Genomic DNA, 53,519 nt, shown 5'->3' with positions numbered 1-53,519 from the left:
GGTGGCGCCGTCGATGAGTTCGCGGACCAGGTCGGCGTGGCCGACGTGCCGGTGGGTCTCGGCGATCATGTGGACGAGCACCCGGTGCAGGGTCTGCCTGTGGCGGTCGCCGAACGGCACCTGGCCGACCGCGTCCAGCGGCAGCGCCTCGATGGTGGCGTCCGAGTGCGCCCAGACCCGCCGGTAGCGCCCGATGATCTCCTCGGTGCTCTCGTCCGCCCGGGCCCACAGGTCGCCGTTGGGTTCGGCGGTGCCGACGATCCACAGCGGGGCCGGCTCGGGGAAGGGCCGCCCGAAGGTGTCGCCGAAGTACAGCGCCTCGGCCCCGGTGACGTGCTTGACCAGCCCCAGCAGGCTGGTTCCGGTGGGGGTGAGCGGGCGCCGGAGGTCGTACTCGGAGAGGCCGTCGAGCTTCCACAGCAGGGCGTCGCGGGCGTCCTGGATGTAGATCCGGAGATCGTTCTTGTCGTCTGTCTCGCTCATGGGATCAGTCTGTTGATCGCAGGGGAGCTGTCCATCGAATTCGCTTCCTGGCGATGGATCAGGCCGTGCCATCATCGGGGCCGCAGACCGAATCCCACGACAGGAGATCGGGCATGACTGATGACTGGACCTGGGACGAGACGCTGTTCGCCGGAACGGCCGCCCACTACGCGCGCGGCCGACTGCCCTACGCGCCCGGCCTGGCGGAGGCCCTGGCCGAGGCGCTGGGCCTGGACGGCACGGGTCGGCTGCTCGACGTGGGGTGCGGGCCGGGGACGCTGGCACTGGGGCTGGTGCACCTGTTCACCGAGGTCGTCGGGGTGGACCCGGACGACGGGATGATCGCCGAGGCGCGTCGGGCGGGCGCGGGGGAGCGCCGGGTCGCCTGGGTGCAGGCCCGGGCCGAGGAGCTGCCGCCGGGCCTCGGCACCTTCACCGTGGCGACCTTCGGCCAGTCCTTCCACTGGATGGACCGGGACCTGGTGGCGGCGACCGTCCGGCGCCTCCTGCGCCCGGGCGGTGCGTTGGTACACATCTCGGACCTGAAGGCCGAACCCCGCCGTACCGAGGGCCTGCCGCACCCGCCGGTCCCGTACGCCGCGATCGCCGGACTGGTCCGGCACTACCTCGGCCCGGTCCGCCGCGCCGGCCGGGGTCTGCTGCCGCAGGGCACCCCGGGCGGTGAGTCCGCCGTCCTCGCGCGGGCGGGCTTCACCGGGCCCCGGCGGCTGGTCGTCCCCGGCGGGCGGCCGCTGGAGCGCACGGCGGACGACGTGGTCGCCGGGGTGTTCTCCCTCTCCTCCTCGACCCCGCACCTCTTCGGCCCCGACCGGGACGCCTTCGAGACGGACCTCCGCCGCCTTCTCGGGCCGGGCCCGTTCTCCGAGCGCCAGCCGAGCACCGAGGCCGTCATCTGGCGCACCGAAGCCGGGCGCTGACCGCTGGGCGCTGACCGCTGGGCGCTGCCCCCGGAAGGCGGCCGGGTCGTCCGCGCGAGCTCCGCGAGCCGTCCGATTGGAAGGCGCCCGTACGCAAGGCCCGTTCGAGCCGGACAGCGTGTGCGGGCTGCCCGGCAACGGTGTGATCACGTGCCCCCGTTCGTGTCACCCGGCCCCGGTATCCGCAGCTGCTGTCGCCAGGAACGGGCCCGGCGGCAGCCCGTCAGCGGCCCGTCAGCGGCCGGGCGGCCTGCCGTGACCGGCACGGAGAGTGACGGGTGGGGTGGATGGAGCGGACTTGAATCTTTGCGAACAGATGTTCGATCCTGGGGCTGTGCCCGTTTTCGAATCTGTTTTCGAATCTGCCGCCGAGCAGCCCGAACGCCCCGCGCTTCGGCCGGTGGCGCTCCCGGCTGCCCTGGCGGGGCAGCCGGGGCGGCCGGGGCAGCAGGAGGAGCCGGGGGAACCGGGGGAACCGGGGGAGGCAAAGGCGAAACCGGTGACACTCCGGCCGGTGGCGTCGGCCGCCGCCCCCGAGAGCGGGCGGACGGCGGTGCGCGGGCTGGTGCCGGTGGTGCCCGCGTTGCGGGAGGTGCTGCCGGACGGCGGGCTGCGGCGGGGGACGGCGGTGTCGGTGGCGGGCGGGGATGCCGGGCTGCTGCTGGCGCTGGCCGCCGGGGTGCGGGAGACCGGGGGCGGCTGGGCGGCGGCGGTCGGGCTGCCGGACCTGGGGCTGGCCGCCGCCGAGGGGTACGGGCTGGACCTGCGCCGCCTGCTGGTCGCGGACGACCCGGGGGCGCACTGGCCCGAGGTGGTGTCGGTGCTGGCCGGCGCGGTGGAGCTGATCATGCTGCGCCCGGACGGCCCGGTGCCGCCGAAGCTGGCCGCCCGGCTGGCCGCGGTGCTGCGGCGCAGTGGCTGCGTGCTGCTGGTGGCCGGGCCGTGGCCGGGGGCGGTGCTGCGGCTGGGTGTGCGGTCCGGGCGCTGGTTCGGGCTGGGCGACGGCTACGGGCAGCTCGCCGGGCGGCAGGTGGAGGTGGTGGCGGAGGGCCGTGGTTCGGCGGTGCGCGGTCGGTCGGCCCGGCTCTGGCTGCCGGACGAGTACGGCGCGGTGCGCCCGGTCAGGGAGCAGCCCGTCCAGGCGGAGCGCCCACGAGCAGTGGCGGCGGTGGTGTGACGTGCCGACGATGTCCGACAGTGACCGAACCCCCCGGGTGCTGGTGGTCTGGTGCCCGGACTGGCCTGTGGTGGCCGTCACCGGCGACGACCCGGTGGCGGTGACCGAGGGAGGGCGGATCCTTGCCTGCTCGGCGGGCGCCCGGGCGGCCGGGGTGCGACAGGGGCAGCGTCTCAAGCTGGCCCAGCGGCTCTGCCCGGAGCTGGAGCTGCGCGACCGCGACCCGGAGGCGGAGACCCGCCGCTTCGAGCCGGTGGTCGCGGCGGTGGAGGCGTTCACGCCCCGGGTGGAAGTGATCCGCCCGGGTCTGTGCGCCATTCCGGTGAAGGGGCCGGGCCGCTACTTCGGTGGCGAGGAGGCGTTGGCGGTCAAGGTCGGTGCGGCGGTGGCGGAGGCGCTCGGCCGGCCGCCCGTCCCGGACGCCGTCCCCGGCGCGGTGGCGGTCCCCGGGGCGACCGCCGAGCCCTCCACGGAGCCGACAGGACCGACAGGGCCAACAGAACCAACGGGACCAACGGGACCAACGGGACCGACAGGGCCGACAGGACCGACAGAACTGACAGGACCGACAGAACCGCAGACCGTCCCCCACGCCCGGATCGGCGTCGCCGACGGCCTGTTCGCCGCCGTGCTCGCGGCCCGTGCCGGGGTGCTGGTGCCCGCAGGTCGTACGGCGGAGTTCCTCGCCCCGTACCCGGTGGGCTCCCTGGGCGACGAGGCGCTGGCCGAGCTGCTCGGGCGGCTCGGCCTGCCCACCGTCGGGGCCTTCGCCGCACTGCCCGCGGAGGCGGTCGCGGACCGTTTCGGCCCGGCCGGGACGGTCGCGCACCGGCTGGCCCGCGGCCTGCAGCCACGCCCGCTGGTGCCGCGCGACGAGGAGCCGGACCTTTCCGTCGAACAGCGGTTCGACCCGCCGGAGCCGCTCGCCGAACCGCTGGTGTTCGTCGCCCGCACGCTGGCCGAGCGGCTGCACCAGCGGCTGGCCGGGGCCGGGCTGACCTGCCGCCGGGTGGCCGTCGAGGCGGCCTGCGCCGACGGCCGGACGGCCTCGCGGCTGTGGCGGCACGAGGGCCGGCTGTCGGCGACGGCCCTGGCCGAGCGGGTCCGCTGGCAGCTCCAGGCGTGGCAGAGCGCGGGCACCTTCGAGGACGGCCGAACGGACGGCCGAACGGGCGGCCGACCCGGCGACCGCGCGGGCGGCCGAGCGGACCGCCCGCCGGGCAGCGGCCAGGAGGGCTTCACCCTGCTCCGCCTGGTTCCCGACGGCCTCTCCCCGGACCAGGGCCGCCAGCTCGCCCTGTGGGGTCAGGCCGTCGCGGACGACCGGGTGGAGCGCGCGGTGGCCCGGGTGCAGGCGGTGCTCGGGCACGCCGGGCTGCGCCGGATCGAACCGGCCGGCGGGCGCGGCCCGGGTGAGCAGCAGGTCAAGGTGCCGTGGGGTGAGCCGTACGAGGCGGCGGCCCCGGCCGACGCGCCCTGGCCGGGACGGCTGGCGGACCTCTGGCCGGCCGTGGTGCTGCGCGAGCCGGCGCCGGTGCGGGTGCTGGACGAGGCCGGGCAGCCGGTCACGGTGGACGGCCGGGCGGGGGTGTCGGCCCGGCCGGCCCTGGTCGTGGTCCGGGGCCGGGAGGAGCGGGTGGCGGGCTGGACCGGGCCCTGGCCGGCGGTCGAGTACTGGTGGGACCAGTCGCTCGCCCGCCGCCGGGCGCGGTTCCAGATGGTGGTGGACGGCGGCCGGGCGCTGCTGCTCACCGTGGAGGGGGGTGCGTGGTACCTGGAGGCCGGCTACGACTAGCGGTCCCGGAACCCGAGGGCAGGGGGGCAGGACGAGCACGAGAACGACGAAGGCAACCCCCGATGGGCTTCACCAGCCACCCCACCCTCCCCTGGAGCGAGCTGCACCGACGGCTGACCGTCGCTGCGCCGGACCGTACGGTCGTCCCGCTGCGCCGCCCCGCCGAGGAACCCTCCGCCGGGGAACCCCCCACCGCAAGGACCGACAGCGACGAACCCTGGGCCGAACTGCACGTCCACTCCGCCTTCAGTTTCCTGGACGGCGCCAGCGACCCGGAGGACCTGGTCGCCGAGGCGGCCCGACTGGGTGTGGAGACCCTCGCGATCACCGACCACGACGGCCTGTACGGCGCCGTCCGGCTCGCCGAGGCGGCCCGGGGGACGGGCGTGGCCACCGTGTTCGGCGCCGAGCTGACCATCCGCCACGAATCCGCCGACACCGAACACCTGCTGGTCCTCGCCCGCGACCCGGCCGGCTACCGCCGCCTCTCCGCCGCGATCGCCGCCGCTCAGCTGGCCGGCGGGGCCAAGGGCCGCCCGACGTACGACCTCGCGACGCTGGCCGGGGCGCACGACGGCCACTGGGCGGTGCTCACCGGCTGCCGCCTCGGCCGGGTCCCCGCCGCACTCAACGGAACCGCACTCAACGGAACCGCACTCAACGGAACCGCGCTCCAAGGAGCCGCGCTCAACGGAACCGCGCCCCAAGGAGCCGCGCTCAACGGGGCCGCGCTCCACGGGGCCGCACTCAACGGAAGGCAGCGCCCGGAACACCAACTCCGCACCCTCACCGAGGCGTTCGGCCGGGAGAACGTCCACGTCGAGCTGATCGACCAGTGGCTCCCCGGCGACGACCGGCGCAACGACGCCCTCGCCGCGCTCGCCGCCGAGGCACGGCTGCCCGTCGTCGCCTCCACCAACGCCCACCACGCCGGCCCCGCCCAGGGCCGTCTGGCGCAGAGCCTGGCCGCACTGCACGAGCGCCGCACGCTGCAGGAGGCGGCCGGCTGGACCCGGGCGGCCGGCACCGCGCACCTGCGTTCGGGCCGGGAGATGGCCGCCCGGCTGGCCCGCTTCCCCGGGGTGCAGCGGGCCACCGTCGAACTCGGCCGGGCCTGCGCCTTCGACTTCGCCAAGCTGGACCCGGAGCTGCCCGGCTACCCCGTCCCCGAGGGCGAGACCGAGATCAGCCACCTGCGCGCCCTGGTCGCGGCCGGCGGCCCGGCCCGCTTCGGCTCGGGCAACGCCGCCGCCCGCCGCCAGCTCGCCAAGGAGCTGGACGTGATCGAGGACCTCGACCTGGCCGGCTACTTCCTGATCGTGCACGACATCGTGGACTTCTGCCGCCGCGAGGACATCTGGTGCCAGGGCCGTGGCTCGGCGGCCAACTCGGCGGTCTGCTTCGCCCTCGGGATCACCGCCGTCGACCCGGTCCACTACAAGCTGCTGTTCGAACGCTTCCTCTCCACCGCCCGGGACGGGCCGCCCGACATCGACCTGGACATCGAGAACCGCCGCCGCGAGGAGGTCATCCAGTACGTCTACCGCCGCTACGGCCGCGAGCACGCCGCCCAGGTCGCCAACGTGATCACCTACCGGCCCAGGCTGGCGATCCGCGACGCCGCCCGGGTGCTCGGCTACCCGCAGGGGCAGGTGGACGCCTTCAGCCGGCAGACCGACTTCCGCTCCGCCCCCGGCGCGGACGCCGTCATACCCGCCGACGTGCTCTCGCTCGCCACCCAACTCCACGGCCTGCCAAGGCACCTGGGCATCCACTCGGGCGGCATGGTGCTCACCAAGGAGCCGATCGGCGAGATCTGCCCGACCGAGTGGGCCCGGATGCCCGGGCGTTCCGTCCTGCAGTGGGACAAGGAGTCCACCGCCGGCGCCGGGCTGGTGAAGATCGACCTGCTCGGTCTCGGCATGCTCGCCGCACTGCACGACACCTGCGACCTGGTCGCCGAACACCACGGCCTGCGCTACGACTTGGCCACCATCCCGGACGACGACAAGGGCGTGTACGCGATGCTGCGCCGCGCCGACACCGTGGGCGTGTTCCAGGTCGAGTCCCGGGCGCAGATGGCCACCCTGCCCCGGCTCAAGCCGGACCACTTCTACGACCTGGTGGTCGAGGTCGCGCTGATCCGCCCCGGCCCGATCCAGGGCGGCTCCGTCCACCCGTACCTGCGCCGCCGCGCCGGGGTGGAGCCGCCCGGTTGCCCGCACCCGCTGATGGAGAACGCCCTCGGCAAGACCCTCGGGGTGCCGCTGTTCCAGGAGCAGATGATGCAACTCGCCATCGACTGCGCCGGGTTCACCCCGCCCGAGGCCGACCAGCTGCGCCAGGCGATGGGCGCCAAGCGCTCGCACGAGCGGGTCGCCCGGCTGCGCGAGCGGCTGCTCGGCGGAATGGCCGAGCGCGGCATCCCGCCGGAGGTGGCCGAGGACGTCTACGGCAAGATCGAGGCCTTCTCCAACTACGGCTTCCCGGAGAGCCACGCGATCAGCTTCGCCTACCTGGTGTACGCCAGCGCCTGGCTCAAGTACCACTTCCCGGCGGCCTTCACCTGCGCCCTGCTGGCCAACCAGCCGATGGGCTTCTACTCGCCGCTCAGCCTGGTCGCGGACGTCCGGCGGCACGGCGTGCGGGTGCGCGGGGTGGACGTCAACGCCAGCGGGCCGCGCCCCACCCTGGAGCCGTACCGGGGCCCGACGCCCAAGCCGCCGCTGACCGCCGGCCGCCCGCAGCCGGCCATCCGGCTCGGCCTGGAGACGGTGCGCGGCATCGGCACCCCGCAGGCCGAGGCGATCGCGGCCGGGCAGCCGTACGCGGACCTGGAGGACTTCGCCCGCCGCACCGGCCTGCCCGCGCCCGCCCTGGAGGCTCTGGCGACGGCCGGGGCCTTCGACTGCTTCGGACTGACGCGACGTCAGGCACTGTGGGCGGCAGGGGCGTTCGCCGGAATCTCGGCCGAACTGCTCCCCGGCACCACGCCCGGTACCGAGGCGCCGGAGCTGCCCGAGCTGAGCCCGGTCGAGGCGACCATCGCCGACCTGTGGGCCACCGGCACCTCCGCCACCAGCCACCCGCTCCAGCACCTGCGCGCCCACCTGGAACGCGGCGGCGCGCTCTGTGCCGCCCAACTCCCGGACGTGCCACCGGGAACGGCGGTGGTGGTCGGCGGCCTGGTCACCCACCGGCAGCGGCCGCCGACGGCCGGCGGGGTGCTCTTCCTCAGCCTGGAGGACGAGACCGGCCTGATCAACGTGATCTGCAACCGCCCGGTCTGGGAGTCCCAGCGCCGCACCGCCCTGGACCGGGCCGGCCTGCTGGTGCACGGCCACATCGAGCGCGACCGGGGAGCCACCAACCTGATCGCCACCCGGCTCACCCCGCTCCGGATCGGCCTCTGAGCGCGTCCGTCAGTGCGGATAGCCGATCTCCGCGAGGTCCTCGGCCAGCTCCTCCAGATCCGCCTCCGGGTTGAGCGCCGCCACCACGGCCGGCGTGAGCGGGCGCAGTGCCAGGACGTGCCCGATCGCGTCGAGGTCCAGCTCCTGCTCGGGCTCGAAGTACTCCTCGGCCCAGTTCCGGTAGGCCTCGGCGGAGCCGTCCAGCAGGAGTTCGAGGAACCCCCCGTCGCCCGGCGCGCTGGACGCGCCTTGCCAGGCCGCGTCCCCGGGCGCCCGCCAGAAGCAGGCGGTGACGGTCGGGCCGTCCACGTCCCCGAAGGCGGGTTCCTCGGTGAACCTGCGGAACACCGACGGGACGGCGTCCAGCAGCTCCGGGGCGTTGGGCGCCTCGTGGTCGAAGCCCCGCCCGTAGACGCCGGCGGGGGAGAAGACGACGAACCAGTCGTCCCCTTCCCCGTTGCGCACCCAGCTCAGTTCCTCGCCGGGTGCCCAGGCGGCGGTGAAGGTGTGGTACCGGGGCTCCCAGTCGTCCGGGCTGAGGATCGCGTCCAGCGCGGCGAGGGCGCGGCAGCGGTCGCGCAGGTCGGGAACGGCGGGCAGGCGGCTGAGCAGGTCGTTCATGACCGCCATTGAACCCCGGGGGTCCGACAGTCCCTACACCTGGGGCTGCCGCCCCTTGCCCGGTGCCCCGGCGAAGGCCTGGGCGATCGGGAGCCAGGCGGTGGCGACCGGGCCGGTGGCGGTGAGGGCGAGGTCGTCCCGGTGGCGGCGCTGGGTCACCAGCAGGCAGAAGTCCAACGCCGGGCCGGTCACCACATCCGGCGCGTCGGCCGGGCCGAGGGCCCACAACCCGCCGTCGGGGGCGGTCAGTTCCAGCCGCACCGGGTGCTCCGGCGCGGGCAGCCCGTGCGCGGCGAAGGCGAAGCCCAGGGTGCGTAGCCCCAGGTGGGCGATGTGCCGCAGCCGGGTGCTGGGCTCCCTGGTCGCGCCGAGCGCGTCCGCGACGTCCTGGCCGTGCGCCCAGGTCTCCATCAGCCGGGCGGTCGCCATCGAGGCGGGCTTCATCGGCGGACCGAACCAGGGCAGCCGGGAGTCGGCCGGGGCGGCGGCCAGCGCGGCCAGCACCTCCTCCCGACCGGCCCGCCAGTGGGCGAGCAGCTCCGCGGGCCGGGCGGCCGCGCCCTCCCGCGCTCCCTCCTCGACCGGGTCGGTGCCGGCGGCCAGCAGCTCGGTGAAGTGGCCGCCGAGCGCCGCACCGAAGCCCTCCGGGTCGTGCGCGGCCAGCACCGTCCAGTCGTCGGTCCAGGCCAGGTGGGCGATCTGGTGCGCGACCGTCCACCCCTCGGCGGGAGTCGGCCGGGCCCAGTCCCCGGTCGCCAGGTCGGCCACCAGAGCGTCCAGGACGGCGCTCTCGGCCCGCAGGTCCGCCAGCAGCCCGCCCAGGACGTCGCCCGGGGCGTTCGGGTCGGTCATCGGTCTTCCCTCCGGTCCGGGCAGTTGCTACCCGCCGGTAGCACACGGCCGCACCCTACGCCCAGCCGGCCGCGGGCGTCCGCCACTCCACGAAACACGCATGTCAGGACTCTCGCCACCGGCCCCACCGCGTGTGACAATTCCGCGATGACCAGGGCCGCGGACCCCCACCTTGCGCAACCCGCCGACGGCGCCGGCCAAGCCGACGGCGCCGTGCGACCCGACGACGTCGTGCGACCCGACGACCCCGAACTCGCCGCGCGCGCCGCCGAGCTGGTCCGGGACGCCGTGCTCGGCGACCTCGCCCGCCGAGTGGTGGCCGAGTGCGGCGCCGACGTCGGTCTGGTCGGCGTGCCCGAGCCGTTGCCCGGGAGCCGTCCCGGCAGCGAGGGCATGGTGCTGCGCCACTGGGCCGGCACCCGGGCGGACCTGCTGCACGACGTGCCCGTCCCGGCCGGACTCGGCCTCGGCGGCCGGGCGCTCGCCGAGCGCGCGCCCACCTGGGTGCCCGACTACCGTGCGGCCACGACCATTTCGCACCACTACGACGCAGCCGTGGCCGCCGAGGACCTGTACGCGATGCTCACCGTCCCGCTGATGGACGGCGGCGCCGTGCACGGCGTGGTGTACGCCTCGCTGCGCACCGTCGTCCCGTTCGGGGACGTCCGGATCGCCGCGGTCGGCAAGCTGGCGGCGGCCGCCACCCTGGCCCTCGCCGGAGCGGCGTCCTGGAACCGGGCGATGCCCCGACCGGCCGCCCCCGTAAGGCCGTTGACCCCGCGCGAGCACGAGGTGCTGCGCTGGGCGGCGACCGGCCGGACCAACCCGGAGATCGCCGCCCGACTGGGTCTGACCTGCAACACCGTGACCGGCTACCTCAAGGCCGCGATGCACAAGCTCGGCGTCCGTAACCGGACCGAACTCGCCCTCACCGCCCGGGAGTCCGGCCTCCTAGGCTGAGCCTCCGGATCAGTTGACCTGGCGCTCCCGCCCCGTCCAGTACGGCTCGCGCAGCCGGAACTTCTGCAGCTTCCCGGTGGCGGTGCGCGGCAGCGCGTCCCGGAGCTCCACCGAGGTGGGCGACTTGTAGCCGGCCAGCCGCTGCTTGCAGTGCGCGATCAACTCCGCCTCGGTGACGGCCTCGTGGCCCTCCCGGAGCACCACCAGCGCCTTGACGGTCTCGCCCCACTTCTCGTGCGGCACCCCGATCACCGCCGCCTCGGCGACCGCCGGGTGGCTGTACAGGCAGTCCTCCACCTCGATCGAGGAGACGTTCTCCCCGCCGCTGATGATGACGTCCTTCTTCCGGTCGGAGATGGTCAGTTGGCCGTCGGTGAGGGTGCCGCCGTCGCCGGTGTGGAACCAGCCGTCCCGCAGCGCCTCGGCCGAGGCCTCGGGCTGCCGCCAGTAGCCGTCCAGCACGGTGTTGGAGCGCACCAGCACCTCGCCGGAGGGGTCCACCCGCAGCTGGGTGCCGAGCGACGGGGCGCCGGCCTGCACCAGCTTCTCGGCCCGCTCGGCGGCCGGCAGGTCGTCCCACTCGGCGCGCGAGCGGTTGACCGTGACGATCGGGGAGGTCTCGGTCAGGCCGTAGAGCTGCATGAACTCCCAGCCCAGCTGCTCCTCGACCTGCTGCACCACCGAGGTCGGCGGCGGCGCGCCGGCCACGATCATCCGCACCCGGTCCCGGCCGGGCACCGGGCCGTCCCAGTCGGCGGCCGCGTCCAGCACCATCTGCACCACGGCGGGCGCGCCGGACAGGAAGGTCACCCCGTGCCGCTCGACCCGGCGCAGGATCTCCGCGCCGTCCACCTTGCGCAGCACGATGTGCCGGGCGCCGAGCCCGGTGAGCGAGAACGGCAGGCCCCAGCCGTTGGCGTGGAACATCGGCAGGGTGTGCAGGTACACGTCCCGGTCGTTCGCACCGTAGTGCAGGCCCATCAGCGTCGCGTTCAGCCAGATGTTGCGGTGGGTGAGCTGAACGCCCTTGGGGCGGGCGGTGGTTCCGCTGGTGTAGTTGATGGTGGCGGTGTCGTTCTCGGACATCGCGTACCGGCGGGGCGCCTTGTCGAAGTCGTAGAGCACGGCGTCGCTGTCCGCACCGAGCACGAACTTGTGCTTGGCCACCACCCCGTCCAGCGCGTCGGCGAGTTCGGGGTCGACCAGCAGCACGGAGGCGCCGCTCTGCTCGACGATGTACGCGACCTCCTCGGCCTTCAGCCGGAAGTTCACCGGCACCAGGACCCGGCCGTACCCGCTCACCCCGAAGAAGGCGGTCAGCAGCCGGGCCGAGTTGTGCGAGACGATCGCGACCCGCTCGCCCGGCCCGACGCCGAGCCGGTCCAGCCCGGCGGCCTGGGCCCGGGCGAGCTCGGCGATCCGGCGGTAGCTCAGTTCGCCCCAGGATTCGGCCGGTTGCACGGGCTCGTCGACGATGCCGACCCGGTCGCCGTAGACCAGCTCGGCCCGGTCGAGGAAGTCCATCACGGAGAGTGGAATCTGCATGCGCCCACTGTCCTATCCCGCGCGCCCCCTGCACACCCCCGATCGGGGGTGTCACCCGTCCGTAGGACTCCCGGCGGCCGCCAGCGCCGCCATCAGCCGGTCCCGAGCCTCGGTCTGGGCGGCGATCCGGCGCTCCAGCACCGCCAGCCGCTCCTGGACGATCCGCAGCACCCGCTCGGACGGCGGGCGCGCGAACACGTCCCCGTCCAGGCAGCCCAGCAGCGGCCGGAGGTCCTCCAGGGTGAGCCCGGCGCCCACCAGCGCGCGGATGTTGCGCACCCGCACGACGGTGGACTCCCCGTACTCCCGGTAGCCGTTGGCGGCGCGCTCGGAGTCGATCAGCCCGGCCTGCTCGTAGTGCCGCAGCGCCCGGGCGGTACTGCCCGTCCGCCGCGCCAGCTCACCGATCCGCACCCGTAACCCGCCCCACTGCCTAGCCCACCAGCGCGCCCCCGTCGACCGACAACACTACGCCGGTCACGAAGGAGGCCTGCGGCGCAGCGAGTCGGGTGATCGCCCAGGCCACCTCCGCCGGTCGGCCGACCCGGCCCAGCGGGGTGTGCTCGATCTGCCACTTGCGCACCGCGGCCCGCTGCTCGGGGCTGTACCCGGAGTGGTCGGCGATCGGGGTGTCGATGGCCCCGGGCGCCACCGCCACCACCCGGACGCCGCGCGGCGCCAGTTCGACCGCCCAACTGCGGGTGATCGTCTCCAGCGCGGCCTTGCTCGCCGCGTACACCGAGTTGGTCGGCCAGCCGCGCTGTCCGATGGCGGTGCTGACGTTGACCACCACGCCCCGGCTCTCGGCCAGCGCCGGGAGAGCGGCCTGCCCGAGCAGCACCGGGGCGACCAGGTTGACGGCCAGCAACGCCTCGATGCCCGCCGCGTGGTAGCTGCCCAGGCCCTGCCCGCTCTGTACGATCCCGGCGTTGTTGACCAGTACGTCCAGCCGCCCGTACTTCTCCAGCGCCGCCCCGACGATCGCCTCCGGCGCGTCCGGCCCGGTGACGTCCGCGACCAGCGGCTCGATCAGCCCCGGGTAGGCGGTCGCCGTCTCCGCCAGCGGCCCGGGCCGGCGCCCGACCGCCAGCACCCGCGCCCCCTCGGCCGCGAAGGCCCGCGCCGTCTCCCGCCCGATCCCCGTCCCGGCCCCGGTGACCACCACGACCCGCTGCTCCACCGTGTTCTCGTCGTTCATGCGGACAACCCTCCGACCCTGCCGCCAGCGTCAGGGTCAAACCGAAATCCCGACCTCCGCTTACTGAGCCCCGCGCGAACAGCGCCGTCGCGACGCGGCACCGGGATCCCCCGCCTGCTAGGAAGGTCGCAACGCGCGGCCACACGCATCCACGGGGAGAACAGCCATGAGCGACCGACGACCTGACACCCTCTACGAGGCTGTCGGCGGCATCGAGGCCCTGCGCCGCCTCAGCCACACCTTCTACCGGGGCGTCCTCGCCGACCCCCTGCTCGCGCCCGTCTTCGCCGACTTCACCGACACCCACATCGAGCACGTCGCCGTCTGGCTGGCCGAGGTGTTCAGCGGCCCCGCCGCCTTCACCGACCGGCTCGGTGGCCACCAGGCCCTGCTGCGCGCCCACCTCGGGCTGGCCATCACCGAGGAGCAGCGGCTGCGCTGGATGGAGGTCATGGCCGAGGCGGTGAGCCGGGAGCTACCCGAGGACGAGCTGCTGCGCCGTCGGGTGCTGGACTACTTCGACTGGGGCACCAGGATCGCCGAGGACGTCTCCGCCTCCCCGGCCGGCACCGACCTCGGCGAGGCCGGCCCGACCCCGCTCTGGGGCTGGGAGGGGCTGGAGAAGTGATCGTCACCGCCCACCCGATAGCCGACGGCCTGCTGCTGCGTCCCTTCGAGGACACCGACGCGCCGGCCCTGATCGAGGCCTACCGGGACGAGACGCTGCGCCGCTTCACCCGCACCCCGGTGTCCGACGCCGAACAGGCCGCGCGCTGGCTGAGCACGCAGTACGAGGGTTGGGCGACCGGCACCCGCTACGCCTTCGCCGTCCTCGAAGCCGGCGAACTGGCCGGCAACGTCGTGCTCAAACGCGGCGCCCCGGGCGGAGAGTCGGCCGAGGTGGGCTACTGGACGGCGGCCCCGGCACGCGGCCGGGGCGTGGCCCCGCGCGCGGTGGAGGCCCTCACCGCCTGGGCCTTCGACACCTTCGCCGACGAGGGCCTGCTCCGGATCGACCTGCTGCACGAGGGCGACAACGACGCCTCCTGCCGGGTCGCGGAGAAGAGCGGATACGCCTTCGTGGAGATCGTCCCGGCCTTCCCGCCGTATCCGCTGGACGGCCACCGGCACTCCCGGAAAAGGCTGGACGCGTCCGAACGGGACAGGCCAGAGTAGGCGCATGGCTTCTCTGGTACGACATGTGACGATCGACTGCGCCGACCCGTTCGCCCTCGCGAACTTCTGGGCGCAGGCGCTGGACGGGACCCTGGCCGAGGACGACAACCCGGGCGACCCGGAGGCGGTGGTGGAGTCCGCCGGCGCCCAGCTGCTGTTCATCCGGGTGCCCGACGGCAAGTCGGTGAAGAACCGGGTCCACCTCGACCTCCAGCCGCAGGACCGCAACCGGGACGAAGAGGCGGAGCGCCTGGTCGCCCTGGGCGCCACCGTGCTGGCCGATCACCGCCGCCCGGACGGCACGGGCTGGATCACCATGGCCGACCCCGAGGGCAACGAGTTCTGCGTCGAGCGCAGCAAGGCCGAGCGCGCCGCCACCGCGCACGCCTGAGCGAGCTCCCTGCGCCGACCACTCGCCCGCGGCCGCCCGCCGGTTCCACGAGGACGTACGCGGGCGGCCGGGTCGCCGCCGCGCATGATCACTCCTCCGACGGGCCGTCACACGAGACGGGCCGTCACGCGAAAGGCCTAGCCCCCGAGCCACCGCCGGACGTGAGTCCGATAATCGACCCTGTCTGACACCATCCCCCCGACACGAGCAACCAGGCAGGTACCCATGGCCAGAATCGCCGTGATCGGCGCCAACGGCAGCATCGGCAGCGCCGTCGTCGCGGAGGCGGCGGCCCGTGGGCACGAGCTCACCGCCGTGGTCCGCGACCCGGACCGCTACCGGGGCGAAGCCGCCTTCGTGGAGCGCGCCGACGTGTTGGATCCGGCCGACGTGGCCCGGGTCGCGGGCGGCCAGGACGTCCTGGTCAGCGCCGTCGGCGGCGGCGACGGCCCCGGCCACGTGGCGCTGATCGAACCCGCCGCCCGCGCCCTGGTCGAGGGCCTGCGCGCGCTCGGCGACGAGGCGCCCCGGCTGGTCGCGGTCGGCGGCGCGGGCGGCCTGGAGACCGCGCCGGGCGTTCGGGTCTGGGACACCCCGGGCCTGCCGGAGCCGCTCCTGCAGATCATGCACGCCCACGGCGCGGCGCTGGACTACTACCGGACGGTCTCCGACATCCGCTGGACGGTGCTCAGCCCGTCCGCCGAGATCGGCCCGGGGGAGCGGACCGGCCGCTACCGGACCGGCCTGGAGCAGCTGCTCACCGATGCCGAGGGCCGCAGCCGGATCTCGGTGCCGGACTACGCGGTCGCCCTGGTGGACGAGATCGAGCAGCCCGAGCACATCGGTGAGCGCTTCACCTGCTGCTCGCTGTGACCTCCAGGGCCCGAGGGCTCACCCGTTCAGCCCAGCTGGATCGACCGCTTGGCCAGCCCCATCCAGAACCCGTCGATGACGCTGTGCTGGCTGCCGAGGTCGGCCTCGCCGGCGCCGAGGGTGACGAACAGCGGGGCGAAGTGCTCGGTGCGCGGGTGGGCCAGGCGCCCGGCCGGGGCCTTGTGCTCGAAGTCGAGCAGCGCGTCCAGGTCGTGGGCGTCCAGGGCGCGCCTGCCCCAGTCGTCGAACTCGGCCATCACCGAGGTGACCCGGCCGTCGTTGCTGAGCGCCCGCAGGTTGTGGGTGAAGAAGCCGCTGCCGATGATCAGCACGCCCTCGTCGCGCAGTGGGGCGAGCCGGCGGCCGATCTCCAGCAGGCGCTGGGGGTCGAGGGTGGGCATGGAGATCTGCAGCACCGGGATGTCGGCCGCCGGGAACATCTCCACCAGCGGCACGTACGCGCCGTGGTCGAGGCCCCGGTCGGGGATGTCCTGGACGGGTGTACCGGGGGCGCGCAGCAGCTTGCGCACGCGTTCGGCGAGCTCCGGCGCGCCGGGAGCGGCGTACTGCACCCGGTAGTAGTGCTCGGGGAAGCCCCAGAAGTCGTAGACCAGCGGGACGGTGGTGACGGCGCCGACGGCCAGGGGGGCCTCCTCCCAGTGGGCGGAGACCATCAGGACGGCCTTGGGGCGCGGCAGGTCGGCCGACCAGGCGGCCAGCTCGCCCGGCCAGACCGGGTCGTCGGCGAGCGGCGGCGCGCCGTGCGAGAGGTACAGGGCGGGCATGCGCTCGGGGGCCGCGGCGCTCATGGCGTCCTCCTCGGGATCGGGCCGGGATCGGACCGGGAATCGGGGCTCGGATGACGGGAGTAGTTCAAATTTGAACCTCTGCATTCGACGGTACACCTTCGTTCGAATTTGAACAACAGGTAGGCTTAACCCCATGTCCTCACTGAACGAACCCCGCTGGCTCGACCAGGACGAGATGGCCGCCTGGCGGGGCTTCGTCGTCGCGAGCAACCTGCTCAACCGCCGGCTGGAGCGGCAGCTCAAGGACGACTCGGGCCTCTCGCACCAGCAGTACGAGATCCTGGTGCACCTGTCCGCAGCCCCGGGCGACTCACTGCGGATGACCGAGCTGGCCGACAAGCTGGTCACCTCCAAGAGCGGACTGACCTACCAGGTCACCCAGCTGGAGCGGATGGGCCTGGTCGCCCGCCGCTCCTGCCCCAGCGACGTGCGCGGCGTCATCGCCGAACTCACCGACCAGGGCCGGGAGATGATCCGCCAGGCCGCCCCGGGGCACGTCGCCCTGGTGCGCGAGCTGCTGATCGACGTGCTCACCCGCGAGCAGCTGGCCGTCCTCGCCGAGGGCCTCGGCGCGGTCAGCGCCCGACTGCGCCAGGACGAAACTCCTTAGTTCCCCAGCGAGTTGGCTCCCCGGCGAGTCAGGTCCCAGCGGGTCGGTTCCCCAGCGAGGCCGCCCGCTCCCGCAGCAGCTCCCGCTCCCGCTCGTTGCGGGTCAGCTCCGCCGCCCGCTCGAACTCCGCCCCGGCCTCCGCCGCCCGCCCCAGCCGGGCCAGCAGATCGCCTCGTACGCTCGGCAGCAGGTGGTAGTCGCGCAGGGCCGGTTCCGCTGCCAGCGCGTCCACCAACTCCAGTGCGGCGGCCGGTCCCTGGGCCATCGAGACGGCCACCGCCCGGTTCAGCGCCACCACTGGCGAGGGAGTCAGCACGAGCAGCCGCCCGTACAGCGCGGCGATCGTGGCCCAGTCGGTGTCCTCGTACCGCCGAGCCTTCGCGTGGCAGGCGGCGATCGCGGCCTGTACCGAGTACGGCCCGGTGCCCGCCCGCTGGAGCGCGTCGAAGCCGCGCCGGATCAGCAGCCCGTCCCAGCGGGCCCGGTTCTGCTCGGCCAGCAGCACCGGCCGCCCGTCCGGCCCGGTCCGGGTGGCCGTCCGCGAGGCCTGGAACTCCAGCAGCGCGGCCAGCCCGTGCGCCTCCGGCTCCGCGGGCACCAGCGCGGCCAGCACCCGGGCCAGCCGCAGCGCGTCCTCGCACAGCTGCGGGCGCAGCAGGTCGTCCCCGGCGGTGGCCGAGTACCCCTCGTTGAAGATCAGGTAGATGACCTCCAGCACCGAGGAGAGCCGCTGCGCCCGGTCGTCGCCGTACGGCACCTCGAAGGGCACGTCCGCCTTCGCCAGCGTTCGCTTCGCCCGGACGATCCGCTGCGCCACCGTCGCCTCGGGCGCCAGGAAGGCGCGGGCGATCTCCGGGGTGGTCAGCCCGCCGAGCAGCCGCAGGGTGAGCGCGATCCGGGCCCGCGCCGACAGCACCGGGTGACAGGCGGTGAAGATCAGCCGCAGCAGGTCGTCGTCGATGTCGTCCGGCTCGACCGGCTCCGGCGGCGGCACGTCCTCCACCGACCGCCCCACCTCGGCGAGCTTGCGGGCGTAGACCTCCCGGCGGCGGACGAGATCGATCGCCCGCCGCTTGGCGGTGGCCGTCAGCCAGGCGCCCGGATTGTCCGGGACGCCGTCGCGCGGCCACTGCTCCAGCGCGGCCACCAGCGCGTCCTGCGCCAGCTCCTCGGCGATGCCCACGTCCCGTACGATCCGGGCGACCCCGGCGATGATCCGCGCGGACTCGATCCGGAACACCGCCTCGACGGCCGCCGCCGCCTCCCTCTCCGTCACGGCCACCCATCAGAGCAGCAGGCGGAGAGGGAGGCAAACACTGCCACGGCGGTTCCAGGCGCCACGGCGGTTCCGGCGATTACTGCGGGGGCTGCGGCATCTCGTCGATCTGCCGGACCTCCGCCTCGACGGTCCACTTCGCCGGGTGGGTGTGCAGGAAGCGGCGGGTCCACTCCAGGGCCTCGGCCTTGTCCTTGCACTGCAGGATCGCGTAGCCGCCGACCACCTCCTTGGTCTCGGTGAACGGCCCGTCGGTGTATCCGACCCTCCCGTCGGCCCAGGTCAGCCGGGTGCCCTCGGCGGTCGGGGTCAGCCCGGCGGTCTCCAGCATCACCCCGGCCTTGGTGATCTCCTCGAACAGCGCCCCCATCCGCTGCTCGAACCCCGGGTCCGGCTCCCAGCCGCCGCGGGCGTTCTCGTCGATGCGGATCAGCGTCATGAAGCGCGGCATGGTGACTCCTCGGTCGTGCGGGCGGGGCCTCTCCCCGTCTCTCACCCCTGCGTCGATCAGGCGGGCGCCGGATCGACACCCGCCGGGAAGAATTTTTCCGCCGGTTTCCGGGGTGGGGGCCGCGGGCTGCGCCGTCCGTGGTCGAATGATCCGAACGCGGAAGCGATGGAGGGGGAGAAGTGCTCGACGAGATCCTCGGCGTGGTGACGGCCGCTCTGCTGCCCACGGGTTCGGGAGAGCGGACGCAGAAGCACCCGGAGGCGTTCAAGGACGGGCGGGTGGTGGTCTTCGAGGGCTGCGTCATCGGCGCCCGGCCGTACTGCCGCCCGGAGGCGGCCTTTCTGCACGTCTCGCTCACCGCGCTCGCGGTCTCGCCGGTCCGGGAGACGAGCGCGCTGGCCCGCTACCTGCCGAGGGGCGGCCTGGAGCTGGTCGAGGTGCGCAGGTGGCGCAAGGGCGACCCGGGGCCGATCAGGAAGCACTGGGACGTGATCGAGTGCCGGGACGGCGAGGACGTCGTCCTGATCGGATGCGACCTGGGTGCCACGGGCTCCATCCGCGAGGCGCTTCAGCTCGACACGGCCTGAGGCGCGCACAGCAGCGCCGCCCGCAGGTCGATCCGGTCCCGCAGTCGGGCCAGGTTGCGGCCGGTGAGCTCCTCGATCCGGCGGATCCGGTAGTGCACGGTGTTGACGTGGATGTGCAGCGACTCCGCCGTCCGCGCCCAGGAGCCGTCGTGGTCCAGGAACACCGCCAGGGTGCCCAGCAGCGAGACGCTGTTCTCCTCGTCGTGGGCGGTCAGCGGGGCCAGCAGCCGGGTGTGGAAGGCGGCCGTCACCTCCGCCGGGATGCCGCGCAGCAGCCCGTCCAGCGTGTCCAGCTCGGCCGCGCTGGCGACCGGACCGGCCGTGCCCACCAGGACGTACCGGGCCTGCACCAGCGCCGCCCGCAGCGACTCGGGGTCGGGCGGGGCCGCCGGGCCGACCCCGATCCGCAGGGTGCGCTGACCGGTCAGCCGGGCCTGGAGCGCGGGGCGGGCCCGGCGCAGCCGCTCGGCGACCCGCTCCACGGGCGCGGCCACCAGCGCGGCGGTCAGGCCGGTGCGGTCGGTGCCCGCCGCGTAGGGCGCGTCGAGCGGGTTCAGCGCCTCGGCCAGCGCGTGCGCCGCCCATCCGGCCGGCACCTCGTCGCCCGACCGGCCGGGCTCGATCCGCGCGCCGACCGCCACCAGCGGCCCGGCGCCGTCCAGCCCGCAGGCCGCCAGCGGCTCGGCGAGCCGGCCGTCGTCGACGAGTGCGTCCAGCAGGCGTCCGGCGGCCCGGCGCCGGGCGCCCGCCGCGGCCTGGGCACGGGCGGCGAGCGGGGCGAGCAGCTCGGCCAGGCCCTGGAGTGCCGGGTCGGCGGCCGGGGTGCGCGGGTGGGCCCGCAGCCGCCAGCCGTCGAAGGGGGAGCCGTCCTGCGGGCCCACCGGCAGCCCGGCCTCGCCGCGCCCGGCGGACCCCCTCTCCCGGGTCGCGGCGGGCGGGGCGCCGGGGGCGAGGGGGCGGCCGCCGGCCGTGGTGAGCGAGCAGTCCGGCAGTCCGAGCCGGCCGACCGCGTGCGCCAGCACCTCGCCGGGCCCGGCCTCCGCGCGGACCAGGTCGAGCAGCTCGCGCCGGACGGTCTCCGGGATGGCCGCGGTGTCCTGGGCCCCGGCCCGCAGGTCGCCCCAGAGCCGCAGGTAGACCCGGTCGGTGACGGCCCGGAAGCTCACCCCGGCGGGCACCGCGAGCAGCGGGATGCCGTGGGTGCGGCAGGCCTCGGCCAGGCTGTCCGGGATGCTGCCGTGGGTGCCCTCGCCGGCCAGCAGCGCCGCCACGCCCGCGCTGCGCAGGGCCGTGGCGAAGCGCAGTGCGCCGGAGGTGTCGGCGGGCTGCCACCAGACCAGTCCGGTGAGCACCAGCTCGCCGGGCTGGAGGTAGCGGGCCGGGTCCTGGAGGTCGGTGGAGCTCACGCCGGTGACCGGGCGGTCGAGCAGCTCGGGGGTGCCCCAGGCCAGCCGGATGGACAGGTCGTCGAGGTGCAGCAGGTCTCCGACGATCATCTCTCGCTCGCTCTCGCCCGGGTGTCGCGGTGGTACGTCGCACCCGCATCTCTCGCACATGCGAGGACGAAGGCCGTACGGGCATCGTAAATGCCAGCCGAAAGACCGTGAACCTTCTTGTCGGATCATCCAGCGAAGAGGCTTGCGGCTGGTGCCCGGAACCAGTCGTCCACCCGATTGCCGGGTTGCTCCAATGGGTGCGGGGCGCGCCGAGCCGTCTCCTCCGGCGCGCCCCGCACGATGACTCGCAGTTGCAAGCTGAAAGCCATCCGAATCATCGCAACTGCCGATGAAAGAAGGCATTCAGCGCCGCAACTGCGAATGCCCGAGCTCCCCCTCGGGTACCCATCTCCCGGGCCGCAGCGGAGCGGCCCGGGAGGAGGGAGCACCATGACCCCGGCGAGACCCACCGTCCGGCTGCACGGCCACCTCGACGAGCCCGCCGAGCTGACCGTCGAGCAACTGCGCACCCTCCCCGCGCACCGCGTCGAGGTCAGCTTCGACTGCCGGACCGAGGGCGAGCAGCGCCACGGCTACGAGGGCCCGGCCCTGCTGGACGTCCTGCTCGCCGCCCGGCCCCGGATCGACTTCTCCGGCCGCAAGCAGCGGCTGCGCTTCCTGCTCAACGTGGTCGGCGCCGACGGTCACCGGGCCGTGGTCTCCTGGGCCGAGATCGACCCGGACTTCGGCGGCCGCCGGATCCTGCTCGCCACCAGCATGGACGGCGCCCCGCTGGACACCACCGGCCCGCAGCTGGTCGTCCCCGACGACCACTTCGGCGCCCGCTACGTCAGTGCCGTCACCGCCGTCTGGCTCGGCCCGCTCGGCGACCCGGCCCAGGCCCGACCCGCCGGGTAGCCCCCCGACGCCGTTACGGGCGGCCCGCCCCCGGCCCGCCCCGCCGGTCGGCCCCGAACGCCCTTACGGGCGACCCGCCTTGGGCCGCAGCTCCGGCGGCAGCGGCTGCGCCCCGGAGAGCCGCACGGCCGCCCCGCGGGCCAGCTCGAAGGCGGCCACCGGGTCGTCGGCCTTGGTCCACGGCTTGCAGCCGCAGTACGGGCCGATCGCCCGGAACTGTTCCAGCGCGACGTCGTACAGCTCCGCCCGGCCCGCGTAGGCGGCGAGCAGGTGCCGCAGCATGGTCAGCCGCTGGTCGTCCGGCCGGACCTGCGTCAGCGAGGCCGCCACCTGCTTCAGTCGGCGCCGGGTCGCGTCGCTGGTCAGCCCGCCGAGGGTCTCGCGCAGCTCCAGCTCGTACAGCGCGAACAGGTAGACGCCGGCCAGCGGGCTGCCGGCCGGGGCCGCGTCCATCGCCTTCTCGGCGAAGGCCGTCATCTTCCGGTCCGAGCCGAACCACTTGGCGCACCAGTACTGCAGCGCCTGGAGGTGGCCGGCGTAGTGGAACGGCGCCCGCTCGACCAGGCCGCGCCACAGCTCCTCGAACTGCTCGGGCTGGTACTGGGCGCCGCGCGCCGCGGTCACCATGACCACCCAGGGCGCCGGGTTGGCCGGGTCGAGCAGCGAGGCCCGCTTGGCCGCCTCGATGGCGGCGGGCAGCATCGTCCGGAAGGCGTTCATGTCCTCCTCGGGCACCTCGTGGGCGTACTTGCCGCCCCGGATCTCCCACGCCGCGTGCACCATCCGGCTGGCCTCCAGGGCCGCCGCGTCGCAGTGGCCCGGGTCGGCCGCGCGCCAGGCCTTGAGCCAGGCGTCGTCCTGGCCGGCGATCGAGTCCAGCAACTCCAGCCGGGACCACCGCTCGTCCCAGTCCTGACCGGCGGCCTCGACGTACTCGGCGGCGGGCCGCCAGTTCCCGGCCCAGGCCGCGTCGGCTATCGCCTGCGACTCCCTGCGGCGGTGCGGGGCCGGGGCCGGGCCGCCTCGGTGCGGGTCGAGCCGCTCGCGCGGGACGAGTCCGTAGGCCGCGGCGTCGAAATCGGTCTGCGCCCAGGTGGTGGCCTTGGACTTCCTGGCCTTGGTCACGGCAGCGGAGATCACCACGACCAGGACGATGATGATGAGGTGTGTCACGGCGGAGCATCATCCCTGGTCGCAAGGGGTGCGGGCAACGCGGCCGAAGGCCCGGTCAGCGCGTCAAACCGCTCGCCGCGGAACGGATTCCGTGCCAACATGCCCCATATGGGGACGATTCTGCACGGCACCCTGGTCACGCTCCGCCCGGCTACCGAGGACGACATCCCGGCGCTGGTGGCGATCCGCAGCACGCCCGAGGTGTTCGCCCGCTGGCGCGGCGGCGACGACCTGGCCGACGAGGTCGCGGGGGACCTGGAATCGCCCGACACCGAGACCTTCGCGATCGACCTGGGCGGCAAGGTGGTCGGCGCCATCCAGTGGTACGCCAACAACGACGACGAGTACCGGCACGCCGGGATGGACCTCTACCTGGACCCGTCGGTGCACGGCCTGGGCCTGGGCACCGACGCCGTCCGCGTGATGGCCCGGCATCTGGTGCACGACCACCACTACCACCGGCTGGTGATCGACCCGGCCGCGGACAACGCCGCCGCGATCCGCTGCTACGCCAAGGTCGGCTTCCGCCCGGTGGGCACCATGCGCCAGTACGAGCGCGGCCCGGACGGCAGTTGGCACGACAACCTGCTGATGGATCTGCTCGCGGACGAACTGTTGGACGGCTGAGGGCGGTTCACCGGGCCCCGATCGCCGGGCGCGAGGGTGTACAGACATCTTGTCGTCCACCCACCCAGAGCTGTACAGACATCTCACGGCCACATGATCTGCCGGAACTGATCGCCTGGCGTTCTTCCCGACGTACCGAGCGGTAGCTAGCGTTCCCCCGCCAATCCCCGGCGGCCGGTCACCCCGGCGCCGGGCCCCACCGGATTGACGGATCCCTCCCCAGGAGAACGCCCATGCTCTCGCGTCGCACGGCCACCGCCCTCACCTCGGCGGCCGCCGCCGCACTGCTGCTCGGCGGCACCGCCCCGACCGCCTCCGCCACCACCTCGGCGAGCCCGACCACGCTGTCCGTCTTCGCCTTCAACGTCGACCTCGGCACCGCCGTCGTCGACAGCACCCAGAACGAGCAGGCCGCCCGCCGCACCCCGGTGATCGAGCAGATCGTCCGTCAGCACAACGCCGATGTGGTCATCCTGGACGAGCAGTTCAACAACAGCTCGACCGCCGACATCAACAGCAAGCTCGCCGACCTCTACCCGTACCGCACCCCGGTGGTCGGCGAGACCTGCTCCGGCGGCGGCTGGACCGGCATCAGCGGCAACTGCTCCAGCTCGTGGTTCGTCATCAACGGCGGCACGATGATCCTCTCCAAGTACCCGATCACCGCCCAGTACGCCCACGTCTTCAGCAACTCCACCTACGGCACCTGGGACTACCACGCCAACAAGGGCGCGGCGCTGGTGCAGGTGAACAGGGGCGGCAACACCTCCTGGGTGGTCGGCACCCACCTGCAGGCCGACGAGTCGGACGTCTCCACCGACACCACCCAGTCCACCCGGCTCGGCCAGCTCGCCGAGATCCGCGCCTGGGTCGACGGGATCGTCGGCAGCAGCGCGCCGGTGCTGATCGGCGGCGACCTCAACGTCGAGTACTTCCACGGCCAGAGCCGCGGCGACTACACCAACGCCCAGAACGCGGTGAACGGCGTGCTCGGTACCCCGGCCACCGACCCGAGCCAGGACCGCACCACCATGGACTGCCCGGTCTCCTCCTGGTGCCAGTACATGGCGGGCGTCGAGACCTTCCCGAAGGACTACCGGGACGACCTCGACTACATCGGCTACCTCAACGCCCCGGGCCGCCCGGTGCCGGCCGGGATGTCCGACGTCAAGGTCGACTTCGACCCGCAGGCCGGCTGGACGCCGGGCCAGCTGGACACCAACGCGCCCAGCGACCACTACCCGGTCGAGGCCACGTTCCAGCTGAACTGACCTGTCGGTCCAGGGCTTTGAGGTTATATCAGGCCGGTTGCCCGGCTGGGGGCCGGGCAACCGCAGGAGCGCCGCACCACCAGCTTGGCCGGGAAGGTCCGGGCCCCGGCAGCGCGGCGCTCCGGCCCGCCGAGGACGAGTTCCAGTGCGGCCCGGGCCATCGCGTCCGGCGCGGTGGTGACGGTGGTCAGCGCCGGTCCGGCGATCACCGCCTCGGCGATGTCGTCGAAGCCGGCCACCGCGAGGTCCTCCGGCACCCGGATGCCGAGGTCGTCGGCGGCCCGCAGCAGGCCGATCGCCTGGTCGTCCGTCGCGCAGAACACGGCGGACGGCCGGTCGGGCCGACTCAGCAGGGTGAGCGCCTCGGCGTGCGCCCGGACCCGGTCGAAGGGCGCCTGGGTGAGCCGCCCCTCGGGGGACAGCCCGGCGTCGGCCAGCGCCGCGGCCCAGCCGGCCGTGCGCCCGGTGACCGGGTCGAGCGGGCTGAGCGCCAGGGTGCCGCCGAAGCAGTGCACCTCGGCGTGGCCGTGGTCGAGCAGGTGGCGGACCACCTCGCGGGCGCCGCCCTCGTCGTCCGCCACCACGGCCACGCCGTCGGCGCTCTCCGCGCGGTGGTGCAGCAGGACGACCGGGGTGCCGTCGGCCGAGTCGAAGCCGGTCAGCCCGGGGGTGGCCGGGTCCTGGGTGACCAGGATCAGGCCGTCCACCTGCATGCCGAGGAAGGCGCGGATGTAGTGCGCCTCACGCTCGTCGGCGTAGTCGGAGTTGCCGATCAGCAGCAGCCGGCCGTGCTCGGTGGCGGCCTGCTCGACGGCGTGGGCGAGCCCGGCGAAGAAGGGCTGCCGGGCGTCCGGCACGACCATGCCGAGCAGATCGGTCCGCCGCCGCGCCATCGCCTGGGCGACCCGGTTGGGGCGGTAGCCGAGCTCCTCGACCACGGCGAGCACCCGGGCCCGGGTGGCCGGCGCCACCGGCCGGGGTCCGTCGTTGATCACATAACTCACGACCGCCGTGGACGTCCCCGCCACCCGCGCCACATCGTCCCGTGTCACCCTCGCCATGGGTATTGAGCCTACACAGCACCTCCGACCAGCGGCTTTCCCGAGCTCCGGGCAGGCCCCCCCGACCGGCACGCCCCGGTTGCGGGGGAGGGGGCGCGGTGCCGACGCTGGCGGGACGGGCGGCAGCGGGCCGCCGCCGACCGTGGGAGCAGGTCGATGAGCACGCCGCCGCAGCGCCGGGCCACCCGGTCACTGCGCCCGACGACCCGGCAGCGGGTCCGCATCCACACCCGGGTGCGCGCCGTGAGCGCCACCCGGCCGAAGGCCCGGCCCTGGCGGGCGTACGCCGTGATGGTGACGATCGCGCTGCTCGTCACCGCCGGGCTGCTGGCGGCCTGGCTGATCGTGTGGCAGCGGCGCGGGATCATCTGGCCCGCGCTGAGCTGGATGGCGGCGACGCTGTTCGCCCTGGTCGGCATGCGCAACGCCGCACCCGGCAACCCGCCGATCGGCTCGCTGCTGGACTACGCGGCGTTCTTCTGGGCGGAGCTGCTGGTCGCGGTGGGCCTGACCATGGTCGTGGTGCGCGGCGCCCGGGTCGAGGGCGCGCACCGGCCCACGACGTAGCGCCGCGCCGCCGCAGGGTCCGGCGAAGATCCACAAGCCACGCGTCAGCACACGTAGTCCGCGGAGAACCGGAGAGCCTGCTCCGCCCTCGGGCCGCGCAGCGTCAGCAAGGTCTGGGCGAGCGCGTCCATGGCGGCCAGGTGGGTGAGCCGGCTGGCCGTGGTCCCAGATAAGGACACCGCGACGGGCCCAAGCTCCTGCACGTTCGGGAGTGGGCCTGTCCGGCGTGCGGCGTGGTGCACGACCGTGACCTCAATGCTGCTCGGAACATCCTGGCCGCCGGGCAGGCGGAACACGCCAAGATCGCCGCGCTGATCGCCACGATGGTGTTCCGGGAGCGCCTCGGGCGGCTGCGACTGACCGCCGCGCTCACCGTCCTGGGCGGGATCGCCGTCCTGGAACTGGCCCGGCCCTGAGCCCTGAGCCGTTGCGGCCCTGGGCCGGGCAGCCCTGGAGCCCAGGGCCTCGGGCGCTAGCCGGCGTCCGGCACGATCACGGTCAGCGAGGTCTCCTGCAGCAGGAAGCCCAGCGACTCGTAGACACGGCGGGCCGGGTTGCCCTCGGAGACCACCAGGTGCACGTCGGCCACCCCTCGGTCGGCGGCGTCGGCGATCGCCCGGCGCAGCAGCTCGGCGCCGAGGCCGCGGTAGCCGCGCCGCGGGTGGCGGAAGACCTCGGCGACCCACGGCAGGCCGTCGCGGTCGGTGAGCACGGCCCCGGCGACCACCCGGTCCTCGGCGTCCACGGCGAGCAGGCTGGAGGGCAGCACCGGACCGATGGCCTTCCCGGCGAGCAGCGGGCCGATCCGCTCGGCGAGCGCCTGGGTGTCGTCACCGCGGAAGTGGTCCACGTGGTCGGGGTGGAAGGCGGCCCGCCAGGACTCCAGCAGCTCCTCGGGCGCGCGGTCGCAGGGCACCGCCCGCAGGCCCTCGCGCAGCGGCGCCCCGGCCCAGTCGGCGGGCGGGGGGTCGGCGCGCAGGTCGCGCCGGAAGGTGTGGGCGTGCCGCAGCGGCCGCGCGCCCCGCTCCAGCAGGCGCTGCCCGAGCTCGGGAGGGCCGGAGACCACCCACCCGGGCAGCTCGGCGCGGACGAACTCCGCCGCGTCCACCGAGCCGTCCAGGACCTCCAGCAGGTCGGCCCAGGGCCGCCCCTCCCGCTCTCCCAGCTGGTAGCGCACCACCGGTACGCCCTCGCCGTTCCGCCTGGTCACCCAGTCCGTTTCGGGCATGGCCCACCCCACTTCACGAGATCGTTCGTCGGCGGCCCATGCTCACCAGGACGGGAGCGTCCAGGCAACAGGTTTTCGACCAGCGGGTTCACCGCCGGGCGCCCGCCGGGCGCCGCTCAACCCACCACCGCCGCGCGGACGCAGAGCACGTCCGGCAGGTGGGAGATCAGCAGCGACCAGCTCTCGCCCTCGTCCCGGCTGCCGTACACGTCGCCGGTCCGGTTGCCGAAGTAGATCCCGGCCGGTTCGGCGTCGTCGGTGCGCAGGGCGTCGCGCAGCACGATGCCGTAGTGGTCCTCGCCGGGCAGCCCCTCGCCGAGCTGCTGCCAGCTGCTGCCGCCGTCGGTGGTGCGGAAGACCCGGCAGCGGCGGCCGGGCGGGATCCGGTCGTCCGAGCCGCCGAGTGGGAAGAGGTAGGCGGTGTCGCCCCGGCGCGGGTGGGCGGCGACGGCGAAGCCGAACTCGGCGGGCAGCCCGTCCACGATGGAGCGCCAGCTGCCGCCCCAGTCGTCGCTGCGGTAGACGCCGCCGTGGTTCTGCAGGTAGAGCCGGTCCGGGTGGACCGGGTCCGGGGCGATCTTGTGGACGCACTGGCCGAACTCGGGGTACTGGCTGTCCGGCGGGAAGAACTCGGCGCGCAGTCCGGCGTTGGAGGGCTCCCAGCTGTCCCCGCCGTCCTTGCTGCGGTAGACACCGCCGCTGGAGACGGCGACCAGCAGCCGCTGCGGGTCGCGCGGGTCGGTCAGGACGGTGTGCAGGCCCTGGCCGCCGTAGCCGGCGCCCCACTCGCTGCGCTGGGGGTGGTTCCAGAGCGACTCGACCAGCGTGAAGGTCTCGCCGCCGTCGGTGGAGCGGAACAGCGCGGCGGGCTCGGTGCCGGCATACACGACCCCGGGGGCCTCCGGCCCGGCGGGCTGGAGCTGCCAGACCCGGGTGAGCGAGGCGCCGGTGGACTCGGGGAAGCGGATCGCCGGCCGCGGCGGCTCGTACCAGCCGGCGCCGAGGTCGTCGGAGCGCCAGACCGAGGGCCCCCAGTGGCTGCTGTCGGCACCCACGAGCAGTCTGGTGCGGCCGTCGCGGCGGTCGATCGAGACGGAGTAGATCGCGTTCATCCGGAAGTGCGGCCCGCTGAACTCCCAGTCCAGCCGGTCGCGGCTGCGGCCGAGAAAGAGGCCCTTCTCGGTTCCGACGGCCAACAGCACCTCGGTCATGCCTCACACCACCTGGTCACGAGCACGGCCCCCCGGGACGCCCCCCGACTGCCAGTGTCCCGCCGTCCACCGAAGGCGACATCTCGCCGCGCCGCTCACCCGGAAGGGGCGGCTACCCCCGGCAGCCCTCCAGCAGCCGCAGCCACACCTCGCTGATCGTCGGGTACGCGGGCACGGCGTGCCAGAGCCGGTCGATCGGCACCTCGCCGACCACCGCGACGGTGGCCGAGTGCAGCAGCTCGGCGACGGCTGGCCCGACCAGGCAGGCGCCGACGATCACCTCCCGGTCCAGGTCGTAGACCACCCGGGCCCGGCCGCGGTAGCCGTCGGCGTACAGCGAGGCCCCGGCGACGGCGCCGATCTCGTGGTCGACGGCCTTGACCCGCAGCCCGAGCTGTTCGGCCGCCGCCAGGGTCAGGCCGACGGCGGCGACCTCCGGTTGCGTGAACACGACCTGCGGCGCGCCCGCCAGGTCGGCGGACGCAGAGTGCGCGCCCCAGCGCGAGGTGTCCAGCGCGCGCCCCTGGGCGCGGGCGGCGATCGTCGCGCCGGTGATCCGGGCCTGGTACTTGCCCTGGTGGGTGAGCAGTGCCCGGTGGTTGACGTCCCCGGCGGCGTAGAGCCACTCGCCGTCCACTCCGAGCACCGTGCAGCTGTCGTCCACCTCCAGCCAGTCGCCCGGCCGCAGTCCGACCTGTTCCAGCCCGATGTCGGCGGTGCGCGGGGCCCGGCCGGTCGCGTACAGCACCTCGTCGGCGGTCAGCCGCTCGTCGCCGGAGAGCGTCAGCACGACGGGCCCGGTGGCCCCGGCCCGCTCCACCGCGGTGACCACGGCGGCGAACCGGAGGTCCACCCCCGCCTCCCGCAGCCCCTCGGCGACCAGCTCGCCCGCGAAGGGCTCCATCCGCGGCAGCAGCGCGTCCCCGCGCACCAGCAGGACGACCTCGGCGCCGAGCGCCCGCCAGGCGGTGGCCATCTCCGTCCCGACCACCCCGCCGCCGACCACCGCCAGCCGCCCGGGGACGGCGGGCGAGCCGGTCGCCTCCCGGTTGGTCCACGGGTGCGCCTCCGCCAGCCCGGGCACCCCGGCGGGCAGCACCGGTCGGCTGCCGGTGCACACGGCGACGGCGTGCCGGGCGGTGAGCACCCGCTCGGTGCCGTCCTCGGCCTCCACCGTGACGGTCCGCACCCCCGCCAGCCGGCCGTGACCGCGGACCAGCTCGATGCCGGTGTCCCGCAGCCACTGCACCTGCCCGTCGTCCTTCCAGTTCGAGGTGAAGGAGTCCCGCCGGGCCAGTACCGCGGCCGCGTCCAGCCGTCCGCCGCCCACCGCCTCCCGGGAGCCGCCCACCGAGCGGGCGTCGGTCAGCGCGGCGGCCGGACGCAGCAGCGCCTTGCTCGGCATGCAGGCCCAGTACGAGCACTCCCCGCCGACCAGTTCGGACTCGATGATCACCGTGCTCAGCCCGGCCGCGACCGTCCGGTCCGCCACGTTCTCGCCGGTCGGGCCCGCGCCCACGACGATGACGTCGTACTCCTCGGCGGTGCTGCTGGTCATGTCCGTCCTCCGTGGTCTCGATGGCCACCCGGCCCCCGGGGCGGGGGCCGCGGCTGCCCGTGCTCCCGTACCCGCCACCCGTACGCGGGCGCGGCGTGGGGCCCATCCTGCGACCTGGACGCGCCCCCGCGTCGGCGAACACGCGGACCGGGTCAGATTGCCGCGAGCTCCGCCAGCAGCGCGGCGGTGTCGGCCGGGCGGGAGAACATCGGCCAGTGCCCGGTGGGCAGTTCGCGCAGCTCCCAGTTCGGCCCGTCCAGTCCGACGAACCAGGGGTGGCCGGCCGCGATCATCGCCCGCACCTGGTCGAGCGGGAAGGAGCAGGACACCAGCGCCTGCGGGAGCGCGGCCCCGGCGCCGGTCAGCCGCAGCCGGTCCCGGTAGGTGCGGGCCGGTTGCGGGGTGACCCGCGCGCCGATCCGGGCCAGCGCGGCCTCGTCCAGGCCCTCGATGCTGGCGCCGTGGGCGGCGATGACGTCCCAGGGCGGCATCGGCAGGCGGCCGTCGACCACCGTGGCGTCGGCGGCCTCGCGGTAGTCGGGCTGCCAGAGGTCGTACAGCGAACCGCCGTCGATCATCGGGCCGCTGTCCAGGTAGACCACCCGCCGGATCCGCTCCGGCATCCGGTCCGCGACCCCGCCCACCGGGGCGCAGGCGCCGCTGTGCGCGACCAGCACGACGTCCCACAGGTCCTCGCGCACCAGCAGCTCGGCCAGGTCGGCGATGTGGTCCTCCAGCCCGAAGTCGCCCTGCTCGCCGGCCCGTTCGGCCACCCCGGGCAGGCTCACCGAGTGGACCTCGTGCCCGGCCGCGCGCAGCGGTGCGGCGACCTCGTCCCAGGCCCAGGCGCCGAGCCAGAACCCGGGGACCAGTACGAACGTGCTCATGGTGGATCGCTCCTTCGTCGGTGGGGCCTCCGTCATCGCCGACTCTAGGATCGAATCCGGACAGATCCCGCCCGGATGTCGCGGCAAGAAAGGAGCGCCCTGGTGGAACACCCGGTCAGCCGTGTGCTCGCCCTGCTGGAGCTGCTCCAGGACCGCCCCGGCCTGACCGGCGCCGAACTGGCCGCCAGGCTCGACGTCGACGAGCGCACCATCCGCCGCTACACCGCGCGCCTCGCCGAACTCGGCATCCCGGTCCGAGCCGGGCGCGGCCGCTACGGCGGCTACCGCCTGCTGCCCGGCTACCGGCTCCCGCCGCTGATGCTCAATCCCGAGGAGGCCGCCTCGGTGGTCCTCGGCCTGCTGGCCGGGCGCAGTTCGGGCCTGTCGGTGGGGGAGCGGGCCGCCGAGACCGCCCTCGCCAAGATCCAGCGGGTGCTTCCCCCGCCGCTGCGCGAACGGATCGCCGCCGTCGAGCAGACCCTCGGCGTGACCACCGCGCCCGTCGCCGGCCCCAGCCCGGCCGCGGCCGCGCTGTTCGCCCTGGCCGAGGCGGCCCGCCGTCGACGCCGGGTGCGGCTCGCCTACCGGGACCGCGAGGACCGGCCCAGCGAGCGCGAGTTCGACCCGTACGGCCTGGTCTTCCACTCCGGCCGCTGGTACACCACCGGGCTCGACCACCGCAGCGGCGAGCCGCGCACCTTCCGGCTGGACCGGATCGAGCGGGTCGAGCAGAGCAGGGCCGGCTTCGAGCCGCCCGAGGACGTCGATCCGGTGCAGCGGGTGGTGGAGTCGCTGGCCGGGGTGCCCTGGCGGCATCGGGTGGAGGTGGAGCTGGAGACCACCCTCGCCGAGGCCCGCCGCCGACTGCCGCCCGCGGCGGGCACGCTCACCGAGCTCGCCGAGGGCCGGGTGCTGCTGCGGGCCCGGGCGCAGAACCTGGACGGCGTCGCGGTCATGCTGGCCGGCCTGGGCTGGCCGTTCGTCGTCCGCGAGCCCGCCGAACTGCGGGCGGAGGTCCGGGCGCTCGCGGCCCGGCTCGCCGCCTGGGGTGCGGATGACGGGCGGGAAGACGGCGGGCGGGAAGGGAACGGGCGGGAAGACGGCGGGCCGCCGGCATGACGAGGGCCCGGGGAGACACCGCTCCCCGGGCCCGTCAGGTCCGTCCGGATCAGGCCTGGCCGCCGGCCGCCTGCTCCTCCGCCACCTTGCGCTTCACCTCGGCCATGTCCAGCGTGCGGGCCTGGCCGATCAGGTCCTCGAACACCGCCTCGGGCAGCGCGCCGGGCTGCGAGAAGACGAGCACGCCCTCACGGATGATCGCCAGCGTCGGGATCGACTGGATGCCGAACGCGGCGGCCAGCTCCTGCTGCGCCTCGGTGTCCACCTTGGCGAAGACCAGGTCCGGGTGGCGCTCGGCGGCCTTCTCGTACACCGGGGCGAACTGGCGGCACGGCCCGCACCATCCGGCCCAGAAGTCGATGAAGACGAAGTCCTTGCCCTCCGGGCCCGGGACGATCTCGTCGAAGTTCTCCTTGGTCAGCTCGACCGTGTTGCTCATCTCGCGAATCCTTCCCTTCCGAAGGTGGCGGTACGGACCATCTGCCGGGCACAACGGTGATGCCCGCCGGGGTATTCCGGGGCTCTTCCGTATTGAGTACGCGGCCACCACGGACCGTACAGAAGGACGTCCAGTCCGTTCACCGTGGCGGGAGGCTCCCCATGCGCAGCGCACCCCGCGGGGCCAGGGCGTCGCCGGCGCCCGGTTCGCGCTGACCCCGACCGGCGGCAAGGCGATGGCCGGCACCAGCCAGGTGTCGGGCAGCAACCGGTCGCCCACCACCCCGGCGCCTCCGAAGCCCACCCCGGCGCCCAGCACCCCGGGTCACTGACCGATGGCCGTTGACCGATGCCGACCGCCGCCCTCGACCGGGAGGCCCGGGTGCGCAACGATGAAGAAGTGGTGACCGAGGAGCACCCCGCCGGCGGCAGTGCCGCGCACGGTACGGGGGCCGCGGACGAGGAGCTGATGCGGGCCCTGTACCGCGAGCATGCCGGTCCGCTCTTCGGCTTCGTGCTCCACCTGGTCGCGGGGGACCGCCAGCGCGCCGAGGAGGTCGTCCAGGAGACGCTGGTCCGCGCCTGGCGCAACATCCACCGGCTCGACCCGCAGGCCGGCTCACTGCGCCCCTGGCTGGTCACCGTCGCCCGCCGGATCGTCATCGACGACCACCGCAGCGCCCGTGCCCGGCCGCGCGAGGTGGACGCGGCGGCGCTGGAACAGCTGCCCGCCGAGGACGAGATCGACCGGGCGCTGCAGATGATGACCGTCGCGGACGCGCTCGGCGACCTGTCGCCCGCGCACCGCGAGATCATCGTCGAGACCTACCTCAAGGGCCGCACCGCCAAGGAGGCGGCCACCGAACTCGGCATCCCGGCCGGCACCGTGCGGTCGCGGGTGTTCTACGCACTGCGCTCGCTCAGGCTCGCGCTGGAGGAACGGGGAGTGACATCGTGACCAACGGCCCCGGTGGACCAGACCGCGTCCCCGGCCTCCCCGACGTGCCCGACGCCGACGTGCCCGACGCCGCCGAGCACGTCGACGCCGGTGCGTACGTCCTCGGCCTGCTGGAGCCGGCCGAGCGCACCGCCTTCGAACGGCACCTCGCCGACTGCCCGCAGTGCACCGGGCAGGTGGGCCGACTCGGCTTCCTGGAGCCGGTGCTGGCCGAGTACGCCGAGTCGGCCAGGGGCGTCGGGCTGGACCCGGCCGAGCCCGTCCCGAGCCCGGGCCCGCGGCTCCTGGACCGGCTGACCGCCGAGGTCACGACCGTCCGGCGGCGGGGCCGGGTGCGGCGGCTGGTGCTGGCCCTGGCCGCGACCGCGATGGTCGCGGCGGGCCCGGCCGTCACCGCCGCGGTGCTCACCGCCGACAGCGGCCCCGCCGTGGTCGCCGTCGCCGAGCAGTTCAGCGCCACCGACCCGAGCACCGGCGCGAAGGCCACCGTCGGCGTGGACGCGAAGACCTGGGGCAGCCAGGTCATCCTGCAACTCAGCGGCGTCCAGGGCCCGTTGACCTGTCGCCTGGTCGCCGTCTCGCACGCCGGCGAGCAGCAGACGGTCACCACCTGGAGCGTCCCGACGGGCGGCTACGACGAGCCCGAATACCGGGGCACGTTGCAGACCACCGGCGGCGCGGGCTTCCAGCCGGGCGACATCGACCACTTCGAGGTACGGGTCCAGGACACCGGCGCCCTACTGGTCGCCGTCCCAGCGCACAAGGCCTGACTCCCAGCGCCAGGTGTACGACTCGAGCCGCTCGATCCGGGCCGTGCCCAGGTGGGTGGGCCAGTACGGGTTGGGCTCGCCGCTGTTGGTCATGTGCTCCCGCCGCCAGATGCGGTCACACCCGATCCGCAGCGCAGGCTCGAAGGCGTGCTGCCGGTCGCACGGGCAGGGCACCAGCACACGGGCGCAGGAACGGCACAACTCGGCCCGGTCGTGGCCGGTCGAGAGCGACACCGTCGGGCCCTCCTCCCCGCAGGCCGGGCAGCCGGGCAGCTCGGCTCCGTCCAGCAGCGCGTTCTGCCGCCGGACGTAGTCGGGAAGGCTCAACTGCGGGTGCAGGAAAGGGTCGTTGCGGCCGCCATCCGGAGAGTCCCACCAAGGCCGGTTCCACCATGCCGGTGCCGGTGCCTTCTTGCTGGCCCGCTTCTCCACCTTGCGCTGCGCCGCGTACGCCTCGGCTCGGGCCAGCCACAGCTGCCGCGCCTCGTGCAGTTCCTCCACCGCCCGCACCAGGGACTCCGGGTCGGCCAGCAGCAGCCGGGGGATGCGGGCGCTGAGGGTGAGGTGGTGGTAGGTGGCGTGGAAGCCGTAGGGGGCGAAGCGGGTCAGGCAGGTACTCAAGGCCCGGTGGCGCCGGGGCAGCGGGAGGGCGGTGTCGTGGACGCGGGCGCGGTGGGTCAGGAAGCTGGTCACGCCGGATCCCCCAGAGCCAGTGCTCGGGCCAGTGCGGCGGTGACGGCGGCGGCGTGCCCGGGGAGCTGTCGTTCGGCCCAACCGCCCGCCAGCCGGACGAAGTCGCGCAGGTCCCGCTCGGCGCCTGCGAGCAGTCGGCGCAGCTCCTCCACCGGCAGCTCGATCACCGGGCTGTCGTCGACCTCGGTGTCCGCCGTCAACCGCACCACGCCGTCGAGGCGTTCGGCCTGCGGGGCGGGTCCGTGGCCGAACCAGGCCCCGCCGGAGCCGTCGGTCACCTCCAGCCAGTCGCGCCACTCCTCCAGGCCGTTGCAGCAGCCCGGGGCGAAGACCGCGCCGGTGGCGGTGTCGGTCAGCCGGAAACCGCCGTGGGCGATCAGGTCCTCGGCGGTGAGCAGTCCGTACAGGAGGGCGTCCAGCGGGTCGGTCGGCTCGTCCTCCTCGGGGGTGTCCTCGTTGGCGCGGGCGATCCGCCACACCGCGGAGCCGACGTCCTCCGGCGTCAACGTCCCGTCCAGCACCAGGAATCCGTACGGCTCGAAGGAGCCCGTGGGCCAGAGCGCGAAGTCCTCGTCGGGGGCGTCCATCTCCAGGACCGGCTGCATCGTCATCACCCGGCGATGATGCCGGACGGCCCGGGCGCCGGACCAGCCGGTTTACGCCGCGTCCGCCGCGATCGCGGCCAGCACCCGCCCGCAGCGCCGGGCGAAGGCGCGCTGGAGGAGCGGGAACAGCGGCCCGGCCAGCCGGGCCCACCAGGCGACCGGCCGGCTGAACGCGGTGACGCTTAACCAGACCGCTCCGTCCGGCGCCGGCTCGACCAGGAAGGTCTCCTCGCCCCGGCCCAGGTGTCCGTGCCTGGTCCCGTACGTGAAGCCGTACCGGTCCGGGCCGGTGACGGCGGCCAGCACCCGGTTCGGCGCGCCCGCCCGCAGCGGGCCGACGCCGATCGCACAGCGCACGGCGACGCCCGCCGCCGCCTCCTCGGCCTCCGCCTCGATCCGGACGCCTGCGAGCCGGTGCATACGCCAGCCGAGCAGGGCGGCCCCGGCGACCTCCAGGGCGGCGCGCCCGTGGCCGATCAGCGCCTGGTGGCGCAGGTGGTGGTACCCGGCGGGCAGCTCGCCGGTGCGGCTGGCGCCCTGCTCGCGGTAGCTGTAGTCGTTCATCGGGAGATCTCCGCGGCGTTGATCCGGCGCCAGGCGAGGAGCGCGCAGAGGGCGAAGCCGAGCGCGTTGCCGAGGCCGTGGGTGGCGGCCATCCAGGCCAGGGTGGGGTGGGGGAGTCCGGCGGCGCGACCGAAGGCCCACCAGAGGGCGAGCAGCATGGTCAGGGCCAGCACGGTCGAGGAGGCGGCCAGCAGCCGGGCGGTGGCCGCGTCCCCGCAGCGGGGGCGCAGTTCGCGCCAGCTGACCAGGCCGACCAGCCACATCCCGGTGGTCAGCACGACCGCTCCGGCGAACTGCCACCAGTTGCCGAGGAAGTACCCGGCCAGGACGAGCAGGGTCCCCGCCGGCACGCTGAGCGCCGCGCAGCGGGCCGGGCCGGAGCCGGGATCCGAGGCCCGGCAGACCAGCCCGGCGACCAGCGCGGCGGTGAATCCGGCGTAGTGGAAGTGCGGGACGGTCAGCGCCAGGATGTGCGGCTCGAAGCCGAACAGCGGGTAGCCGGAGCGCTCGGCGACCAGGGCGACCCCGGCCACCGAGGGCGCGGCGAGCGCGGTGAGCACCGCGACCTCGGCGGGGGCGAGCGAGCGGGTCCGGGCCAGCCGCAGCGGCGCGCGCAGGGCGACGGCCAGGGTGCCGAGCGCGTAGACGACCGCCGGGCCGGTGGCGAGGGCGCCGCGCGGCAGCCAGAGCGAGAGCGCCCCGGGGACGGCGGCGAGCGGCCAGAGCCGGCGGATCCGGGCCAGCCCGGGTTCGTCGATCAGCGCCAGGCCGAGCGGCAGGACGGCGCCCATGCCGAGCAGGACCAGCAGGTCCACCAGTTCCGTCGTGCCCTTGCCCACGGCGGGTGCACCCCCTCTTGAACGCGTTCAAATAGGCCTTCGTCGCCGACTCTACGGCGTCGACTTGAACGCGTTCAACTCGCTCCCGGTCCGGCTGCTCTGGTGTTCACGTTGGGTGCGGCGCACTCTGGAGGAGTAACCGATGGAGGTGATCCGCCATGCAGACTCTGGTCGGTTGGCACATCGAGATGGAGTTCCGCGAGGACGGCCCGCGGACGACCGCGGCCGCCCTTCTCCGGCTCGGCGACGGGACCGAACTGCGTGCCCACGGCTACAGCAGCCGTCACCCCGCCGACCCGGAACAGCTGCGGGTCGGGGAGGAGATCGCGGGCGCCCGCGCGCTCAACGACCTCGCCTCGCAGCTGCTCACCAAGGCCCACGGCGAGATCCAGCAGGTCAGCCCGGTCCCGACCCACCCGCTGACGTGACCGCCCCGCACCCGGGCGCGGACCAGGCCGGACGGGAACCGCACCGCCCACGCATCCCGCTGATCTGCCCGCGCTGCGGGCACGAGCAGCGGGTCGTCCCCGGCGGCCCCGAGCGCACGATCAAGGTCGTGCACGTGGCGACCGGCCGGGAGGCCTGCGAGCCGGGGGACCTGGCCCGGGCGCCGGACGACGGGCTCTGACCCCGGCTGGTGCCGGTGCCGCCGAGTACCGGGCCCACGTTCCCCGGGGCCCCGGCACTCGGCGGGCACGAGGCCTCCGTCGGGGCTCAACGAAGCCCCGACGGCCGTCGGTCGACGCAGTACGACTCAGTTGACGCAGTACGTCGCCGGCGGCCGCCACTCCGGCCCGACCAGCCGCTGCTCCAACTCGTTCAGCGTGATCCGGATCCCGACCGTCCCCGCCAGCCCCACCCGGAACCGGCTGCGGGCCAGCGCGATCAGCGCCGTCAGGCCGTACTTGTTGATCAGCGAGGTGCGGTAGCGGGCCGTCGCCTCGGGGTCGCAGAGCCGTGCGCGGGCCGGGAGTTGCCGGCCGGTGGGGCGCCCGTGGGCGTCGCACGGGCTGATCAGCACCCTGGGGTGGCGCCGGATCCGCTCGGCCTCGCCGGAGTGGGCGGGGGTCCAGACACCGAGCGCGGTGCCGTCGGACACCACCCAGAGCTGTGAGTCCAGCCGGGTTCCGTCGTCACCGAAGGTGGTCAGCAGGAGGTACCTGCTGTCGGCGAGCTGGTCGGTTCGGTCGTGCACGATGTCCTCCCTCTGGCGTGGGGGGCGGGTCAGTGCCCGTGGCCCTCGGCGATCTCGCGGTACTCCTCGGCGGTGGGCTTGGGGATCCGCGTGTGCTCGCCGTGGAGCCCGTGGGACAGCCTGGCGCGGGTGCGGGTGAGCGCACCCGCCGGGTGGGCGACTCCATTCTCGTCCACCGCGGGCGGCAGTTCGAGGGGGCGGGGCTGCTCGTGCGCCGTGAGCAGGTGCAGTTCGGCGGGCGCGAGCCCGGCGTGCAGCTCGGCGAACTCGCCGTGCGGCAGCCGTTTGATCACGCCGGTCTCCCGCCCGTGCAGCACCTTGTCCCGGTCCCGCCGCTGCAGGCCGAGGCACCAGCGCTTGGTGATCACGAACACGGCCACCGGGACGACGAAGAAGCCGATCCGCACCGCGTAGGTGATCGCGTTGAGTGACAGGTGCAGGTGGGTGGCGATCAGGTCGTTGCCGCCGCCCGCGAGCATCACCAGGTAGACGCTGATCCAGGCCGCGCCGAGCGCGGTGCGCACGGGCGCGTTGCGGGGCCGGTCGAGCAGGTGGTGCTCCCGTCCGTCGTTCGTCACCCAGCCCTCGATGAACGGGTAGACCGCGATCGCGCCGAGGATCAGCGGGAACATCGTGAACGGGATCAGCACCCCGAGGTTGAGGGTGTGCCCCCACAGCCCGATCTCCCAGCCGGGCATCACGCGGATCAGGCCCTCGGCGAAACCCATGTACCAGTCCGGCTGGGCGTCGGTGGAGACCTGGTCCGGCCGGTACGGGCCGTACGCCCAGATCGGGTTGATCGTGGCGACCGCCGACATCAGCGCGACGATCCCGAACACCAGGAAGAAGAACCCGCCGGCCTTGGCCAGGTAGACCGGCATGAGCGGCATCCCGACGACGTTCTTCTCGGTCCTGCCCGGGCCCGCCCACTGGGTGTGCTTGTGGTAGAAGACCAGGATCAGGTGCGCCACCAGTAGGCCGAGCATGATGCCGGGGATCAGCAGCACATGGATGGTGAAGAACCTCGGGATGATGTCGTGCCCGGGGAACTCCCCGCCGAACAGGAACATCTGGATGTACGTGCCGACCAGCGGCACGGCCAGTAGCACGCCCTCGATGAACCGGATGCCGGTGCCGGAGAGCAGGTCGTCCGGGAGCGAGTAGCCGAAGAAGCCGTCCAGCATGCCGAGGAACAGCAGCAGGAAGCCGAACACCCAGTTGATCTCGCGCGGCTTGCGGAACGCGCCGGTGAAGAACACCCGCATCATGTGCACGAACATGGCCGCGACGAAGACGATCGCCGCCCAGTGGTGGATCTGACGGATCAGCAGCCCGCCGCGCACCTCGAAGCTGATGTTCACGGTGGAGGCGTAGGCCTCCGACATCGAGATGCCCTTGAGCGGGACGTACGAGCCGTCGTAGATCACCTCGCCCATGCTCGGCTTGAAGAACAGGGTCAGCCAGACACCGGTCAGGATGATGATCAGGAAGGTGTAGAGGCAGATCTCGCCCAGCATGAAGGACCAGTGGTCCGGGAAGATCTTCCGCAGGTTGGCCCTGGCCAGGGAGTGGATCCCCAGCCGGCCGTCGGCCCAGTCGGCGGCCCGCTGCCCCCGCCCTGGGTTCTGATTCCGGGTCATGTGCACGCACCTCAGTCCAAAGGAAACGGGGATAGTTCCCCGATTCGCGCTGAGGCCACCATAATCGGGGATAGATCCCCACTTCCACTGGGGGTGGCCCCCCGGCTGCCCGTCGGCCGCCGTCGCGCCGTCGACGCCGAACGCGCGGGCCCGAGACGCGCGAGCGGCCCGCCCGGTGTCGTGGAGGACACCGGACGGGCCGCGTACGCACCCGAGTTGCCCGGATGGCGGGCAGTACCCCGAGAGGGTCAGTGCACCAGCACCGGCACCTCGTTGCTCTTCGCCGAGCCCGAGCCCGCCCCGGCGCCCGCACCCGCCGCGCCGGGCCGACCGGCGTTGATGAAGGTGAAGGCGACCGCGGCGGCCGCCACCAGGATCCCGAAGGACACCCAGATCGCGGTCGAGAACCCGTGCACCATGCCGCCGAACTGCAGCGCCTTGGCGGCCTCCGGGGAGGCGGCGGCCGCGGCGGTGGCGTGCGAGGTCAGCCAGCTGGTGGTGGCGCTGGCCGCGATGGTGTTCAGCAGCGCGGTGCCGATGGCGCCGCCGACCTGCTGCGAGGTGTTGACCATCGCCGAGGCCACGCCCGCGTCGCGCGGCTGGACGCCGTGCGTGGCGAGACTCATGGCCGGCATGAACGCGGTGCCCATGCCGAGGCCCATCAGGACCAGGCCGGGCAGGATCAGCGCCGGGTACGAGGTGTCCAGGCCGATGTGGGTCAGCAGGAACATGCCGGCCGAGGCGGTCAGGAAGCCGGGCGCCATCAGGTAGCGCGCCGGGACCCGGGTCATCAGCCGGGCGCCGATCTGGGTCGAGCCGGTGATCATGCCCGCCACCATCGGCAGGAAGGCGACGCCGGTCAGCACCGGGCTGTAGCCGCGCACGATCTGCAGGTAGTAGGTCAGGAAGAGGAACAGACCGAACATGCCGATCACGGCCATGCCCAGCGACAGGTACACCCCGCCGCGGTTGCGGTCGAGCACCACGCGCAGCGGCAGCAGCGGGGCCTTGACGCCGCGCTCCACCAGGACGAAGGCGGTCAGCAGCACGACGGCCGCGGCGAACAGCGCCAGGGTGCTGCCGGCCGTCCAGCCGCTGGACTCGGCGCGGGTGAAGCCGTAGACCAGCGAGACCAGGCCGGTGGTCACCAGCACCACGCCAGGGATGTCCAGCTTGTTGCGGTTGCGGCCCTCGGCGGGCTCGCGGATCACCATGACGGCGCCGGTGGCGGCCACGATGGCGAACGGGATGTTGACGAAGAAGGTCCAGCGCCAGTTCATGTACTCGGTCAGCAGGCCGCCGAGGATCAGACCGATGGCGCCACCGCCACCGGCGATCGCGCCGTAGATGCCGAAGGCCTTCGCGCGCTCCTTGGCCTCGGTGAAGGTCACCGCCAGCAGCGACAGCGCGGCCGGCGCGAGCAGTGCGCCGAACACGCCCTGCAGGGCACGGGCGCCGAGCAGCATCGCGGTGTTGGCCGCGGCGCCGCCGAGTGCGGAGGCGAGGGCGAAGCCGGTCAGGCCGACCACGAAGGTCCGCTTGCGGCCCCAGAGGTCCGCGATCCGGCCGCCGAACAGCAGCAGGCCGCCGAAGGCCAGCGCGTAGGCGGTGATCACCCACTGGCGGTTGCCGTCGGAGATGCCCAGGTCCTTCTGGGCGGAGGGCAGGGCGATGTTCACGATGGTGGCGTCGAGGACGACCATCAGCTGGGCGAGGCCGATGAAGATCAGCGCCTTCCAGCGCCGGGGATCGGGCAGCGTCGCCGGGCGGGCGTCGGTTTCAGGCATAGGGGTACTCACTTCACGGTGCGTGGCGTGCGAGAACGGTCAACTGCCCCAAGGGAACGGGTGGTTGCCGTAAGGGTTCAGGTGCGGGGTGCGGGCGCGCGAGGGCGTCCGGAGCCGACGCCGGTCAGCGGCGCGGCGGCAGGGTGCTGGGAGGTCGGATCAGTGGTGTGGGTCAGCCCTGGGGTCGGAAGTCCTCGAAGGTCGCGGGTCGGCCGGGCAGGACCGAACGCGCGGGCGCGCGCAGGCCGTCCAGGAAGAGCTGCAGGTGCCGGTGGACGAACTCGTCGAGCAGCCCGCAGGAGGTGCCCGGCAGTGGCCGGGTGAGCTGGCTCATCGCGATGAACAGGTCCCCGTGGTCCACGTCGGACCGCAGTTCGCCCGCCGCCCGGGCGCGCTCCATCAGTCCGCTCACGGCGGTCCGCAGGCGCTCCCGGATCTCGGTCAGCTCGGGGTCGTAGGGGTCGATGGTGCTGGTGAAGACGGCGCAGAGCCCGCCGACCTTCTCCGCCACGGTCGCGTGCGCGAACCGCTGCAGAGCGTCGAACGGACCACCGCCCTCGCCCGCATCCGTCTCGGCCGTCGCCGTCTCGGCGAGGGTCAGGATGCGGTTCTTGACGAGCAGCGCCACCTCGCGGATCAGTGCCACCCGGTCCGGGAAGTTCCGGTACAGCGTGGCATTGCCGACCCCCGCCCGCTTCGCGATCTCGTCCAACGGCACATCGGCACCGTGCTCGACGAACGCGTCCCGGGCCGCCAGCACGATCCGCTCCCGGTTCCGGCTCGCGTCCGCGCGCAACTTCGGCGCACGCACACTCCCCGCGGCAGGGGCCGACTCGGCGGTGACGGTGGTCATGGCGACTGCTCCTCCAGGATACCGGGGAAATTCTCCCCGCTTAGGCCAACGTACTTCGAAACGGGGAATCTGTCCCCGCTATTTCCCGGCCTCATGTGACCTGCGTCACATAGTGGGGGGGGTCTGCGGGGTCGGCTATCGTCAGAAGCCAGACGCCCCGTAACCACTCGCCGACTCATGGTTGCGGAGGCCACCTCGTTCGACTCTGACACCGACCGCCGTGACCGCGTCGAGAAGCCCCGCGCCTACGCCGAGACCGGCATCCCGGTCTACCTGCTGATCGATCGGGACTCCGCCGAGGTCATCGTCCACAGCCGGCCCGACGGCGTCCGGTACGAGACCATCCAGATCCTCCCCGTCGGCAAGACCGTCCACCTGCCCGACCCGGTCGGCATCTCCTTGGACACCGAGCCGCTCAAGAACTGGGTGCGCTGAGCCCGGCCATGCCTTCACCGGGGTGGTACGCCCGTCGGCCTAGGCTGTGGGCGTCCCGGGCGGCCGGTGGGCCGTGGGAGTCGGGAGGGGCCCGGCGGCCGGGTGGGCGAGGAGGTTCGCGATGGGCAGCGGTGAGACGACCGCCAGGGTGCGCTGCGTGGCGGCCGTTCCGTGCTGGGTGAGCCTGATGGCCCGGGACCTGGAGGACGCCAAGGAGTTCTACGGGCCGCTGCTCGGCTGGGAGTTCGAGCCCGAGCCGGAGCGCTTCGGCCCGTACCTGCACGCGGTGACCGGCGGGGAGGCGGTGGCCGGGCTGGGGGTCGCCGGCCTTGGGGCGGTGCCGCTCGCTTGGACCAGCTACTTCGGGACGGAGAGTGCCGACGCCGCTGCCGACGCGGTGCGCGAGCGCGGCGCGACGCTGGCCGTCGGCCCGCTGGCCTTCGACGAAGGGCGGGTGGCCTTCGCGGCGGACCCGGCCGGGGCGGTGTTCGGCATCTGGGAGGGCCCGCTGGGCCGCGCCCGGAAGCTGGACCTTCCGGGCGCGCCGGTCTGGATCGAGCTGCGCACCCCGGACCCGTTCGCGGCGGCGCTCTTCTACGGCCAGGTGTTCCGCTGGGACGGCCGTGACCCGGAGCGCTTCGAGGTCCGCTGGGAGCACGACCGGGTGGTGCTGCGCGCCGAGGGGCACAACGTCGCGGCGCTGGCCAAGGAGCAGGCGGGCGGCCCGGCGGGCATGCCGCCGCACTGGGAGGTCTCCTTCGCCGTCCCGGACACCGACCGGGCGCTGGCCCGGGCGCTTGAGCTGGGTGGTTCGACGGTCGGTCCGGCCTTCGACTCTCCGTACGGCCGGGTGGCCCGGCTGCAGGACCGTGAGGGCGCCCGGTTCGCGGTGATCTGCCCGAAGAGTTGATCAGCTGGACGAGTTGATCATTCCGTCCGGGCCGATCAGCCCGACGAACTGAGCTCCGCGCGCTCTGCCCGCAGCCGTTCGCCCAGCGCCGCCCGGGTCGCGGCGGGCAGGGCCTTGCGGGCGGCCGGGAAGAGCAGCTTCTCCTCGCCGCTCAGGTGCCGCCGGACGGTGCCGGCCAGGCTGCCCAGTAGCGCGTCGAAGGCCGGGTCGGCCGGGCCGAGCCCCTGCAGGTCGGCGAGGAACTGCCCGATCGTGAGGTGGTCGTGGATGCTGCTGAACACCAGGGCCCCGCCGTCCGGCACGTCGTGCTGGACGACCGGGAAGAGGTGCTCCTCCTCGGCGGCGCAGTGGGTGAACAGCAGGTCGGTCAGCCGGGCCACCAGCTCACCGCGCTCGGCGGAGCCGGCCGGGGAGGCTTCGACCCGGTCGAGCAACTCGGTGACCGCCCTGTGGTCGGCGGTGAACTCGCCGAGGATGTCCGGCCTGCGGCTCATGGCGCGCCCGCCTCTCGTACGGGATCAGGACGTACCCCCCGTACCCTCCAGTATCCGGCGCGCCCGGGATTTCCCGGTTCAGCCTCCGTCCCGCCGCCCGGTGAGCGCCAGCAGCCGGGCCTGCGGGCCCGCGTCCTCGGTGACGGGCAGCGGCGGGTCGAACAGCCCGCTGCCGGACAGGTCCCCGTAGCCGCCGATCTCGCCGAGCGCGAAGTCCACCAGCTCCGCCGGGAGCCGGGTGCGGGTCCCGATGCCCTCGGCGAGGTCCCAGGTGTGCACCACCAGGTCGGTGGTGAGCTGGTCCAGGTAGTACTGCCCGGAGACGTCCGCGAAGGACAGGTGGACGGTGAGCTCCGTGGCGCCGGGGACCTCCCAGGCCTGCCGGGCGGCCTGAGCGGCGGCCGTCCAGGCGGCGACCGGTTCCGGGCCGAGGACGTCGCCGTCGAAGCGGCTGCCGACCTCGGCGATGGTGGCGCCCATCAGCAGCTCGGGCACCCAGAGCTGCTCGCCGGTGAGGTGGTTGACCAGGTCGCGGACCGACCAGCCGGTGCACGGGGTGGGGGAGTCCCACTGGCCGGGGGTGACCAGCCGGACCCGCTCGTCGAAGGCGGCCAGCGCCTCGGGGTAGGGCGTGCCGACCTGGGCGGCCCGCCGGTGTTGCCTGCGTTGAGCCATGTCTCCACCCTGCCCCGGGCCGGGCGGGGCCCGCACCTCGCTCACGGGCCGTCAGTTGTTCAAATTCGAACTCCAAGGTACGGTCGAGGAGCGGCCGGTTCAAATTTGAACAACAGGCGGGCCCGTCACGCTCCGCCCGGCCGCATCACCACACCCCGACGACCGACCCCGATCGATGGAGACGCGCATGCCGAGCAGCAGCCCGAGCACGACCGCCGCCACCACGCCCACCGTCCGCACCGCCCGGGACGCCTCCGGGTCCGCGGCCACCTCCCCGCACGCCTATGACGCCGGGCTCCTGCTCCTGCGCCTGGTGCTCGGCCTCACCATGGCCGCGCACGGCAGCCAGAAGCTGTTCGGCTGGTTCGGCGGGGGCGGCATCGACGGCACCGGTCAGTTCTTCACCATGAGCGGCTACCCGGCGGGCAACACCATGGCCGTGGTCGCCGGCCTGACCGAGATCCTGGGCGGACTCGGCCTCGCCGTCGGCCTGTTGACCCCGCTGGCGGGCGCCGCGATCGTCGGCACGATGGTCAACGCGATCGCGGTCACCTGGGGCGGCGGCTTCTTCGCCCCGAAGGGCAACGAGTACGAGCTGCTGCTGACCGCGGGCGCCGCCGCCCTCGCGCTGACCGGCCCGGGCCGCTACGCCGTGGACCGCTTCCTGCCGGTGCTGAAGGCGCACCGCCTGGCGTACGGTGTGGTCGCCGTGCTGGTCGGCCTGGCCACCGCCGGGGTGATCCTGCTGCTCCGCAAGTAGCCCCGACAGCCCAACTGGCTTGGCCCGAGGCCGTGGTGGCCGATCGTCACCACGGCCTCCGCGCGCTTCCCGCGCAAACCGCACACGATCCGGAGGCTTCCCCGAGGTATGTGATGTGTGCCATGGTACATGTCACACTCCCCGTCGTGTCCACGACGGCACCGCCCCCACGCGGCGTCGTCGCCAACGGTCCTCGCCCCCCACCGGCCGCGCCCCGAGTCGCGGCCGACGACGGTCCGGGGGCCTCCACGTGAGTCCCGCACGTCTGCCGCGACTTCCACAGCCGGCACGCCTGTTGACGCTCGCCCTGACCCTGGTCCTGGCGATCGGCCTGTTCGCCCCGAGCGGCCACGCCGCCCCCGCCCCCGCCCCCGCGGGTAGGAGCGCCGCGCCCACCCCTACCGGGCCGGCCCCCCAGCCGGCCACCGGAACGCCCGAACGCGGAGACGGCGAGCGGCAGTTCGCCTCCGCCGACCGGCGCTCCCCGCTCCCGCTGGACACCAGACCGGCCGAGGCCCGCCCGGCCGCGAAGACGCTCCGTCCGGCCGCCCAACCGGCCTGCAACGTCGGCGACTTCACGGGCCGGACCGGCAGCGCCCTGGTCCAGCAGGTCACCTCCGTCGACACCGGCTGCGTCAACCAGCTGTTCCAGCTCACCGGCACCGACGCCAACGGCGCGTTCCGCGAAGAGCAGATGACCACCGTGGCGTACGCGCTGCGCGATGCCTCGGGTGACTACCCGGGCGACGACAGCACCGCCGTCGAGCAGTTGGTGCTCTACCTGAGCGCCGGCTACTACGTGCAGTGGTACCACCCGGCCGACGTCGGCACCTACGGCACTGCCCTGCAGACCGCGATCCGCGCCGCGCTGGACGCCTTCTTCGCCGGCGCCCACTCGCGCGACGTCAGTTCCGCCAACGCCGCCATCCTGGGCGAGGCCGTCACCCTGATCGACAGCGCCCAGGAGAACACCCGCTACCTGTGGGTCGTCAAGCAACTGCTGAACGACTACGCCAGCGCCACCTGGAACCCGGCCGGCATGGCCAACGCGGTGAACCCGGTGTTCACCGTGCTGTTCCGCGGCCACCAGCTCACCGGCTTCGAGACGGCCGTGGAGGCCGACCCGAGCGTGCTGGACGCGCTGTCCGGCTTCGTGGCTCGCAACGAGGACCAAGTCGGCGGCGACTACGGCGTGTTGGAGTACAACGCCACCAAGGAGCTGGCCCGCTTCCTGCAGTACCCCGGTCTCCAGGCCAAGGTCCGTCCGCTGACCGAGGCCCTGGCCGCGCAGTCCGCGCCGAGCGGCCGCATGGTCTACCAGTGGGCCGCGGTCGCCGAGGCCGTCGGCCACTACGACGCCGCCAACTGCTCGTACTACGGCACCTGCAACGCCGTCGACCGGCTCAAGGCCGGTGTGCTGACGGTGAGTTACACATGCAGCCCGAGCATCAAGCTGATCGCCCAGTCGCTGGACGGCAGTCAGCTCGGCACCACCTGCACCAGCCTCACCGGCCAGGACGCCTACGTCCACTCGGCGGTCCGGGACAACGGCCCGGTCAAGGACGACCACAACGGCACCATCGAGGTCGTGGTCTTCCACTCCTCCTTCGACTACCAGGTGCTCGCCGCGGCCATCTACGGCATCGACACCAACAACGGCGGCATCTACCTGGAGGGCGATCCGGCCGCGGTCGGCAACCAGCCGCGCTTCCTCTGCTACGAGGCCGAGTGGGTCCGCCCGGCGTTCCAGATCTGGAACCTCAACCACGAGTACACCCACTACCTCGACGGCCGCTTCGACATGTACGGCGACTTCAACGCCGGCATGACCACCCCGACCGTCTGGTGGGTCGAGGGCTTCGCCGAGTACGTCTCCTACTCCTACCGCCAGGTCGTCAACGACGGCGCCGTCGCGGCGGCCGCCCGGCACACCTACAAGCTGAGCGACCTCTTCGACACCGTCTACGGCGACCAGGAGCGCGTCTACCGCTGGGGCTACCTCGCCGTCCGCTACATGCTGGAGAAGCACCGGGCCGACGTGGACGCCGTGCTCGCCAGGTACCGGGTGGGGGACTGGCCCGGCGCCCGCGCCCTGCTCAAGACCACCATCGGGACCAGCTACGACGCCGACTTCGACAGCTGGCTGACCGCCTGCGCGAACGGCGCCTGCGCCACCACCCCGACCGTCCCGCAGGTGCCCGAGTGCACCGCCGCCGACACCCGACAGCTGGGCGCGGACTGCGGCCGCGGCAATGTCGCCGCCACCACCGGCAGCTACGCCCACTTCTACCTCCTGGTGCCGGCCGGCACCCAGCAGGTGAAGATCACCACCAGTGGCGGGACGGGCAACGCCGACCTCTACTACAACCCCGGCGGCTGGGCGTACACCGACGCCTACGCGGCGCGCTCGGCGGGCCCGGACAACTCCGAGACGCTGACCGTCACCAACCCGCCGGCCGGGTACGTCTACTTCAGTCTCTACGCCCAGCAGGGCTTCAGCGGGGTGAGCGTCACCAGCCGGTTCTGATCCGAGGCGGCAGGGCCCGCTCCGGCGTCGAGCCGGGGCGGGCCCGTGCGGCCTCACTCGCCGATCCGCACCAGCGCCAGGGTGATGTTGTCCGGTCCGCCCGCCTCGATCGCCGCCTTCCACAACTCGAACGCGGCCCGGCCGTCGGCCCGTTCGGACCCTTCGTACGGCTGGGCGAGCAGTTCGGCCAGCTCCTCCTCGGGCACCGGGTCGGTCAGCCCGTCGCTACACACCAGGTAGCGGTCGCCGGCGGCCAGCGGTGTGGCGCGGACGTGCGGTTCGACGAAGGTGAGCCCGAACGAGCCACCCAGGGTCTGGGTGACCACCGAGGTGGTGCGCCGGCCGGGCGGCAGCGGCGGGCTGTCGTCGACGCTGACCCGGCGCAGCCCGTCCGCGGTGACCCGGTAGACCCGGCTGTCGCCGACGTTGAAGGCCACCGCCTGCTCGGGCAGCAGCACCAGTCCGGCGATGGTGGTGCCCATCGCGGCCAGCTCCGGATCCCCGGCCGCGGCCGCGTACACCGCGCGGTTGCACTCCTGCAGTTCCTCCCGGACGGCCTCCTCGCCGTCCAGCTCGCCCCCCGCGACGGCGAGCCGGCGGGCGACCAGGGCGCTGGCCACCTCGCCGCCGGGGTGGCCGCCCAGGCCGTCGGCCACCGCGACCACGCAGGGCGGGCCGAGCGGGAAGAGCAGGGTCTGCGGGTTGGTGGTGACGGTGGCGCAGAGCGTCCACGGCCCGACCGTGAGGCTGTCCTCGTTGTGCTCCCGCACCAAGCCCTCGTGGCTCAGCGCGCTCACCGCGATGTACGGCGCCATCGGTTCGCCGCCCTTCCGGAGCCCCCCTCCCATTGTGGCCGTCCCGCCTTCGCTTGTCGGCGGGAATAACGCCCCCCTGGCCGGGTGCTAAGGTGGTTGAAACTTGAACGACCTGGACCCGTCTGGAGTGTGGTGAGCGGTATGCAGTTCGGAATCTTCACCGTCGGCGATGTCACCCCCGATCCGACCACCGGCCGCACCCCGAGCGAGCACGAGCGGATCAAGGCGATGGTGGCCATCGCGCGCAAGGCCGAGGAGGTCGGCCTGGACGTCTTCGCGACCGGCGAGCACCACAACCCGCCGTTCGTGCCGTCCTCGCCGACGACCATGCTCGGCTACATCGCCGCGCAGACCGACCGCATCATCCTCTCCACCTCGACCACGCTGATCACCACCAACGACCCGGTGAAGATCGCCGAGGACTTCGCGATGCTCCAGCACCTCGCCGAGGGCCGGGTGGACCTGATGATGGGCCGCGGCAACACCGGCCCGGTCTATCCCTGGTTCGGCAAGGACATCCGCCAGGGCATTCCGCTCGCGGTCGAGAACTACGCGCTGCTGCACCAGCTGTGGCACGAGGAGGCGGTGGACTGGCAGGGCCGCTTCCGCACCCCGCTGCAGGGCTTCACCTCCACCCCGCGCCCGCTGGACGACGTCCCGCCGTTCGTCTGGCACGGCTCGATCCGCAGCCCGGAGATCGCCGAACAGGCCGCCTACTACGGGGACGGCTTCTTCGCGAACAACATCTTCTGGCCCAAGGAGCACTTCCGGAAGCTGATCAGCCTCTACCGCGAGCGCTACGCCCACTACGGCCACGGCACGCCCGAGCAGGCGATCGTCGGCCTCGGCGGGCAGGTGTTCATGCGGAGGAACTCCCAGGACGCGGTGCGCGAGTTCCGTCCGTACTTCGACAACGCGCCGGTGTACGGGCACGGGCCCTCGCTGGAGGAGTTCACCGAGCAGACCCCGCTGACCGTGGGCAGCCCGCAGGAGGTCATCGAGAAGACGCTGACCTTCCGCGAGAGCTTCGGCGACTACCAGCGCCAGCTGTTCCTGATGGACCACGCCGGCCTGCCGCTGAAGACCGTGCTGGAGCAGCTGGACCTGCTCGGCGAGGAGGTCGTGCCGGTGCTGCGCGAGGAGTTCGCCAAGGGCCGTCCGGCCACTGTGCCGGACGGGCCGACCCACGCCGCGCTGGTCGCGGCCCGCGACGCCCGTGCCGACGACGAGAAGGCCGTGGAGGTGGCCAAGTGACCGTGTTCAAGCTGGCGGTGGTGAGCGCCGGGCTGAGCAAGCCGTCCTCGACGCGCCTGCTGGCGGACCGGCTCGCCGAGTCGACGGTGCGGCAACTCGCCCTGGACGGGCGGGAGGTGGAGGTCGTCGTGGTCGAACTGCGGGACCTCGCCGTGGACATCGCGAACAATCTCGTCACCGGCTTCCCGGCCGCCGCGCTGCGCGGGGCGATCGAGGCGGTGACGGAGGCGGACGCGGTGATCGCGGTGACGCCGATCTTCACCGCCTCCTACAGCGGCCTGTTCAAGTCCTTCTTCGACGTGATCGACCAGGACGCGCTCACCGGCAAGCCGGTGCTGATCGCCGCCACCGGCGGTACGCCCCGGCACTCACTCGCCCTGGAGCACGCCGTCCGGCCGCTGTTCAGCTACCTGCGCGCGGTGGTGCTGCCGACCGCCGTCTACGCGGCCACCGACGACTGGGGCGGGGTGGGCGACGCGCTCACCGACGGCCTGCCGGGCCGGATCGACCGCGCGGCGGGCGAGCTGGCGGCCCTGCTGGCCGGCCGCGGCCCGGCGGTGAGGCACCAACGGTCGACGGCCCCGCTGCCCGAGCAGGTGGTGCCCTTCGCCGAGCAGCTGGCGGCGCTGCGGGTCTAGCGCCTGAAGCGGACGTCTGAAGCAGGTCAATCACCCTGACGGCCCCGTCGGACCACGGTCCGGCGGGGCCGTCAGGCCTGCCCGGCCGGGCCGTTCGGTTGCGTGTCGACCGTGCCGAATCATCCGCTGTGCGATGTAATCGTTGGCATGATCGGATTGGCACTGATCCGTCACGCTCTGCACCCACCCTTGCGGGGCGCCCGTCGTGAGGCCGGTGCGTGACAAGGAGCGCAGCCATGCAGCCCGAACCGCAAGCCGTGCTCTCCCCGCTGACCGGTGCGGCCGTCTTCCTGGTCCTCACCGTCGAACCCGGCGGCGAGGACGCCGTCCGCGACCTGCTGCCCGACCTCGCCGGACTGCGCCGGGCGGTCGGCTTCCGGGCCCCCGAGGGTGGCCTCACCTGCGTCACCGGCATCGGCTCCGAGCTCTGGGACCGCCTCTTCGACGGCCCCCGGCCGGCCGACCTCCACCCCTTCCAAGAGGTGGTCGGTGCCCGCCACCGTGCCCCGGCCACCCCGGGCGACCTGTTGCTGCACCTGCGGGCCGAGCGGATGGACCTCTGCTTCGAGCTGGCGAGCCGGCTCACCACCCGCCTCGCCGGGGCGGCCACCGTGGTCGACTCCGTCCAGGGCTTCCGGTACTTCGACGACCGGGACCTGCTCGGCTTCGTGGACGGCACCGAGAACCCCGAGGGCCGAGCGGCCGAGACCGCCGCCGTGGTGGGCGAGGAGGACCCCGGTTTCGCGGGCGGCAGCTACGTGATCGTCCAGAAGTACCTGCACGACCTGGACAAGTGGAACGCGCTGAGCGTCGAGGAGCAGGAGGGGGCGGTCGGCCGCACCAAGCTCGCCGACATCGAGCTGCCCGACGACGTCAAGCCCGCCGACTCGCACGTGGCGCTCACCTCGATCACCGGCCCGGACGGCGAGGAGCGGAAGATCATCCGCTTCAACATGCCCTTCGGCTCCTTCGGCCCCTTCGGATCGGCCGGGAGGGGCGGCGAGTGCGGCACCTACTTCATCGGCTACGCGCGCGACCCCGGGGTGACCGAGGAGATGCTGCGCAACATGTTCGTCGGCAACCCGCCGGGCACCACCGACCGGCTGCTCGACTTCTCCACCGCGGTCACCGGCACGCTGCTCTTCGTCCCGACCGCCGACTTCCTTGACTCCCCGCCGCCCGCGCCCGCCGCCGTCCCCGCGCCCGCGTCCGCCGCCGTCCCCACGGCCGCGGACGGCTCGCTCGGCATCGGCAGCCTCAAACAGACCCGCTGAAGAGGACCCCGCTCATGAACAACCTCCACCGGGACCTCGCCCCGATCTCCGCCGCCGCGTGGGAGGAGATCGAGGAGGAGGCCCGTCAGACCTTCAAGCTGCACATCGCCGCCCGCCGGGTGGTCGACCTGCACGGCCCCGAGGGTGCCACCCTCGCCGCCGTCGGCACCGGCCACCTGACCGGCATCGAACCGCCCCTCGACGGCGTCCAGGCACGCGCCCGCGCCAGCCGTCCGGTGGTCGAGCTGCGCGTCCCCTTCACCGTCGCCCGCGCGGCGGTGGACGACGTCGAACGCGGCTCCCGGGACGCCGACTGGCAGCCGGTCAAGGACGCCGCCCGCACCCTCGCCCTCGCCGAGGACCGCGCCGTCTTCGAGGGGTACCGCGCCGCCGCCGTCGAGGGCATCCGGGCCGGCTCCAGCAACCCGCCGATCCAGCTCCCCGACGACGTCCGCGAGTACCCCGAGGCCGTCAGCCGCGCCCTCACCGCGCTGCGCCTGGCCGGCGTCGGCGGGCCGTACTCGCTCCTGCTCGGAGCCGCAGCCTTCACCGCCGTCAACGAGACCAGCGACCACGGCTACCCCGTCCACAACCACCTCGCCCGCCTCCTGGACGGCGACATCATCTGGGCCCCCGCCATCGAGGGCGCCTTCCTGCTCTCCACCCGGGGCGGCGACTTCGAACTCTTCCTCGGCCAGGACGTGTCCGTCGGCTACCTCTCCCACGACGCCGACTCCGTCCGGCTCTACCTCCAGGAATCGCTGACCTTCAGCGTCTACACCGGAGAGGCCGCCGTGGCCCTCGGCGGACCGGCGACGACGCCCGCGGACGGCATCAGGGCCCCCGGCCACCGGGAAGGGTACTGAGTGCCTTTACCAGGGGTACTGAGTGCCGTAAGCTCTCCGTGGAGCCTCTGACGCCAGTCGAAGAGAGCCGACACGGCATGCCGGTCCAGGTGGCGCTTGCGGCGCGCGGGCCGCGGCCGGGCCGGACTTGGCACTCAGTACCCTCGGCATGACCTGAGGCCATGGATCCAGTGCATCCGTGCACCCGTGACAGGAGATACCACTCATGAGCTTGAGGATCGTCGTCTGTGTGAAGTACGTGCCGGACGCGACGGGTGACCGTCGTTTCGCGGACGACCACACCACCGACCGGGAGGGCGTGGACGGCCTCCTGTCGGA

57 protein-coding genes and 2 pseudogenes (1 of these 59 running past the window's edge) are annotated in these 53,519 nt (G+C 73.7%); 30 read left to right on the top strand and 29 right to left on the bottom strand.

Annotation, left to right across the window (positions count from 1 at the left end):
• Positions 1-483: the 5' portion of a DinB family protein gene (locus ACFQ87_RS18105; RefSeq protein ID WP_380611753.1), read on the bottom strand. Its footprint begins 108 nt before the window's first position; only the first 483 of its 591 coding nucleotides appear in the window; it begins with the start codon at positions 481-483; its stop codon lies off the left edge, out of view.
• Between the two features lie 113 nt (positions 484-596).
• Here ACFQ87_RS18105 and ACFQ87_RS18100 point away from each other — a divergent pair, with 113 nt between their 5' ends.
• The 4 genes from ACFQ87_RS18100 to ACFQ87_RS18085 all read left to right on the top strand — a co-directional run bounded on the left by ACFQ87_RS18100 (position 597) and on the right by ACFQ87_RS18085 (position 7,806).
• Positions 597-1,421, top strand: a complete 825-nt coding sequence (locus ACFQ87_RS18100) for a class I SAM-dependent methyltransferase (protein WP_380611752.1) — start codon at positions 597-599, stop codon at positions 1,419-1,421.
• 499 nt (positions 1,422-1,920) lie between these two features.
• Complete coding sequence (locus ACFQ87_RS18095) at positions 1,921-2,598, top strand: hypothetical protein (RefSeq protein ID WP_380611751.1); 678 nt, start codon at positions 1,921-1,923, stop codon at positions 2,596-2,598.
• A 10-nt stretch (positions 2,599-2,608) separates the two neighbouring features.
• Positions 2,609-4,393, top strand: a complete 1,785-nt coding sequence (locus ACFQ87_RS18090) for a DNA polymerase Y family protein (RefSeq protein ID WP_380611750.1) — start codon at positions 2,609-2,611, stop codon at positions 4,391-4,393.
• A gap of 62 nt (positions 4,394-4,455) precedes the next feature.
• Positions 4,456-7,806, top strand: coding sequence for an error-prone DNA polymerase (locus tag ACFQ87_RS18085; RefSeq protein ID WP_380611749.1), 3,351 nt, complete (start codon positions 4,456-4,458; stop codon positions 7,804-7,806).
• A gap of 9 nt (positions 7,807-7,815) precedes the next feature.
• Here ACFQ87_RS18085 and ACFQ87_RS18080 read toward each other — a convergent pair whose 3' ends face one another.
• On the bottom strand, positions 7,816-8,427 hold the full coding sequence (locus tag ACFQ87_RS18080; RefSeq protein WP_380611748.1) for a hypothetical protein: 612 nt from the start codon (positions 8,425-8,427) through the stop codon (positions 7,816-7,818).
• A 33-nt stretch (positions 8,428-8,460) separates the two neighbouring features.
• Complete coding sequence (locus ACFQ87_RS18075; RefSeq protein ID WP_380611747.1) at positions 8,461-9,279, bottom strand: TIGR03084 family metal-binding protein; 819 nt, start codon at positions 9,277-9,279, stop codon at positions 8,461-8,463.
• A 147-nt stretch (positions 9,280-9,426) separates the two neighbouring features.
• On the opposite strand from ACFQ87_RS18075, the gene ACFQ87_RS18070 reads away from it, so the two are divergent.
• Positions 9,427-10,239 (top strand): LuxR C-terminal-related transcriptional regulator, encoded by an 813-nt coding sequence (locus tag ACFQ87_RS18070; protein ID WP_380611746.1) that lies wholly within the window; start codon positions 9,427-9,429, stop codon positions 10,237-10,239.
• 9 nt (positions 10,240-10,248) lie between these two features.
• Here the strand turns inward: ACFQ87_RS18070 and ACFQ87_RS18065 are convergent, their stop codons facing one another.
• The 3 genes from ACFQ87_RS18065 to ACFQ87_RS18055 are packed head-to-tail and all read right to left on the bottom strand — an operon-like array spanning position 10,249 to position 12,982.
• Positions 10,249-11,784: an AMP-binding protein gene (locus tag ACFQ87_RS18065; protein ID WP_380611745.1), complete on the bottom strand. Its 1,536-nt coding sequence runs from the start codon at positions 11,782-11,784 to the stop codon at positions 10,249-10,251.
• A gap of 51 nt (positions 11,785-11,835) precedes the next feature.
• A complete protein-coding gene (locus ACFQ87_RS18060; protein WP_380611744.1) occupies positions 11,836-12,198 on the bottom strand; it encodes a MerR family transcriptional regulator in 363 nt (120 codons plus the stop codon).
• 19 nt (positions 12,199-12,217) lie between these two features.
• Positions 12,218-12,982, bottom strand: a complete 765-nt coding sequence (locus ACFQ87_RS18055; protein WP_380611743.1) for an SDR family NAD(P)-dependent oxidoreductase — start codon at positions 12,980-12,982, stop codon at positions 12,218-12,220.
• A 166-nt stretch (positions 12,983-13,148) separates the two neighbouring features.
• On the opposite strand from ACFQ87_RS18055, the gene ACFQ87_RS18050 reads away from it, so the two are divergent.
• The 4 genes from ACFQ87_RS18050 to ACFQ87_RS18035 all read left to right on the top strand — a co-directional run bounded on the left by ACFQ87_RS18050 (position 13,149) and on the right by ACFQ87_RS18035 (position 15,422).
• On the top strand, positions 13,149-13,610 hold the full coding sequence (locus ACFQ87_RS18050; protein ID WP_380611742.1) for a group II truncated hemoglobin: 462 nt from the start codon (positions 13,149-13,151) through the stop codon (positions 13,608-13,610).
• The gene (locus ACFQ87_RS18045; protein ID WP_380611741.1) at positions 13,607-14,158 is read left to right on the top strand and encodes a GNAT family N-acetyltransferase; all 552 of its coding nucleotides are present in this window, start codon (positions 13,607-13,609) and stop codon (positions 14,156-14,158) included. The genes ACFQ87_RS18050 and ACFQ87_RS18045 overlap by 4 nt, the downstream gene beginning before the upstream one ends.
• A gap of 4 nt (positions 14,159-14,162) precedes the next feature.
• Positions 14,163-14,549: a VOC family protein gene (locus ACFQ87_RS18040; RefSeq protein WP_380611740.1), complete on the top strand. Its 387-nt coding sequence runs from the start codon at positions 14,163-14,165 to the stop codon at positions 14,547-14,549.
• A gap of 225 nt (positions 14,550-14,774) precedes the next feature.
• Complete coding sequence (locus tag ACFQ87_RS18035; protein ID WP_380611739.1) at positions 14,775-15,422, top strand: NAD(P)-dependent oxidoreductase; 648 nt, start codon at positions 14,775-14,777, stop codon at positions 15,420-15,422.
• A gap of 26 nt (positions 15,423-15,448) precedes the next feature.
• On the opposite strand, the gene ACFQ87_RS18030 is transcribed toward ACFQ87_RS18035, so the two are convergent.
• Positions 15,449-16,231, bottom strand: coding sequence for a dioxygenase (locus ACFQ87_RS18030; protein WP_380611738.1), 783 nt, complete (start codon positions 16,229-16,231; stop codon positions 15,449-15,451).
• Between the two features lie 142 nt (positions 16,232-16,373).
• Here ACFQ87_RS18030 and ACFQ87_RS18025 point away from each other — a divergent pair, with 142 nt between their 5' ends.
• On the top strand, positions 16,374-16,841 hold the full coding sequence (locus ACFQ87_RS18025; RefSeq protein ID WP_380611815.1) for a MarR family winged helix-turn-helix transcriptional regulator: 468 nt from the start codon (positions 16,374-16,376) through the stop codon (positions 16,839-16,841).
• Positions 16,842-16,869: 28 nt separating this feature from the next.
• Here the strand turns inward: ACFQ87_RS18025 and ACFQ87_RS18020 are convergent, their stop codons facing one another.
• Positions 16,870-18,117 carry an RNA polymerase sigma factor gene (locus ACFQ87_RS18020; protein WP_380611737.1) on the bottom strand — a complete coding sequence of 416 codons (1,248 nt, stop codon included), beginning with the start codon at positions 18,115-18,117 and terminating at the stop codon, positions 16,870-16,872.
• Positions 18,118-18,196: 79 nt separating this feature from the next.
• Positions 18,197-18,568 (bottom strand): YciI family protein, encoded by a 372-nt coding sequence (locus tag ACFQ87_RS18015; RefSeq protein WP_380611736.1) that lies wholly within the window; start codon positions 18,566-18,568, stop codon positions 18,197-18,199.
• A 179-nt stretch (positions 18,569-18,747) separates the two neighbouring features.
• On the opposite strand from ACFQ87_RS18015, the gene ACFQ87_RS18010 reads away from it, so the two are divergent.
• Positions 18,748-19,155 carry a hypothetical protein gene (locus tag ACFQ87_RS18010; protein ID WP_380611735.1) on the top strand — a complete coding sequence of 136 codons (408 nt, stop codon included), beginning with the start codon at positions 18,748-18,750 and terminating at the stop codon, positions 19,153-19,155.
• Here ACFQ87_RS18010 and ACFQ87_RS18005 read toward each other — a convergent pair.
• Complete coding sequence (locus ACFQ87_RS18005; RefSeq protein ID WP_380611734.1) at positions 19,137-20,651, bottom strand: PucR family transcriptional regulator; 1,515 nt, start codon at positions 20,649-20,651, stop codon at positions 19,137-19,139. The genes ACFQ87_RS18010 and ACFQ87_RS18005 overlap by 19 nt on opposite strands.
• 390 nt (positions 20,652-21,041) lie before the next feature.
• On the opposite strand from ACFQ87_RS18005, the gene ACFQ87_RS18000 reads away from it, so the two are divergent.
• Positions 21,042-21,509 carry a molybdopterin-dependent oxidoreductase gene (locus tag ACFQ87_RS18000; protein ID WP_380611733.1) on the top strand — a complete coding sequence of 156 codons (468 nt, stop codon included), beginning with the start codon at positions 21,042-21,044 and terminating at the stop codon, positions 21,507-21,509.
• Positions 21,510-21,572: 63 nt separating this feature from the next.
• Here ACFQ87_RS18000 and ACFQ87_RS17995 read toward each other — a convergent pair whose 3' ends face one another.
• Entirely contained in the window at positions 21,573-22,682 is a 1,110-nt protein-coding gene (locus ACFQ87_RS17995; RefSeq protein WP_380611732.1) for a hypothetical protein, read from the bottom strand.
• Positions 22,683-22,790: 108 nt separating this feature from the next.
• Here ACFQ87_RS17995 and ACFQ87_RS17990 point away from each other — a divergent pair, with 108 nt between their 5' ends.
• Both ACFQ87_RS17990 and ACFQ87_RS17985 read left to right on the top strand, forming a co-directional pair.
• Positions 22,791-23,309, top strand: coding sequence for a GNAT family N-acetyltransferase (locus ACFQ87_RS17990; RefSeq protein WP_380611731.1), 519 nt, complete (start codon positions 22,791-22,793; stop codon positions 23,307-23,309).
• Between the two features lie 233 nt (positions 23,310-23,542).
• On the top strand, positions 23,543-24,580 hold the full coding sequence (locus ACFQ87_RS17985; protein ID WP_380611730.1) for a sphingomyelin phosphodiesterase: 1,038 nt from the start codon (positions 23,543-23,545) through the stop codon (positions 24,578-24,580).
• A 23-nt stretch (positions 24,581-24,603) separates the two neighbouring features.
• On the opposite strand, the gene ACFQ87_RS17980 is transcribed toward ACFQ87_RS17985, so the two are convergent.
• Positions 24,604-25,641, bottom strand: a complete 1,038-nt coding sequence (locus ACFQ87_RS17980) for a LacI family DNA-binding transcriptional regulator (RefSeq protein WP_380611729.1) — start codon at positions 25,639-25,641, stop codon at positions 24,604-24,606.
• A 156-nt stretch (positions 25,642-25,797) separates the two neighbouring features.
• On the opposite strand from ACFQ87_RS17980, the gene ACFQ87_RS17975 reads away from it, so the two are divergent.
• Positions 25,798-26,208: a DUF4436 family protein gene (locus ACFQ87_RS17975; protein ID WP_380611728.1), complete on the top strand. Its 411-nt coding sequence runs from the start codon at positions 25,798-25,800 to the stop codon at positions 26,206-26,208.
• Positions 26,209-26,252: 44 nt separating this feature from the next.
• Here the strand turns inward: ACFQ87_RS17975 and ACFQ87_RS17970 are convergent, their stop codons facing one another.
• Entirely contained in the window at positions 26,253-26,387 is a 135-nt protein-coding gene (locus ACFQ87_RS17970) for a hypothetical protein (protein WP_380611727.1), read from the bottom strand.
• 18 nt (positions 26,388-26,405) lie between these two features.
• On the opposite strand from ACFQ87_RS17970, the gene ACFQ87_RS17965 reads away from it, so the two are divergent.
• On the top strand, positions 26,406-26,624 hold the full coding sequence (locus tag ACFQ87_RS17965; RefSeq protein WP_380611814.1) for a zinc ribbon domain-containing protein: 219 nt from the start codon (positions 26,406-26,408) through the stop codon (positions 26,622-26,624).
• Positions 26,625-26,680: 56 nt separating this feature from the next.
• Here ACFQ87_RS17965 and ACFQ87_RS17960 read toward each other — a convergent pair whose 3' ends face one another.
• The 4 genes from ACFQ87_RS17960 to ACFQ87_RS17945 all read right to left on the bottom strand — a co-directional run bounded on the left by ACFQ87_RS17960 (position 26,681) and on the right by ACFQ87_RS17945 (position 31,092).
• Positions 26,681-27,436, bottom strand: coding sequence for a GNAT family N-acetyltransferase (locus ACFQ87_RS17960; RefSeq protein WP_380611726.1), 756 nt, complete (start codon positions 27,434-27,436; stop codon positions 26,681-26,683).
• A gap of 116 nt (positions 27,437-27,552) precedes the next feature.
• The gene (locus tag ACFQ87_RS17955; protein ID WP_380611725.1) at positions 27,553-28,647 is read right to left on the bottom strand and encodes a WD40/YVTN/BNR-like repeat-containing protein; all 1,095 of its coding nucleotides are present in this window, start codon (positions 28,645-28,647) and stop codon (positions 27,553-27,555) included.
• A gap of 112 nt (positions 28,648-28,759) precedes the next feature.
• Positions 28,760-30,205: a dihydrolipoyl dehydrogenase family protein gene (locus ACFQ87_RS17950; RefSeq protein ID WP_380611724.1), complete on the bottom strand. Its 1,446-nt coding sequence runs from the start codon at positions 30,203-30,205 to the stop codon at positions 28,760-28,762.
• A 152-nt stretch (positions 30,206-30,357) separates the two neighbouring features.
• Complete coding sequence (locus ACFQ87_RS17945; protein WP_380611723.1) at positions 30,358-31,092, bottom strand: alpha/beta fold hydrolase; 735 nt, start codon at positions 31,090-31,092, stop codon at positions 30,358-30,360.
• A gap of 102 nt (positions 31,093-31,194) precedes the next feature.
• Between ACFQ87_RS17945 and ACFQ87_RS17940 the strand changes: the two genes are divergently transcribed.
• Complete coding sequence (locus tag ACFQ87_RS17940; protein WP_380611722.1) at positions 31,195-32,211, top strand: helix-turn-helix transcriptional regulator; 1,017 nt, start codon at positions 31,195-31,197, stop codon at positions 32,209-32,211.
• Between the two features lie 49 nt (positions 32,212-32,260).
• On the opposite strand, the gene ACFQ87_RS17935 is transcribed toward ACFQ87_RS17940, so the two are convergent.
• Complete coding sequence (locus ACFQ87_RS17935) at positions 32,261-32,704, bottom strand: thioredoxin family protein (RefSeq protein ID WP_380611721.1); 444 nt, start codon at positions 32,702-32,704, stop codon at positions 32,261-32,263.
• Between the two features lie 294 nt (positions 32,705-32,998).
• Here ACFQ87_RS17935 and ACFQ87_RS17930 point away from each other — a divergent pair, with 294 nt between their 5' ends.
• A complete protein-coding gene (locus ACFQ87_RS17930; RefSeq protein ID WP_380611720.1) occupies positions 32,999-33,607 on the top strand; it encodes a sigma-70 family RNA polymerase sigma factor in 609 nt (202 codons plus the stop codon).
• Positions 33,604-34,377 (top strand): zf-HC2 domain-containing protein, encoded by a 774-nt coding sequence (locus tag ACFQ87_RS17925; RefSeq protein WP_380611719.1) that lies wholly within the window; start codon positions 33,604-33,606, stop codon positions 34,375-34,377. The genes ACFQ87_RS17930 and ACFQ87_RS17925 overlap by 4 nt, the downstream gene beginning before the upstream one ends.
• Here the strand turns inward: ACFQ87_RS17925 and ACFQ87_RS17920 are convergent.
• From ACFQ87_RS17920 to ACFQ87_RS17905, 4 genes are read right to left on the bottom strand one after another with little or no spacing between them, the layout of a single operon-like run.
• The gene (locus tag ACFQ87_RS17920; RefSeq protein ID WP_380611718.1) at positions 34,345-35,070 is read right to left on the bottom strand and encodes a hypothetical protein; all 726 of its coding nucleotides are present in this window, start codon (positions 35,068-35,070) and stop codon (positions 34,345-34,347) included. The genes ACFQ87_RS17925 and ACFQ87_RS17920 overlap by 33 nt on opposite strands.
• Positions 35,067-35,681 carry a hypothetical protein gene (locus ACFQ87_RS17915; RefSeq protein ID WP_380611717.1) on the bottom strand — a complete coding sequence of 205 codons (615 nt, stop codon included), beginning with the start codon at positions 35,679-35,681 and terminating at the stop codon, positions 35,067-35,069. Before ACFQ87_RS17915 ends, ACFQ87_RS17920 begins: the two co-directional genes overlap by 4 nt.
• A 45-nt stretch (positions 35,682-35,726) precedes the next feature.
• Positions 35,727-36,239 (bottom strand): DUF1990 family protein, encoded by a 513-nt coding sequence (locus ACFQ87_RS17910; protein ID WP_380611716.1) that lies wholly within the window; start codon positions 36,237-36,239, stop codon positions 35,727-35,729.
• Positions 36,236-37,078, bottom strand: a complete 843-nt coding sequence (locus ACFQ87_RS17905; RefSeq protein WP_380611715.1) for a YndJ family protein — start codon at positions 37,076-37,078, stop codon at positions 36,236-36,238. Before ACFQ87_RS17905 ends, ACFQ87_RS17910 begins: the two co-directional genes overlap by 4 nt.
• A 158-nt stretch (positions 37,079-37,236) precedes the next feature.
• Here ACFQ87_RS17905 and ACFQ87_RS17900 point away from each other — a divergent pair, with 158 nt between their 5' ends.
• Together ACFQ87_RS17900 and ACFQ87_RS17895 are read left to right on the top strand one after the other, a co-directional pair.
• A complete protein-coding gene (locus tag ACFQ87_RS17900; RefSeq protein ID WP_380611714.1) occupies positions 37,237-37,506 on the top strand; it encodes a DUF1876 domain-containing protein in 270 nt (89 codons plus the stop codon).
• Complete coding sequence (locus ACFQ87_RS17895; protein ID WP_380611713.1) at positions 37,503-37,706, top strand: hypothetical protein; 204 nt, start codon at positions 37,503-37,505, stop codon at positions 37,704-37,706. The genes ACFQ87_RS17900 and ACFQ87_RS17895 overlap by 4 nt, the downstream gene beginning before the upstream one ends.
• Before the next feature lie 126 nt (positions 37,707-37,832).
• Here ACFQ87_RS17895 and ACFQ87_RS17890 read toward each other — a convergent pair whose 3' ends face one another.
• The 4 genes from ACFQ87_RS17890 to ACFQ87_RS17875 all read right to left on the bottom strand — a co-directional run bounded on the left by ACFQ87_RS17890 (position 37,833) and on the right by ACFQ87_RS17875 (position 42,553).
• The gene (locus ACFQ87_RS17890; RefSeq protein ID WP_380611712.1) at positions 37,833-38,273 is read right to left on the bottom strand and encodes a PPOX class F420-dependent oxidoreductase; all 441 of its coding nucleotides are present in this window, start codon (positions 38,271-38,273) and stop codon (positions 37,833-37,835) included.
• A 29-nt stretch (positions 38,274-38,302) separates the two neighbouring features.
• Entirely contained in the window at positions 38,303-39,913 is a 1,611-nt protein-coding gene (locus tag ACFQ87_RS17885; RefSeq protein WP_380611711.1) for a cytochrome bc complex cytochrome b subunit, read from the bottom strand.
• Between the two features lie 248 nt (positions 39,914-40,161).
• On the bottom strand, positions 40,162-41,700 hold the full coding sequence (locus tag ACFQ87_RS17880) for an MFS transporter (protein WP_380611710.1): 1,539 nt from the start codon (positions 41,698-41,700) through the stop codon (positions 40,162-40,164).
• A gap of 172 nt (positions 41,701-41,872) precedes the next feature.
• Positions 41,873-42,553, bottom strand: coding sequence for a TetR/AcrR family transcriptional regulator (locus ACFQ87_RS17875; RefSeq protein WP_380611709.1), 681 nt, complete (start codon positions 42,551-42,553; stop codon positions 41,873-41,875).
• A 174-nt stretch (positions 42,554-42,727) separates the two neighbouring features.
• Between ACFQ87_RS17875 and ACFQ87_RS17870 the strand changes: the two are divergent.
• A pseudogene (locus tag ACFQ87_RS17870) lies at positions 42,728-42,988 on the top strand (Uma2 family endonuclease); the annotation flags it as partial.
• A gap of 121 nt (positions 42,989-43,109) precedes the next feature.
• On the top strand, positions 43,110-43,898 hold the full coding sequence (locus ACFQ87_RS17865; RefSeq protein WP_380611708.1) for a VOC family protein: 789 nt from the start codon (positions 43,110-43,112) through the stop codon (positions 43,896-43,898).
• A gap of 35 nt (positions 43,899-43,933) precedes the next feature.
• Here the strand turns inward: ACFQ87_RS17865 and ACFQ87_RS17860 are convergent, their stop codons facing one another.
• A complete protein-coding gene (locus ACFQ87_RS17860; RefSeq protein ID WP_380611707.1) occupies positions 43,934-44,392 on the bottom strand; it encodes a hemerythrin domain-containing protein in 459 nt (152 codons plus the stop codon).
• A gap of 78 nt (positions 44,393-44,470) precedes the next feature.
• The gene (locus ACFQ87_RS17855; protein WP_380611706.1) at positions 44,471-45,067 is read right to left on the bottom strand and encodes a TIGR03086 family metal-binding protein; all 597 of its coding nucleotides are present in this window, start codon (positions 45,065-45,067) and stop codon (positions 44,471-44,473) included.
• 187 nt (positions 45,068-45,254) lie between these two features.
• Here ACFQ87_RS17855 and ACFQ87_RS17850 point away from each other — a divergent pair, with 187 nt between their 5' ends.
• The gene (locus ACFQ87_RS17850) at positions 45,255-45,827 is read left to right on the top strand and encodes a DoxX family protein (protein ID WP_380611705.1); all 573 of its coding nucleotides are present in this window, start codon (positions 45,255-45,257) and stop codon (positions 45,825-45,827) included.
• A gap of 250 nt (positions 45,828-46,077) precedes the next feature.
• The gene (locus ACFQ87_RS17845) at positions 46,078-48,354 is read left to right on the top strand and encodes a M9 family metallopeptidase (RefSeq protein WP_380611704.1); all 2,277 of its coding nucleotides are present in this window, start codon (positions 46,078-46,080) and stop codon (positions 48,352-48,354) included.
• A gap of 53 nt (positions 48,355-48,407) precedes the next feature.
• On the opposite strand, the gene ACFQ87_RS17840 is transcribed toward ACFQ87_RS17845, so the two are convergent.
• Complete coding sequence (locus ACFQ87_RS17840) at positions 48,408-49,169, bottom strand: PP2C family protein-serine/threonine phosphatase (protein ID WP_380611703.1); 762 nt, start codon at positions 49,167-49,169, stop codon at positions 48,408-48,410.
• Between the two features lie 141 nt (positions 49,170-49,310).
• Here ACFQ87_RS17840 and ACFQ87_RS17835 point away from each other — a divergent pair, with 141 nt between their 5' ends.
• The 5 genes and pseudogenes from ACFQ87_RS17835 to ACFQ87_RS17815 all read left to right on the top strand — a co-directional run.
• On the top strand, positions 49,311-50,423 hold the full coding sequence (locus ACFQ87_RS17835) for an LLM class flavin-dependent oxidoreductase (RefSeq protein WP_380611702.1): 1,113 nt from the start codon (positions 49,311-49,313) through the stop codon (positions 50,421-50,423).
• The gene (locus ACFQ87_RS17830) at positions 50,420-51,061 is read left to right on the top strand and encodes an FMN reductase (protein ID WP_380611701.1); all 642 of its coding nucleotides are present in this window, start codon (positions 50,420-50,422) and stop codon (positions 51,059-51,061) included. The genes ACFQ87_RS17835 and ACFQ87_RS17830 overlap by 4 nt, the downstream gene beginning before the upstream one ends.
• 236 nt (positions 51,062-51,297) lie before the next feature.
• Positions 51,298-52,335, top strand: a complete 1,038-nt coding sequence (locus ACFQ87_RS17825; protein ID WP_380611700.1) for a Dyp-type peroxidase — start codon at positions 51,298-51,300, stop codon at positions 52,333-52,335.
• A 14-nt stretch (positions 52,336-52,349) separates the two neighbouring features.
• A complete protein-coding gene (locus ACFQ87_RS17820; protein ID WP_380611699.1) occupies positions 52,350-53,201 on the top strand; it encodes a family 1 encapsulin nanocompartment shell protein in 852 nt (283 codons plus the stop codon).
• A 205-nt stretch (positions 53,202-53,406) separates the two neighbouring features.
• Positions 53,407-53,519 (top strand): annotated as a pseudogene (locus ACFQ87_RS17815) (electron transfer flavoprotein subunit beta); the annotation flags it as partial.

Source organism: Kitasatospora sp. NPDC056531 (genome assembly GCF_042794375.1).
Taxonomy (GTDB): Bacteria; Actinomycetota; Actinomycetes; order Streptomycetales; family Streptomycetaceae; genus Kitasatospora.
This window is presented reverse-complemented; position numbering and strand designations above follow the sequence as displayed.

Bases quoted from the DNA above. Each gene is read 5' to 3' on its own strand.
- ACFQ87_RS17980 (WP_380611729.1), bottom strand. From the start codon at position 25,641: ATGGCGAGGGTGACACGGGACGATGTGGCGCGGGTGGCGGGGACGTCC.
- ACFQ87_RS18015 (WP_380611736.1), bottom strand. From the start codon at position 18,568: ATGCCGCGCTTCATGACGCTGATCCGCATCGACGAGAACGCCCGCGGC.
- ACFQ87_RS17985 (WP_380611730.1), top strand. From the start codon at position 23,543: ATGCTCTCGCGTCGCACGGCCACCGCCCTCACCTCGGCGGCCGCCGCC.
- ACFQ87_RS17915 (WP_380611717.1), bottom strand. From the start codon at position 35,681: ATGACGATGCAGCCGGTCCTGGAGATGGACGCCCCCGACGAGGACTTC.
- ACFQ87_RS17945 (WP_380611723.1), bottom strand. From the start codon at position 31,092: ATGAGCACGTTCGTACTGGTCCCCGGGTTCTGGCTCGGCGCCTGGGCC.
- ACFQ87_RS18080 (WP_380611748.1), bottom strand. From the start codon at position 8,427: ATGAACGACCTGCTCAGCCGCCTGCCCGCCGTTCCCGACCTGCGCGAC.
- ACFQ87_RS17855 (WP_380611706.1), bottom strand. From the start codon at position 45,067: ATGGCTCAACGCAGGCAACACCGGCGGGCCGCCCAGGTCGGCACGCCC.
- ACFQ87_RS18085 (WP_380611749.1), top strand. From the start codon at position 4,456: ATGGGCTTCACCAGCCACCCCACCCTCCCCTGGAGCGAGCTGCACCGA.
- ACFQ87_RS18040 (WP_380611740.1), top strand. From the start codon at position 14,163: ATGGCTTCTCTGGTACGACATGTGACGATCGACTGCGCCGACCCGTTC.
- ACFQ87_RS17880 (WP_380611710.1), bottom strand. From the start codon at position 41,700: ATGCCTGAAACCGACGCCCGCCCGGCGACGCTGCCCGATCCCCGGCGC.
- ACFQ87_RS17960 (WP_380611726.1), bottom strand. From the start codon at position 27,436: ATGCCCGAAACGGACTGGGTGACCAGGCGGAACGGCGAGGGCGTACCG.
- ACFQ87_RS17990 (WP_380611731.1), top strand. From the start codon at position 22,791: ATGGGGACGATTCTGCACGGCACCCTGGTCACGCTCCGCCCGGCTACC.
- ACFQ87_RS18030 (WP_380611738.1), bottom strand. From the start codon at position 16,231: ATGAGCGCCGCGGCCCCCGAGCGCATGCCCGCCCTGTACCTCTCGCAC.
- ACFQ87_RS17860 (WP_380611707.1), bottom strand. From the start codon at position 44,392: ATGAGCCGCAGGCCGGACATCCTCGGCGAGTTCACCGCCGACCACAGG.
- ACFQ87_RS17955 (WP_380611725.1), bottom strand. From the start codon at position 28,647: ATGACCGAGGTGCTGTTGGCCGTCGGAACCGAGAAGGGCCTCTTTCTC.
- ACFQ87_RS17875 (WP_380611709.1), bottom strand. From the start codon at position 42,553: ATGACCACCGTCACCGCCGAGTCGGCCCCTGCCGCGGGGAGTGTGCGT.
- ACFQ87_RS18055 (WP_380611743.1), bottom strand. From the start codon at position 12,982: ATGAACGACGAGAACACGGTGGAGCAGCGGGTCGTGGTGGTCACCGGG.
- ACFQ87_RS17840 (WP_380611703.1), bottom strand. From the start codon at position 49,169: ATGGCGCCGTACATCGCGGTGAGCGCGCTGAGCCACGAGGGCTTGGTG.
- ACFQ87_RS17885 (WP_380611711.1), bottom strand. From the start codon at position 39,913: ATGACCCGGAATCAGAACCCAGGGCGGGGGCAGCGGGCCGCCGACTGG.
- ACFQ87_RS18000 (WP_380611733.1), top strand. From the start codon at position 21,042: ATGACCCCGGCGAGACCCACCGTCCGGCTGCACGGCCACCTCGACGAG.
- ACFQ87_RS17825 (WP_380611700.1), top strand. From the start codon at position 51,298: ATGCAGCCCGAACCGCAAGCCGTGCTCTCCCCGCTGACCGGTGCGGCC.
- ACFQ87_RS18090 (WP_380611750.1), top strand. From the start codon at position 2,609: ATGTCCGACAGTGACCGAACCCCCCGGGTGCTGGTGGTCTGGTGCCCG.
- ACFQ87_RS17950 (WP_380611724.1), bottom strand. From the start codon at position 30,205: ATGACCAGCAGCACCGCCGAGGAGTACGACGTCATCGTCGTGGGCGCG.
- ACFQ87_RS17820 (WP_380611699.1), top strand. From the start codon at position 52,350: ATGAACAACCTCCACCGGGACCTCGCCCCGATCTCCGCCGCCGCGTGG.
- ACFQ87_RS18075 (WP_380611747.1), bottom strand. From the start codon at position 9,279: ATGACCGACCCGAACGCCCCGGGCGACGTCCTGGGCGGGCTGCTGGCG.
- ACFQ87_RS18070 (WP_380611746.1), top strand. From the start codon at position 9,427: ATGACCAGGGCCGCGGACCCCCACCTTGCGCAACCCGCCGACGGCGCC.
- ACFQ87_RS18050 (WP_380611742.1), top strand. From the start codon at position 13,149: ATGAGCGACCGACGACCTGACACCCTCTACGAGGCTGTCGGCGGCATC.
- ACFQ87_RS18005 (WP_380611734.1), bottom strand. From the start codon at position 20,651: ATGATCGTCGGAGACCTGCTGCACCTCGACGACCTGTCCATCCGGCTG.
- ACFQ87_RS17930 (WP_380611720.1), top strand. From the start codon at position 32,999: ATGCCGACCGCCGCCCTCGACCGGGAGGCCCGGGTGCGCAACGATGAA.
- ACFQ87_RS17865 (WP_380611708.1), top strand. From the start codon at position 43,110: ATGGGCAGCGGTGAGACGACCGCCAGGGTGCGCTGCGTGGCGGCCGTT.
- ACFQ87_RS18035 (WP_380611739.1), top strand. From the start codon at position 14,775: ATGGCCAGAATCGCCGTGATCGGCGCCAACGGCAGCATCGGCAGCGCC.
- ACFQ87_RS17900 (WP_380611714.1), top strand. From the start codon at position 37,237: ATGCAGACTCTGGTCGGTTGGCACATCGAGATGGAGTTCCGCGAGGAC.
- ACFQ87_RS17910 (WP_380611716.1), bottom strand. From the start codon at position 36,239: ATGAACGACTACAGCTACCGCGAGCAGGGCGCCAGCCGCACCGGCGAG.
- ACFQ87_RS17850 (WP_380611705.1), top strand. From the start codon at position 45,255: ATGCCGAGCAGCAGCCCGAGCACGACCGCCGCCACCACGCCCACCGTC.
- ACFQ87_RS18065 (WP_380611745.1), bottom strand. From the start codon at position 11,784: ATGCAGATTCCACTCTCCGTGATGGACTTCCTCGACCGGGCCGAGCTG.
- ACFQ87_RS17835 (WP_380611702.1), top strand. From the start codon at position 49,311: ATGCAGTTCGGAATCTTCACCGTCGGCGATGTCACCCCCGATCCGACC.
- ACFQ87_RS18100 (WP_380611752.1), top strand. From the start codon at position 597: ATGACTGATGACTGGACCTGGGACGAGACGCTGTTCGCCGGAACGGCC.
- ACFQ87_RS17975 (WP_380611728.1), top strand. From the start codon at position 25,798: ATGAGCACGCCGCCGCAGCGCCGGGCCACCCGGTCACTGCGCCCGACG.